This window comes from Flavobacterium sp. LMO8 (assembly GCF_009495755.1).
GTDB lineage: Bacteria > Bacteroidota > Bacteroidia > Flavobacteriales > Flavobacteriaceae > Flavobacterium.
The window spans coordinates 79259-136929 of sequence record NZ_WIBJ01000028.1 but is presented as its reverse complement, the minus strand read 5'-3'; the positions used below and the strand labels follow the sequence as shown (position 1 = coordinate 136929).

The 57671-nt window shown below is 32.6% G+C and carries 48 protein-coding genes (2 of these 48 running past the window's edge); 22 read left to right on the top strand and 26 right to left on the bottom strand.

Translation table 11 applies throughout. The annotated features are described in order from the left end of the window. Positions 1–672, top strand: the 3' portion of a protein-coding gene (locus tag GFJ94_RS05515; RefSeq protein WP_153200576.1) for a pitrilysin family protein. Its footprint begins 654 nt before the window's first position; the window shows 672 of its 1326 coding nt (coding positions 655–1326); its start codon lies off the left edge, out of view; its stop codon occupies positions 670–672. Between the two features lie 12 nt (positions 673–684). After that, positions 685–2736 carry a pitrilysin family protein gene (locus GFJ94_RS05510; RefSeq protein WP_153200575.1) on the top strand — a complete coding sequence of 684 codons (2052 nt, stop codon included), beginning with the start codon at positions 685–687 and terminating at the stop codon, positions 2734–2736. Positions 2737–2784: 48 nt separating this feature from the next. Here the strand turns inward: GFJ94_RS05510 and GFJ94_RS05505 are convergent, their stop codons facing one another. After that, on the bottom strand, positions 2785–3654 hold the full coding sequence (locus GFJ94_RS05505; protein ID WP_153200574.1) for a DMT family transporter: 870 nt from the start codon (positions 3652–3654) through the stop codon (positions 2785–2787). A 110-nt stretch (positions 3655–3764) separates the two neighbouring features. Between GFJ94_RS05505 and GFJ94_RS05500 the strand changes: the two genes are divergently transcribed. Further along, entirely contained in the window at positions 3765–4133 is a 369-nt protein-coding gene (locus tag GFJ94_RS05500; RefSeq protein ID WP_153200573.1) for a heavy-metal-associated domain-containing protein, read from the top strand. A 34-nt stretch (positions 4134–4167) separates the two neighbouring features. Here GFJ94_RS05500 and gldD read toward each other — a convergent pair whose 3' ends face one another. The 4 genes from gldD to mutY are packed head-to-tail and all read right to left on the bottom strand — an operon-like array spanning position 4168 to position 7522. Then, positions 4168–4725, bottom strand: a complete 558-nt coding sequence (gene gldD, locus GFJ94_RS05495; protein ID WP_153200572.1) for a gliding motility lipoprotein GldD — start codon at positions 4723–4725, stop codon at positions 4168–4170. A 5-nt stretch (positions 4726–4730) separates the two neighbouring features. Then, positions 4731–6017: a gliding motility-associated protein GldE gene (locus GFJ94_RS05490; RefSeq protein WP_153200571.1), complete on the bottom strand. Its 1287-nt coding sequence runs from the start codon at positions 6015–6017 to the stop codon at positions 4731–4733. A 15-nt stretch (positions 6018–6032) separates the two neighbouring features. Continuing rightward, positions 6033–6434 (bottom strand): single-stranded DNA-binding protein, encoded by a 402-nt coding sequence (locus GFJ94_RS05485; protein WP_026725353.1) that lies wholly within the window; start codon positions 6432–6434, stop codon positions 6033–6035. 38 nt (positions 6435–6472) lie between these two features. Then, a complete protein-coding gene (gene mutY / locus GFJ94_RS05480) occupies positions 6473–7522 on the bottom strand; it encodes an A/G-specific adenine glycosylase (RefSeq protein WP_153200570.1) in 1050 nt (349 codons plus the stop codon). Positions 7523–7652: 130 nt separating this feature from the next. Here mutY and GFJ94_RS05475 point away from each other — a divergent pair, with 130 nt between their 5' ends. Beyond that, complete coding sequence (locus GFJ94_RS05475) at positions 7653–7946, top strand: HU family DNA-binding protein (RefSeq protein ID WP_008254909.1); 294 nt, start codon at positions 7653–7655, stop codon at positions 7944–7946. A gap of 325 nt (positions 7947–8271) precedes the next feature. Then, positions 8272–9822: an Rne/Rng family ribonuclease gene (locus tag GFJ94_RS05470; protein WP_153200569.1), complete on the top strand. Its 1551-nt coding sequence runs from the start codon at positions 8272–8274 to the stop codon at positions 9820–9822. A gap of 61 nt (positions 9823–9883) precedes the next feature. Here GFJ94_RS05470 and pbpC read toward each other — a convergent pair whose 3' ends face one another. From pbpC to GFJ94_RS05455, 3 genes are all read right to left on the bottom strand, one after another. Beyond that, complete coding sequence (gene pbpC / locus GFJ94_RS05465; protein WP_153200698.1) at positions 9884–12190, bottom strand: penicillin-binding protein 1C; 2307 nt, start codon at positions 12188–12190, stop codon at positions 9884–9886. 53 nt (positions 12191–12243) lie between these two features. Further along, positions 12244–17739 carry an alpha-2-macroglobulin gene (locus GFJ94_RS05460; RefSeq protein ID WP_153200568.1) on the bottom strand — a complete coding sequence of 1832 codons (5496 nt, stop codon included), beginning with the start codon at positions 17737–17739 and terminating at the stop codon, positions 12244–12246. An 85-nt stretch (positions 17740–17824) separates the two neighbouring features. Further along, a complete protein-coding gene (locus GFJ94_RS05455; RefSeq protein WP_153200567.1) occupies positions 17825–18265 on the bottom strand; it encodes a nucleoside deaminase in 441 nt (146 codons plus the stop codon). Between the two features lie 59 nt (positions 18266–18324). Here GFJ94_RS05455 and GFJ94_RS05450 point away from each other — a divergent pair, with 59 nt between their 5' ends. Genes GFJ94_RS05450 through GFJ94_RS05440 form a run of 3 tightly spaced genes read left to right on the top strand, consistent with a single transcriptional unit; the run spans position 18325 to position 21951 of the window. Then, on the top strand, positions 18325–19203 hold the full coding sequence (locus GFJ94_RS05450; protein WP_153200566.1) for an energy transducer TonB: 879 nt from the start codon (positions 18325–18327) through the stop codon (positions 19201–19203). A gap of 32 nt (positions 19204–19235) precedes the next feature. Continuing rightward, positions 19236–21014 carry a 1-deoxy-D-xylulose-5-phosphate synthase gene (locus GFJ94_RS05445; protein WP_153200565.1) on the top strand — a complete coding sequence of 593 codons (1779 nt, stop codon included), beginning with the start codon at positions 19236–19238 and terminating at the stop codon, positions 21012–21014. Continuing rightward, positions 21007–21951, top strand: a complete 945-nt coding sequence (locus tag GFJ94_RS05440) for a DUF3078 domain-containing protein (protein WP_153200564.1) — start codon at positions 21007–21009, stop codon at positions 21949–21951. The genes GFJ94_RS05445 and GFJ94_RS05440 overlap by 8 nt, the downstream gene beginning before the upstream one ends. A 269-nt stretch (positions 21952–22220) precedes the next feature. Here GFJ94_RS05440 and GFJ94_RS05435 read toward each other — a convergent pair whose 3' ends face one another. The 7 genes from GFJ94_RS05435 to GFJ94_RS05405 all read right to left on the bottom strand — a co-directional run bounded on the left by GFJ94_RS05435 (position 22221) and on the right by GFJ94_RS05405 (position 32159). Further along, positions 22221–25547 (bottom strand): PA domain-containing protein, encoded by a 3327-nt coding sequence (locus tag GFJ94_RS05435; RefSeq protein WP_153200563.1) that lies wholly within the window; start codon positions 25545–25547, stop codon positions 22221–22223. Positions 25548–25636: 89 nt separating this feature from the next. Continuing rightward, on the bottom strand, positions 25637–26980 hold the full coding sequence (locus GFJ94_RS05430; protein WP_153200697.1) for a deoxyguanosinetriphosphate triphosphohydrolase: 1344 nt from the start codon (positions 26978–26980) through the stop codon (positions 25637–25639). A gap of 20 nt (positions 26981–27000) precedes the next feature. Beyond that, positions 27001–27447 carry a GNAT family N-acetyltransferase gene (locus GFJ94_RS05425; protein WP_153200562.1) on the bottom strand — a complete coding sequence of 149 codons (447 nt, stop codon included), beginning with the start codon at positions 27445–27447 and terminating at the stop codon, positions 27001–27003. 5 nt (positions 27448–27452) lie between these two features. Beyond that, positions 27453–27677, bottom strand: a complete 225-nt coding sequence (locus tag GFJ94_RS05420; RefSeq protein WP_153200561.1) for a hypothetical protein — start codon at positions 27675–27677, stop codon at positions 27453–27455. A 121-nt stretch (positions 27678–27798) separates the two neighbouring features. After that, a complete protein-coding gene (locus tag GFJ94_RS05415; protein ID WP_153200560.1) occupies positions 27799–30225 on the bottom strand; it encodes a ribonucleoside-diphosphate reductase subunit alpha in 2427 nt (808 codons plus the stop codon). A gap of 122 nt (positions 30226–30347) precedes the next feature. After that, positions 30348–31325 carry a ribonucleotide-diphosphate reductase subunit beta gene (locus tag GFJ94_RS05410; protein ID WP_153200559.1) on the bottom strand — a complete coding sequence of 326 codons (978 nt, stop codon included), beginning with the start codon at positions 31323–31325 and terminating at the stop codon, positions 30348–30350. Positions 31326–31592: 267 nt separating this feature from the next. Then, positions 31593–32159 carry a DUF3109 family protein gene (locus tag GFJ94_RS05405; RefSeq protein ID WP_153200558.1) on the bottom strand — a complete coding sequence of 189 codons (567 nt, stop codon included), beginning with the start codon at positions 32157–32159 and terminating at the stop codon, positions 31593–31595. A gap of 202 nt (positions 32160–32361) precedes the next feature. On the opposite strand from GFJ94_RS05405, the gene GFJ94_RS05400 reads away from it, so the two are divergent. Genes GFJ94_RS05400 through GFJ94_RS05390 form a run of 3 tightly spaced genes read left to right on the top strand, consistent with a single transcriptional unit; the run spans position 32362 to position 33761 of the window. Then, complete coding sequence (locus GFJ94_RS05400; protein ID WP_153200557.1) at positions 32362–32943, top strand: MarC family protein; 582 nt, start codon at positions 32362–32364, stop codon at positions 32941–32943. Positions 32944–32955: 12 nt separating this feature from the next. Continuing rightward, positions 32956–33153: a hypothetical protein gene (locus GFJ94_RS05395; protein ID WP_133610133.1), complete on the top strand. Its 198-nt coding sequence runs from the start codon at positions 32956–32958 to the stop codon at positions 33151–33153. Further along, the gene (locus GFJ94_RS05390; protein WP_153200556.1) at positions 33153–33761 is read left to right on the top strand and encodes an FAD-dependent oxidoreductase; all 609 of its coding nucleotides are present in this window, start codon (positions 33153–33155) and stop codon (positions 33759–33761) included. Before GFJ94_RS05395 ends, GFJ94_RS05390 begins: the two co-directional genes overlap by 1 nt. Positions 33762–33767: 6 nt before the next feature. Here the strand turns inward: GFJ94_RS05390 and GFJ94_RS05385 are convergent, their stop codons facing one another. From GFJ94_RS05385 to GFJ94_RS05375, 3 genes are read right to left on the bottom strand one after another with little or no spacing between them, the layout of a single operon-like run. After that, positions 33768–35336, bottom strand: coding sequence for a S41 family peptidase (locus tag GFJ94_RS05385; protein WP_162523795.1), 1569 nt, complete (start codon positions 35334–35336; stop codon positions 33768–33770). A 1-nt stretch (position 35337) separates the two neighbouring features. After that, positions 35338–35766 (bottom strand): dCMP deaminase family protein, encoded by a 429-nt coding sequence (locus GFJ94_RS05380; RefSeq protein WP_153200554.1) that lies wholly within the window; start codon positions 35764–35766, stop codon positions 35338–35340. Next, complete coding sequence (locus tag GFJ94_RS05375; protein WP_153200553.1) at positions 35766–36359, bottom strand: HupE/UreJ family protein; 594 nt, start codon at positions 36357–36359, stop codon at positions 35766–35768. The genes GFJ94_RS05380 and GFJ94_RS05375 overlap by 1 nt, the downstream gene beginning before the upstream one ends. A gap of 140 nt (positions 36360–36499) precedes the next feature. Here GFJ94_RS05375 and GFJ94_RS05370 point away from each other — a divergent pair, with 140 nt between their 5' ends. Beyond that, positions 36500–36931 carry a TerB family tellurite resistance protein gene (locus tag GFJ94_RS05370; RefSeq protein ID WP_153200552.1) on the top strand — a complete coding sequence of 144 codons (432 nt, stop codon included), beginning with the start codon at positions 36500–36502 and terminating at the stop codon, positions 36929–36931. A gap of 75 nt (positions 36932–37006) precedes the next feature. Here GFJ94_RS05370 and fbp read toward each other — a convergent pair whose 3' ends face one another. Beyond that, positions 37007–38014 carry a class 1 fructose-bisphosphatase gene (gene fbp / locus GFJ94_RS05365; protein ID WP_153200551.1) on the bottom strand — a complete coding sequence of 336 codons (1008 nt, stop codon included), beginning with the start codon at positions 38012–38014 and terminating at the stop codon, positions 37007–37009. A gap of 114 nt (positions 38015–38128) precedes the next feature. Here fbp and GFJ94_RS05360 point away from each other — a divergent pair, with 114 nt between their 5' ends. The 8 genes from GFJ94_RS05360 (at position 38129) to GFJ94_RS05330 (ending at position 48897) form a co-directional block, all read left to right on the top strand. Then, positions 38129–38599 (top strand): GNAT family N-acetyltransferase, encoded by a 471-nt coding sequence (locus GFJ94_RS05360; protein WP_008254959.1) that lies wholly within the window; start codon positions 38129–38131, stop codon positions 38597–38599. A gap of 83 nt (positions 38600–38682) precedes the next feature. Beyond that, positions 38683–39936: an aspartate kinase gene (locus GFJ94_RS05355; protein WP_153200550.1), complete on the top strand. Its 1254-nt coding sequence runs from the start codon at positions 38683–38685 to the stop codon at positions 39934–39936. 1 nt (position 39937) lies between these two features. After that, positions 39938–40441 carry a hypothetical protein gene (locus tag GFJ94_RS05350; protein ID WP_153200549.1) on the top strand — a complete coding sequence of 168 codons (504 nt, stop codon included), beginning with the start codon at positions 39938–39940 and terminating at the stop codon, positions 40439–40441. 158 nt (positions 40442–40599) lie between these two features. After that, positions 40600–44004, top strand: a complete 3405-nt coding sequence (locus GFJ94_RS05345; RefSeq protein WP_153200548.1) for a hypothetical protein — start codon at positions 40600–40602, stop codon at positions 44002–44004. A 67-nt stretch (positions 44005–44071) separates the two neighbouring features. Further along, entirely contained in the window at positions 44072–47506 is a 3435-nt protein-coding gene (locus GFJ94_RS05340; RefSeq protein WP_153200547.1) for a T9SS type B sorting domain-containing protein, read from the top strand. Positions 47507–47508: 2 nt separating this feature from the next. After that, the gene (locus tag GFJ94_RS05335; protein WP_153200546.1) at positions 47509–48264 is read left to right on the top strand and encodes an enoyl-CoA hydratase/isomerase family protein; all 756 of its coding nucleotides are present in this window, start codon (positions 47509–47511) and stop codon (positions 48262–48264) included. Next, a complete protein-coding gene (locus GFJ94_RS12620) occupies positions 48261–48434 on the top strand; it encodes a hypothetical protein (protein WP_203228649.1) in 174 nt (57 codons plus the stop codon). Before GFJ94_RS05335 ends, GFJ94_RS12620 begins: the two co-directional genes overlap by 4 nt. A gap of 10 nt (positions 48435–48444) precedes the next feature. Continuing rightward, positions 48445–48897 carry a 6-carboxytetrahydropterin synthase gene (locus GFJ94_RS05330; RefSeq protein ID WP_153200545.1) on the top strand — a complete coding sequence of 151 codons (453 nt, stop codon included), beginning with the start codon at positions 48445–48447 and terminating at the stop codon, positions 48895–48897. Positions 48898–48926: 29 nt separating this feature from the next. Here GFJ94_RS05330 and GFJ94_RS05325 read toward each other — a convergent pair whose 3' ends face one another. The 5 genes from GFJ94_RS05325 to GFJ94_RS05305 all read right to left on the bottom strand — a co-directional run bounded on the left by GFJ94_RS05325 (position 48927) and on the right by GFJ94_RS05305 (position 52948). Next, complete coding sequence (locus GFJ94_RS05325; RefSeq protein ID WP_153200544.1) at positions 48927–49727, bottom strand: TIGR00266 family protein; 801 nt, start codon at positions 49725–49727, stop codon at positions 48927–48929. 107 nt (positions 49728–49834) lie between these two features. Further along, positions 49835–50155 (bottom strand): hypothetical protein, encoded by a 321-nt coding sequence (locus tag GFJ94_RS05320; RefSeq protein WP_153200543.1) that lies wholly within the window; start codon positions 50153–50155, stop codon positions 49835–49837. A gap of 42 nt (positions 50156–50197) precedes the next feature. Beyond that, positions 50198–51022, bottom strand: a complete 825-nt coding sequence (locus GFJ94_RS05315; protein WP_153200542.1) for an SDR family NAD(P)-dependent oxidoreductase — start codon at positions 51020–51022, stop codon at positions 50198–50200. A gap of 11 nt (positions 51023–51033) precedes the next feature. Further along, complete coding sequence (gene mtgA / locus GFJ94_RS05310; protein ID WP_153200541.1) at positions 51034–51774, bottom strand: monofunctional biosynthetic peptidoglycan transglycosylase; 741 nt, start codon at positions 51772–51774, stop codon at positions 51034–51036. Between the two features lie 61 nt (positions 51775–51835). Then, positions 51836–52948: an FAD-binding oxidoreductase gene (locus GFJ94_RS05305; RefSeq protein WP_153200540.1), complete on the bottom strand. Its 1113-nt coding sequence runs from the start codon at positions 52946–52948 to the stop codon at positions 51836–51838. Between the two features lie 91 nt (positions 52949–53039). On the opposite strand from GFJ94_RS05305, the gene GFJ94_RS05300 reads away from it, so the two are divergent. Further along, positions 53040–54494, top strand: coding sequence for a TlpA disulfide reductase family protein (locus GFJ94_RS05300; protein WP_153200539.1), 1455 nt, complete (start codon positions 53040–53042; stop codon positions 54492–54494). Positions 54495–54503: 9 nt separating this feature from the next. Here GFJ94_RS05300 and GFJ94_RS05295 read toward each other — a convergent pair whose 3' ends face one another. Together GFJ94_RS05295 and GFJ94_RS05290 are read right to left on the bottom strand one after the other, a co-directional pair. Beyond that, positions 54504–55187, bottom strand: a complete 684-nt coding sequence (locus GFJ94_RS05295) for a DedA family protein (protein WP_153200538.1) — start codon at positions 55185–55187, stop codon at positions 54504–54506. A 2-nt stretch (positions 55188–55189) separates the two neighbouring features. Further along, positions 55190–56452, bottom strand: a complete 1263-nt coding sequence (locus GFJ94_RS05290; protein WP_153200537.1) for a dicarboxylate/amino acid:cation symporter — start codon at positions 56450–56452, stop codon at positions 55190–55192. Positions 56453–56537: 85 nt separating this feature from the next. Between GFJ94_RS05290 and GFJ94_RS05285 the strand changes: the two genes are divergently transcribed. Continuing rightward, positions 56538–57671: the 5' portion of a S9 family peptidase gene (locus tag GFJ94_RS05285; protein ID WP_153200536.1), read on the top strand. 768 nt of this gene lie beyond the right edge of the window; 1134 of the gene's 1902 nt are visible here — the first part of the coding sequence; its start codon is at positions 56538–56540; its stop codon lies off the right edge, out of view.

The window sequence follows — 57671 nt, the reverse complement described above, 5'->3', positions numbered from 1 at the left end:
ACTCAAGCAAAAGAATGGGTAAAAAAATATTTTAGTCCAATTCCAAAAGGAGCTCCAGTAACTCGTAGTAAAGTAGAAGAAGCACCAATTACAAAAGAATTTAAAGCAACTTGGCAAGATCCAAACATTCAAATTCCAATGTTAGTGGCTTCTTACAGAACTCCTTCAATGAAAACACGTGATGCTAGAGTTTTAGATATGATTTCAGCTTACCTTTCTGATGGAAAAAGCTCTAAATTATACAAGAAAATTGTAGACGATAAAAAAATGGCATTACAAATTGGCGCTTTCAACTATAGTCAAGAAGATTACGGAATGTATTTAATCTATGGTTTACCAATGGGAGAAAATACTACGGAATCTATCTTAAAAGAAATTGATGAGGAAATCTTAAAAATGCAAAACGAATTAATTTCTGAGAAAGACTTCCAAAAACTTCAAAACAAATTTGAAAGCAACTACGTAAGTAATAATGCTTCTGTTGAAGGAATTGCTGATAATTTAGCAACTTACTATATGTTGTATGGCGATATCAATTTAATTAATACAGAAATTGAAATTTATCGTTCTATCACAAGAGAAGAAATTAGAGACATTGCAAAAAAATATCTAAACTCAAACCAAAGAATGATTTTAGATTATGTTCCTGCTAAAGACAAAGCTCAAAACTAAGATTTGAAGAATATGAAAAAATTTATATACATAGCAGCCAGTTTATTTTTAACAATAACTATGCAAGCACAAGATAGACCACAACCAAAGGCAGGGCCAGCACCTACTATTAACATCAACAAACCACAAAGTTTTGTGCTTAATAATGGTTTGAAAGTTTTAGTTGTAGAAAATCATAAATTACCTAGAGTTTCATTTAATTTAACATTAGACAATCCACCTTATGCAGAAGGCTCAAAAAAGGGAGTTTCGGATATCTTAGGTGCAATGATTGGAAATGGTACTCAAAATATTTCTAAAAACTCTTTCAATGAAGAAATTGACTTTTTAGGAGCTAATATTAATTTTTGGGATTCAGGGGCTTCTGCGAGTGGATTATCAAGATACTCAAAAAGAATTCTGGAATTGATGGCTGAAGGAGCTTTAAATCCATTGTTTGTTCAAGAAGAATTTGATAAAGAAAAAGCAAAAATAATCGAAGGTTTAAAATCTAACGAGAAAAGTGTAACGGCTATTGCTGGTAGAGTTGAAAATGTTTTAACCTATGGTAAAGATCATTATAAAGGAGAATTTACGAGTGAAGAAACTTTAAAAAATGTAACTTTAGAAGACATTGTTATTAACTACAATACCTATTTTGTTCCTGCAAATGCTTATTTGGTTATTGTTGGTGATGTTACTTTAAAGGAAGTAAAAAAAGAGGTTGAAAGACTTTTTGGTACATGGAAAAAAGCAAAAGCACCACACTTGACTTATTCAAACCCAAAAGATGTTCAATTTAGTCAAATTAATTTTATTGATGTGCCTAATGCTGTTCAATCTGAAATTGCTTTAGTAAACTTGTCTAATTTAAAAATGACAGACAAAGAATATTTCTCCGTTTTATTAGCTAACCAAATTTTAGGTGGCGGTGGTGAAGGGAGATTATTCTTAAACTTACGTGAAAAACATGGTTGGACTTATGGTGCTTATTCTTCTATAGGAGCAGGAAAATATATCAATAAATTCCGTTCAGGATCATCAGTTAGAAATGTAGTAACTGACAGTGCTATTGTTGAAGTTTTTAATGAGTTAAAAAGAATTAGAACTGAATTAGTTTCAGAAGAAGATTTAAAAAATGCTAAAGCAAAATATGTGGGTAACTTTGTTATGCAAATTGAAAAACCTGCTACTATTGCTGGATACGCATTAAATAAAGAAACTCAAGGTTTACCTGAAGATTTCTATGAAAACTACATTAAAAATATCAACGCAGTTACTGCAGAAGATATTAAAAATGCTGCTAATAAATATTTCTTATCTGATAAAACAAGAGTGGTTGTTGTAGGAAAAGCTACTGATGTTTTACCTGGATTAGAATCAATGAGTAAAAGAGAAAAATTACCTATTTTCTACTTTGACAAATATGGTAACCCAACAGAAAAACCAGAAGTTAAAAAACCTATTCCTGCAGGAGTTACAGCACAAACTGTTTTAAACAACTACATCAATGCAATTGGTGGAGAAAAAGCAGTTAAAAACGTAAAAACTTTAGCTGTCATGTCAGCTGGAACGGTTCAAGGTATGCCTTTAGATCTAACAGTAAAAACAGCTTCTAAAAAATTAGGTGTTGAAATGAAAGTTATGGGTAATTCTATGATGAAGCAGGTGGTTAATGAAAAAGAAGCATATATGATTCAACAAGGTCAAAGAAAAGATTTCAAAGATCAAGAATTGAAAGACATGCAGGCTTTAGCTGGAAACTTTAAAGAATTATCATTATTAACAGATAAAGATGTAACTTTAACTGGAATTGAAAGTATTAATGGTACTGATGCCTATGCTATTAAAAACGGAAAATCTACTTACTACTATGATGTAAAAACTGGATTTAAAGTGGCTGAAACTCAAGAATTAGAGCAAGGTGGTCAAAAAATGACGCAAACTACTTACTATCAAGATTACAAAGACGTAAAAGGATTAAAATTCCCTTACAAAACAATTATGAATGTTGGTATCGAAATCGAATTAATAACATCAGAAGTTAAAATTAACGAAGGTGTAACAGATGCAGATTTCAAATAATAAATAAACATGGAATTCAGGAAGCGCTCAAGAAATTGGGCGCTTTTTTTATTTTTTACTCGAAAAGTAAACCCCTATTAAAACAATTAAAGCACCAAGTAACTGAATGAACGATAGCGTTTCATTCATAAATAAATAGCCTAAAATAAAAGCAACAACGGGAATAATATAAGTTACCGAAGAAGCAAAAACAGGCGATGACAATTGAATCAATTTAAAGAATAAAATATTTGAAAATCCGGTACCAACAATACCTAAAATGGCAATAAAACCTAATGATGTTTGCACTTTAGTTGCAGGAATAATATCAAAAAATCCTGTAAAGTATAAAACGATTAAAGCCGGAATAAACATAATCACAAAATTTCCAGTACTAATAGTCAATGGTTTTAAATCGGATAAGTATTTTTTAATTAAGTTGACATTTATTCCATAAAAAATAGAAGCAATTACAATTAAGATAGCGTAATAATAGTTTTCAGTAGTGCTTTCTCCATCGCCAAACAATACAAGCAGCACGCAACCTATAAATCCAATAATAACTCCAAAAACTTGACTTCGTTGAACGCTCATTCCAAAAAAGAGCAATCCTGCCAATAAAGTGTTTAACGGAGTTAACGAATTTAAAATCGAACTGATAGAGCCATCAATTTTGGAAAGTGCAAAAGCAAACAAAAACGCTGGAATAAAGGTGCCACACAAAGCTGTTATTGCAATGTATTTCCATTTGTGTAATGGAATTTGAGGTATGTGTCTAAATCCAACAATAATCAAAAAAATAGCGGCAAACAAAATACGTAAGCTTCCTAGTTGAATCGAATTTACACCTTGTAAACCCAATTGCATCAAAATAAAAGAACTTCCCCAAACACAACCTAAAAAGCCTAATAAATACCATTTTGTTGAATTGTTTTCCATAGCGCTGTTTTGTTCGTCAAAATTCAGGCTTTATTTTTAAAATAGCACTATGAATTTTTGTAATTTTGCAAAGTCTTTATTCAGAGACTTTTAATTTAACATTTGTTCGTATGAAAAATTTAAAAAATATTGGTTTAGCGCTTTTAATGACGCTTTCATTAGCAAGTTGCAAACAAGAAAACAAAGAAGTTACAGTTGAAGAAACTAAAAAAGAAGTGGTTTCTGAAGCAGATTTAGCTAAAATGCAAACGGCAAGTTTTACTATCGACGGAATGACTTGTGCTATGGGTTGTGCTAAAACTATCGAAAACAAATTAGCTGGTCAAGAAGGTGTTGGGCAAGCGGTAGTTGATTTTGAAACTAAAATTGCAACCGTAAAATTCGATGCTGAAAAACAATCATTAGAATCGTTAACCAAAACCATTGAAGGCGTTGCTGGCGGTGATTCTTACAAAGTAACCGAATCTAAAAAAATGTAATAAAAAACGCCCTGAGAATTTCAGGGCGTTTTTTTTATTTCCATTCCAAAGTTTCCAAAATTCTTCGCATATCTTCTTTTAGATAATTTGCGGCTGGTAAAATAGAATCGAAATTTGGTTTTGCGTAAAAATAAACGCTTCCTACTATAAAGTTTTTGGTACTATCGGTAACGTAAAATTGAGCATTTGTTGCTGCGTTTCCGCCTACTTCATAAAACATTCCGTACACTTTTTTCTTGTCATTGATAAAAGGTTGTTCCACAATATCATCCGCTTTTACTACGTGATTGTAAGTTAATGTTTGAGCATCACGTAATAATTTATCTATGTCGTTATTAACTGGTTTGTGTGTTAAATAAATTGTTGCTTTCATCTTCGGATAATTAATTTCGAAAGCACATGATTTGCCTTTTATGTTGGCCAAATCATTTTTTTCAAAAGTAAAAGTACAATCCGAATTTAATTTAGAATATTTGGCTTTTGGATATTCCAAACTCAAATGTCCTTTTGGTTTTGGTAATGTTTCATCTCCACAAGAAACCAATCCAAAAAATAATCCCAAACAACTTAATTTTACTATATTTTGTATCATGATTCTTATAACGTAACTTTTATTTGTTTTATTCTTCTCTTATCTACATTTTCGATGGTAAAAATAAGATTATGAAACGTTATTTTCTGTCTTTTCTTTGGGAAATTTCCAGAAATCTCGAGTAAGAAACCAGCTAAAGTTTCGGCTTCCCCTTTTTTACTTTCAAATTCATTTTCATCAACATCTATTATTCGATAAAAATCTTTTAAGCTAATTTTACCTTCGAATAGAAAATTATTATCATCAATTTGAGAATAAATCAAATCTTCATCATCAAATTCATCGCTAATATCACCCACAATTTCTTCTAAAACATCTTCTAACGAAATAATTCCAGAAGTTCCTCCATATTCATCTACCACCACAGCTAAGTGGCTTTTCATTCCCTGAAAATCTTTCAATAAATCGTCTAATTTTTTATTTTCTGGAACAAAGAAGGGTTGACGAAGTAAATTTATCCAATCAAATGTATCACTATCAATGTGAGGAATTAAATCTTTGATAAATAAAATTCCCTCAATTTGGTCGATATTTTCTCTATAAACTGGAATTCGAGAATAGCCTTTTTCAACAATTTTTAGCATGATTTCTTCGAAAGTTTCTTCAATATTTAATGCAAAAACATCTATTCTCGGACTCATTACCTGACGAACTTCGGTGTTTCCGAAAGTTACAATGCCTTCCAAAATCTTCTGTTCACCATCAGTTGTGTCCGATTGTGAAGTCAATTCTAATGCTTGTGAAAGTTGGTTTACTGAAAAATTTCCTTTTTGTACATTCAGTTTCTTTTCAATAAAATGAATACTATTTCGCATAGGAACACTAATAGGCGATAATATTTTGTTTAGTATCGAAATAGGAATTGCTACTTTTTTAGCAAAGGTCATATTGTTTCTGTTGGCATAAATTTTAGGTAATACTTCTCCAAATAATAAAAGGAAAAATGTCACCACAACAACTTCTATAAATCGTGCAGCCCAGGATTCAATTCCATTAAAAAGTCGGCCGCTAAAAGAAGAGAAAAGAATTACAACAGCAATATTTACAAAATTATTAGCTACTAAAATAGTAGCAAGCAGTTTTTTTGGTTTTTCTAACAATCTGGAAATAAGAGTTCCTTTGTTGAAATCTTTATTTAAAATTTCATCTACATCTTTTTGCGACAAGGAAAAAAGGGCTACTTCAGAACCCGAAATAAAGGCTGAACAAGCAAGTAACAAAATTATTGCTAGTATTCCAAAAAGGAATTCAAAATCTATCGTGTGTAGTAAACTGGCAGGATCAGGATCCAAATTAAATCAATTTAGTTAAACATTAAAATCATCTGGTGCGCTACCTGTTGGCAAAGAAGACTTACTTAAATCAGTATCTTTTTTGGTAGTTAAGAAAGTAAATTCGGTCACCTGAATTTCAGTAGTGTATTTTGTTGCACCGTCTTCAGCTTGCCATTGACGCGATTTAATTCGTCCTTCGATATAAATTTTATCTCCTTTAGAAAGATATTTTTCACAAATTTCGGCTGCTTTATTACGAACGACAATGTTGTGCCATTCTGTAGAGGTTATTTTTTCTCCAGTAGTTTTATTGATATATACTTCGTTTGTCGCTAATGGAAAACGTCCGATGCAATTGCCTCCTTCGAAGTAATGCATTTTCACTTCGTCACCTAAATGACCTATCAATATTACCTTGTTTAATGTTCCGTTCATGGCTTGTAAATGTATTAGGGTTAATCAAAAATAGTAATTTAAAGTGAATTACAATAATTTGCAACCATAAAATTATGAATTACAATTGGAAAAGGTAATTTTTCTATTGCTGTAAAAGGTTTTGAATCAGGTAATTTCGATGAAAAACGAAGTTCAAAAAAACGAATATGTAAATGCTGGTGCGATAATTTATGAAGCGTGATTTCGTTTTGTAAAATCAAAATTTCTGAAGGTTTTTGATTGTAGAATTGCATTTTCGAAATCTGATCAATCGCATCTTTTTCAGACAATAAAAAGTCGGTTTCTAAAACTGGAAACTCGTATAAATTTTCCCAAATTCCTTTTCCTTCACGTTTTTGCACAATATAATTGGAATCCGAATCTTTTAAGATTAGATAATTCAAATAACGATTGGTTACTTTCGTTTTCTTAGACTTTACGGGTAATTCTGAAACTTTTTTATATTGAAGAGCCGCACAACTCGAATTTAAAACACAAGAATTACAGTCCGGATTTTTAGGCACGCATTGCAACGCACCAAACTCCATAATCGCTTGATTAAATACTGCAGGATTCTTTTTATCTAAAACTTCTTGCGCTAATTGCTGGAATTCTGTTTTAGTTTTTGGCAACGAAATATCGCTATCTAAATTAAAGTAACGACTCAAAACTCTGAAAACATTACCATCTAAAACAGCAACAGGCTCGTTGAACGAAAAAGAAGCAATAGCAGCAGCGGTATATTCACCAACTCCTTTTAACTTTAATAATTCTTTATAAGTAGGTGGAAATTCTCCATTTAATTCAAAAGCGATGTGTTTTGCGGTAGCATGTAAGTTTCTGGCTCTGGAATAATAACCTAGGCCTTGCCATAATTTTAAAACTTGTTCTTCATCGGCATTTGCTAGGTCAAAAATTGTTGGAAAAGCATCAACAAAAGACAAAAAATAAGGCAAACCTTGCGCCACACGCGTCTGTTGAAGCATGATTTCTGAGAGCCAAATCGGGTATGGATTTGACGTGTTTCGCCATGGTAAATCGCGCTTGTTCTGTAAATACCAATGAATTAAAGAGTTAGAAAATTCCATGATTTTTTATAAGGCAACAAAAATAAATCTTTAGTAATTAAAATTTAATCAATTAACGTTGAATTATTGTTTTTTTAATTCTTATATTTGCAAACTCAAAAAAATACACAAAATATAAATACGAAAGAAAATGACGAAAGCAGATATCGTAGCGAAAATTTCAGAGAAATTAGGACTTGAAAAAGGAGATGTTCAAGCAACAGTTGAGACTTTTATGGAAGAAGTGAAAAACTCGTTAGAAACTGGTGACAATGTTTATTTAAGAGGTTTTGGAAGTTTCATCATCAAAACTAGAGCTGAAAAAACAGGAAGAAACATTTCTAAAAATACTACAATTAAAATCCCTGCACACAACATTCCAGCATTTAAACCAGCTAAAGTGTTTGTAGAAAGCGTTAAAGAAAAAACAGAAGTTACAGTATAAAAACTATTTATTAATCTAAACACCAACATGTTATGCCAAGTGGTAAAAAAAGAAAAAGACATAAGGTAGCAACTCACAAACGTAAGAAAAGAGCGAGAGCAAACCGTCATAAAAAGAAAAAGTAGTTTAAAACTACTTTTTCTTTTTTAGAAAAAAGTTCATTGAAATTAATCAATTCAACATTGATTATCGGGAAAAATCCTGTAAAATTATTATTTAATCCATCTGTGAAAATGTTAGATGATGAATGTTAGATGATTGGATAAATTAAAAACCCAACATCAAAACACCCAACACCCAGCACAAACAGATAAAAATGTACTGCATGAACAAAGAGTTAATTATTCGATCAGGTTCAGACGCTGTAGATTTTGCCTTATTAAAAGATGGAAAACTAATTGAATTACACAAAGAAGAAGAAAAACAAAGCAATTTTGCGGTAGGTGATATTTTTATTGCCAAAATCCGTAAGCCAGTTGCTGGCTTAAATGCCGCTTTTGTGAATTTAGGTCATGAAAAAGATGCTTTTTTGCATTATCATGATTTAGGTCCAAATCTTCCTTCTTTAATGAAATTCATTAAACTTGTAAGCGCAGGTAAAATAAAAGATTATTCACTCAAAAATTTTCCTTTTGAAGCTGAAATCAACAAAGACGGATCAATTATGGATATTTTAAGTCCAAATCAGTCGATTTTAGTTCAAGTAGTAAAAGAACCAATCTCTACAAAAGGCCCCAGAATTAGTTCTGAGATTTCATTAGCTGGAAGATATGTGGTTTTAGTCCCTTTTTCAGACCGAGTTTCTGTTTCGCAAAAAATAGAATCGAGAGAAGAAAAAGACCGATTAAAACGACTGGTTCAATCTATTAAACCAAAAGGATTTGGGGTTATTGTGAGAACAGTAGCCGAAGGCAAAAAAGTAGCCGAACTTGATAAAGACCTACAAACACTGCTCGACCGTTGGTCGGCAATGAGCAGAAGGTTACAAACTGCTCATCATCCATCAAAAGTATTAGGAGAACTTAACAAAGCTTCTTCTATCTTAAGAGATGTATTTAATGATACCTTTACTGGTATTTATGTAGATGATGAAGATTTGTACCTAGAAACGAAGGAGTATTTGCAAGAAATAGCTCCGGATAAAGTGTCTATCGTAAAACACTATCAGTCTAAAGACTTACCTCTTTTTGAGAAGTATAATATTGAACGACAAATAAAAACGTCTTTTGGAAAAACAGTTTCCATGAGCAAAGGTGCTTATTTAATTATTGAACATACAGAAGCTTTACATGTTATAGACGTGAATAGTGGAAATCGTTCAAGCAAAGCAACTAGCCAAGAAGGTACTGCACTTGAAGTTAATATGATTGCCGCAGCAGAAATTGCTCGTCAATTGAGACTGAGAGACATGGGCGGAATTATTGTGGTGGATTTCATTGATATGCAAAATCCAGAAAACCGCAAAGTTTTATATGATTTCTTAAGAGAAGAAATGAGTGACGATAAGGCCAAGCATAAAATCTTGCCTCCTAGCAAATTTGGATTAATTCAAATTACTAGACAAAGAGTCAGACCTGAAGTTAATATTAAAACAAGAGAAGAAGACCCAAACAATGAACATGGGGAAATTGAAGCTCCAATTTTAATCGTTGACAAGATTGCAACTGACCTTGAACGCATTATAAAAGACCATAAAAAAGTTGTACTTAACGTACATCCGTTTGTGGCAGCATACCTTTCTAAAGGTTTTCCATCCTTACGTTCGAAATGGTTTTTCGAATATAAGAAATGGGTGAAAATTATACCTCGTGACGCTTACACGTATCTAGAATATCACTTCTTCGATAAAGAAGGAAATGAAATTATAGTAAAATAATATGGGATGTATCCTGTAAAAACAAAAACCGCCTTTCGAAAGATTGGTGGTTTTTTTGTGTTTACTCACTTTCAAATTCTATTTTTCGCCTAATTTCATTGCCAAAATCATCTACTACAGTAATTACATGAACTCCAGATGTAGCAAAAATGGGTTTTTCATGAAAGGTTTTTGTGGTTCCTACATATTTATCATCTAAATACCAAAACAATTCAGCATCGGAATTAGAATGTGCTACTTTGATAATGGCAGGTTGTAGTTTGCTTTCAAAATCCTTAGTCAATATGATTTTAGTATTCGCTTTGGGATAAATAAAATCCATACGTTTGTCTTGTAAAGCGTCTACACAATCACTTCTATACGGTGGTAAATTTTGATAATTTACATTCTTACTCTTATAATACCATTCCATAACCGGTGGTAAAACAAACCAAGATTTAGTTGTCATTTCATCAACACTTTCGCAATTACTATTTACTCTAAATTGCTGATGTTTATCTAAATGAATAATTTTATGATACGGACAATTATCTGTTTTTTTTGCTGTTTTTGGAATCCATTGCTTTACTTTAGGGCAATGGTCTTGCGCTAAATATCCAGAAGTTTTACAAATTTCAACGTCTTCTAAATCGTTATAAGGTTTTTCAAACCATTTCGATTTTGGAAGTAGTCTAAAAACATCAAACAAAATAGGAGCAGCACTATCAACTCCTGTTAATAATGGTCTTCCTTCTCCTGTGGCATTTCCAACCCAAATTCCCACTACGTAATCTTTAGTAATTCCAATTGCCCACGCGTCTCTGCTGCCAAAACTTGTTCCTGTTTTCCAAGCGATTTCTAATGAAGAATCATAGAATTTCCATGCTTCATCACCTTCAGGTCGGTTGACTTCTTTCATTGCATTAAATGTTTGCCAAATAGCGCCTGCGCCAAAAATGTTTTTCTGACGCGAACTTTTTCCAAAATCAGGTTGAAAATTGGCATCATAATTCAAATTCAGCAGCTCATTTTTACGATATTTCGATTCATTTTTATTGAAATAAGACAGCGTAGACGACATATAAGCATAGGCTTTACATAAATCCCACAAATTAGACTCGGCACCACCTAAAATCAATGATAAACCGTAATTTGAAGGTTGTCTATTGACGTTTCGCAATTTCAATTGTTGTAATTTTTCATAAAATTGATTTACCGAATAGTCTTGTAACATCAAAACAGACGGAATATTCAAAGAACGAGCTAACGCCCTGCTTGCTGGGACTGCTCCGTCATATGTTAAATTATAATTTTGTGGCGAATAGCCAGAAATTTGTGTTGGAATATCAGGAATTAAAGTTTCAGGTAAAATATAGCCATCATTTAACATTGAAGCATATAAATAGGGTTTTAAAATGCTTCCTGTACTTCTAGGTGCTTCAATAATATCAACGTCTTTTTGGTGGTCTTTATCTGTTGGACTATTTCCTACATAAGTAATAATATTTCTTGTTTTTACATCAACCACTAAAACCGAAATATTATACACCTGATTCTGTTTGTAGTAGTTATAATATTGCTTTACGATTTCGTTGGTACGCTCTTGCAAATCTAATTGAATCGTAGTTTTTGTTTTTTTCTCTGGATGATATTTTGAAATTTTTTGGACTAAGTGAGGAGCAATTTGAGGAACATCAAATGGCTTTTGAGGTAAACTTTCTTGTAATGATAATTCGTAAGTTGATTTGTCTATTACTTTATCGCTATATAATTTCTTTAGTAATCGATTACGTTTCGCTAATAATCGCTCTTGATTTTTTCCGGGATAAATTAAACTTGGTGCATTGGGTAAAACTGCTAAAGTAGCTGATTCAGCCCATGACAATTGATGTGGTTGCAATCCAAAATATTTCCATGAAGCCATTTCTAAACCTACTACGTTGCTTCCAAAAGGAGCATGCGCACAATACAATTCCAAAATCTTATCTTTCGAATGGCGAAATTCTAATCTAGTTGCGAGAATCATTTCGATTCCTTTTTCAAAATAGGAACGCGATTTTCCTTTTCGGTGTAAACGAATCACTTGTTGGGTTAGCGTACTTCCGCCTCGAACGACGCGATTTGCTTTTCTATTTTGCTTAAAAGCATGATACATGGAAATTGGGTTAAACCCAAAATGCTTATAAAAATGTTGGTCTTCAAAAGCAACAATACATTTTTGAAATTTATGCGGCACACTATCACTTTCCGGAAAACGCCATTGTCCATCGGAAGCAATTTTGGCTCCTAAAAGTTGTCCATCTTGACTTTCAATTACAGTGGAATAGTTGTTTTCGAAAAGTTGTCTTGGGAGTGAGAAATAATAAACCACCACAAGCAATACGCTCATGGCAGTTTTAATTTTATTATTTCTGATTTTAGTTTTTAATCGAGTAAACCAACTTACTCTTTCACTATTTGCACCCATTGTCCTTTGGTTCTTGCCAAGTAATTATTATCGTACATAGCTTCACATTGTATACCAGGTAAATAATATTTTCCTAAATAAGTTGCATTTAACAACATTGTAAATGTTTTGGTTTCGCCAGCTCTTATTCCAAAATAGAATTGTGTTCTATCATCACGAATATCTATGTAATCGGCTTTGTTTTCGGCATAACTTCCAAAATCGTTATAGCGTGAATTCATAATTTCAAATCCAGATGGAACTATTTGAGAAAGTGCTACATTTTCTAAAGATTCATCCGATTGATTTCTTATGGAAATTTGAGCAACAATTTCAGTTCCTTGTTTCACTGAATTTAAATCTAATGTATTTCCTTTTCTATCCTTATAAACAATAGTTGTTGCAATATTTTTCTGAATTTCTTTTTCCTCACCAATTGGTAAAATTCCACTATTCAATACACGAACATAAAGAGTGCCATTGTTTTTATTTTGAATCGTAACCGAATTTAAACCATTTTTCGTAACGATATTTCGATCTGCAAAACTTTTATTGGAGCTAATAACTTGCGGTTTTCCTGCAATTGAATACGTTATGTTAATTCCTTTTCCACCGTTTTTAAGCGCAAATTTTGACATCGCATACAATCCAAAAGCAGTAGTTTGTGTGCTCATGTATCGATTAGAAGATAAATCTTTAGCTAGTTTGTTAGCAATTTCATAAGCTTTGGTTTTATTGTCAACTAAAATATACGTTTCTAAAACCATCGCTCTATTTCGTTCTTCTGAACCGTAGTAATAATCCACATATCGTTTATCTTCTTGAACAGTTGTTGTTCCAATTAAAGATAAAGTGGCTTTCTTTTGACCTGCTAAAGCATACGCAGCAGCTAATCTTAATTTTGATTCGTTTGAAATTCCGGTAGTTTCTCTTAATCGGTTCATTGAACCCATATCGGCAGAACCTGCTAATGCTAAGGTGTATAAACGATACGCTTGAGCAAAATCGTTACGATATTGTGCGTTGAATCGCCATTTTTTAGCTTCGGATTGTTGGAACGAAATCCATTTATTTTTAAATCCGATTGGTAAAACATAACCTTTTTTCTCCGCTTCAATTAAGAAATGTCCTGCGTAAGATGTTGCCCAATCATCCACATAATTATTACCTTGCCAATAACTTAATCCGCCATTTGATAGTTGGAAATTTCCTAATTTTTGAATTCCTGCATTGATATTACGTTGAATTTCTGCTTTTTTGTTTGCATCAACATCCATAATATCCGCCAAATACAATTGTGGAAATACAGCCGAAGTCGTTTGTTCCACACAACCATGCGGATATTGAATTAAATAACTCAATCGACCATTGAAATTAATGGTTGGGAAAGACGAAACTTCTAATCTTGCTTTATTACTTCCTGCTACTCCAAATGTTTTCCAATTGATTGTTTTAGAACCGTTTGCCGGAATTACCATATCCACATAATCATTGGTAACCGGATTTGGATTTGTAATATCAACTTCTACCGCATAGGTTGATTTTTCTTTTCCTGATGTCGCAACGACTTCTATTTTTCCAATTCCAGTTGCGCTTCCAACTTCTAAATTAAAGTAGACCACTTTTTCATCTGGCGAACTGAAACTTACATTTTGAGTTGCATTTCCAATAATTCGTACTCCGTTATTTGTTTTTAATTGCACATTAACGTTTTTCACTTGATTTTCCATAGCGAAAACAGTTACAGGCAACATAATTCTTTCGTTTGGAGAAATTTTTCTTGGTACCGAAGCCAATACCATAACAGGTTTTCTAACAAACGAAGTTTTTTCTACACTTCCGTAAGCACTTGTTTTAGCATCTCCAGCTACAACCATTGTTCGCACTGAACCAACATAATTTGGTAAGGTAATCGTATGCGATTTGGTTTGCCCTTTTTCCAATTTGAATGGTCCTAAATAAATGACAACGGGTTTGAATCGGTTGGCTTTTTTAGCATTTCCACCTGCTAAATCTTGGTCACCACCAATACTAAAAATTTGATTGATTTTTCCACCATAAGCACCAATTACATCATCATAAACATCCCAAGTTTTTACACCAAGCGCTTGTCTTGAATAGAATTTTTCCCACGCATTCGGTGTTTTAAATCGGGTTAAATCCAACAAACCATCATCTACAATTGCAATGGTGTATGTCATTTCTTTGCCTGATTTTTCACTTACTTTTAAAGTTGTTTTTTGCTCCGGTTTTAAAACATCAGCAATAACAACTTGCGGTTCTAAAACGGTGTTTTTATTGATAACTTCTACTGGTAAAATTCCGTACATTCTAATTGGCGTATCGTTTATTGTAGAAGCGTGTGGTTTTAACAACGAAATATGAAAATACACATTTGGCGCCATATCACCTGTGATAGGAACTTCCACTTGCGTTTCACCTTTTTTAGTGGTTGCCCAAAGTGTTTTGATGACTTTCGAACCATTTTCAATTGAAATTAAAGCTCTTCCGCCTTCACTTGATGGGAAAGAAACGATAGCGTTTTCTCCAACATTATATTTCTCTTTATTAGTTGTAAATACCAACATATTTGCTGTTTCGCTACTTCCTTGACGTGATTTGCCTGACCAATACGGCCAATCGATATAGGAAGTTAAACTAGTTGCATGACCATCATTTGTATCTTCAACACGAATTAAATATCTTCCCCAATCGGCTTCTGGAACTTTTAATTGAAAACTTGCTTTTCCAGATGCATCAGTTGAAACGACGTAATTTTTATAAGCTGTTGTTACTTCTGAAGAATTATAACGTGATAAATCATCGCCATCAGAATTCCACCACCAACGCCATTCTACTTTATACACACGAACTTCTAAATTTTTAACCGATTTTGGTTTACCCAATTCATCTAAAGTCACGATATCATAACGATTAACTTTATCTGTTTCTAATAAACCATATTTATTTGGTTCTGGAGCTTTTATTCCAACATACGTTTTGAATGGAGAAAAGGTTGCGGTTGCTACATCGGTACTAAAATCACCTCCGTTTTCATAAGCCTTTGTTTGAAACACCATTTTCAGTTTTCCTGGTGCTTGACTTGTAATTTTTGGTTGAATATTTACTTTGGCTTTTCCGAATTCATCTACTTTTCCCGAAAAAACATTTACTTCTTCAGTATGAAATTTTCTAACGTCATCATCAAAATCATATTTTTCATACTTTCTGAATAAGGTTTTTTGGCCTAAGAATTTGGCTTGCATTTCAACTTTCAAATTTTTCGCAACAGCTCCGTGCAACCAAGCTACTTCTACTTCTGCTCCGTTTAGTCTATTACCAGAAAGTTGTTTATCAGCAAAACTATTTTTAATTTTTAAACGGTTTGGTTTGATAGTTTCAATCTTTATACTTTTATAAAAATGAACACCACCAACCGAAATTTTAGCTTCCCAATTTCCTGTTGGGTCGCTATCTTTTGTGGCTAATTTGAATTTATAATGGTTTAAAGCGTTATATTTTTGAACCATTTGATAACGCATTTTTCCTTGTGGATCGCTTAATTTAAATGTAATAGGATGCGATTTTTCTAATTTGCTCTCCAAATCATTCAACATGAAAGCTAAATGCAATGTATCGCCTGGACGCCAAACACCTCTTTCCCCATAAATAAAACCTTTTAAGCCTTTTTGCAATTCTTCGCCACCTACATCAAAATTACTTACCGATAAGGATTGCCCTTCATCTAGTTTTACATAAGTGGTGTTGTTATCTTTCGAAACAATTGCAAAAAAAGCATATTTTTTCAACTCGGTTTTTGCTATACCTTCGCTATCAGTTGTAATGGTTCCTAAAAGTTGTTGTTGGAAATTATACAATTCAATTTTTGCTGAAGCAACAGGTTGAGTTGAAACAATATTATTTACCGCAAAAACATACGAACCATTTTCGCTACGTTTTGCAATAACCCCTAAATCGGAGGCAATCACATTCGTAAATATAGTATTGTTATAGTAGTATGAATCGGTACAAGGATCCTCTCTATCGTACCAATTATAGCCTTCATAATAGTAATCATCATAATAATATTGATTACTTCTTACCTCGTCGTTTTGTTCTTGATTATTTTTATCTTCTTCTTCCACATAAGCAGAAGCGCATTTATATAACGAATATTTACGTTTATAGGAGATTTCGACACGATAAATAGCACCCGGATTTGGCGTGATTATTTTAGATAAATCAATTGCATATGCATTCCATTTACTAGAATTTTGCAATTTATTTTTATTTAAGGCAATGGTTTTTTTAACGATTGGTTGGGCTACTTTTCTTAAATTTTGACTTCCATTTAATTCGTTATCTTGAAGAAATTGTAAAATATTATTCTTGTAAATTTCATATACTTTTACATCAACGGCACTCAAGTTAACCGATTCGAAATTGATTTTCAAATTGTTTGAACTTGGTAAAATAGAACCGCTTTTTATAAAACGAACCGCTGGTTTTACTTGTTCGAAACTAACTTTTTCAGAAAAATTTTGTTTCATTTTGTAACCGTCTTCACTTTCAATTCCTTGGAAAATTTCAACTAAAAGTTCGCCTTTTAATGGTTCGTTGAAAAATACTTTTAGTAAATTTCCTGCTGTTGCAAAACGTAAATTTAGAGCTGATTCAACTTGAACTAATCCTGAGAAATCTTGGTCGCGGTTTAATGGATCTGAAAAGTTTAATAATAAAACTTGGTTGTTGTCTTTTTCAACTTCAGCAGAAACAATTTTAAAGTTGTTTTTTCCAGGTAAGTCGTAAAGCATTTCTCCTTTTTGATCGATATCAAAAGGAGTTCCGTCCCAAGAAATATTAATTTTACTATCTTCAACTTGTCTTTTAATGCTGTCGATTACAAATTTGTATTCCTTTTTATTGCTTAATTCTTTGATGAACTTAACCTTAACGGCTTTATCTTCTTGATTAACAGAGATAAGCTTTTTAGCAGTTTCAAAATCCAAATCATCACTAGATGTGATTATTCCATTTAAATATTGGTAATCTTTACTATAGGATTGTAAATCGTTTGTAGTAACCAAAAAATCTTGTTTAATGGTTTTTATAGTGAAATGAAAGTCTTTCAGTTCGCTAGAAACATTTGTTAATTTAGACAAATGCAATGAAATTTGATATTCTTTATTTTGGTCTAATTTTTTTTCTGGAATAAAAGCAATTGTGTTATTTGAAAGTGCAATTACTTTTCCGTCAACACTTGGGTTGATGCTAAACAAATTTTCATCTAACTCTTCGTTTGCTGTCCATTCTTTTTTGTCAAAAGCTAAAACTACTCTTATGTCGCTATTAGCAGAAACCAAGCCAGAACTAAAGTTTAAGATATATGCTTTAAAAAGAGAAAAATCAGAATTAAAATTTTTGGTACTTTTAGAACAAGAAGCGGCTACAATTACTATAAGAAGTAACTGGATGAAACGTATTTTTTTCATATAGAACAAAAATTAGAGCGTTATTTTATTTTTTATGCAACATCAAAAGATATACCAATTTACAAAATTTAAGTTACTTGGTTAATTATCTTTTGTTTTTAAAAAAAGACTTCATTAAATCGGCACATTCTTTTTCTAAAACGCCTGAAATTACTTGGGTTTTTGGGTGCAATTGTGTTTCCATTTTTTGAAATCCGCGATTTTCATCGGATGCACCAAAAACAATTTTGGAAATTTGTGACCAATACAAAGCACCGGCACACATTTGGCAAGGTTCTAAGGTAACATATAAAGTGCAGTCTTTTAAATATTTTCCGCCCAAGAAATTGGCAGCACTGGTTATGGCTTGCATTTCGGCATGAGCGGTAACATCATGCAATAATTCGGTTAAATTATGCGTGCGGGCAATTACTTTATTATCAATAACGATAACAGCTCCAACAGGAATTTCGCCTTTCTCAAAAGCAGTTTCTGCTTCTTGTAAGGCTTTCTTCATAAAATAGTCGTCGGTATACAAAGTAATCATAAAACAAAATTACGTTATTTTGGAACAATATTTGTATTGCTTTTGCAAACTATTACGCGATGAAGAAAATACACGTTACAATTCCAACTCCTTGTAATGAAAATTGGGACACCATGTTACCGGAAGAAAAAGGAAGATTTTGTCAATCATGTGCTAAAACCGTAATCGATTTTACTACTAATTCAACAGATGAAATAAACGACTATTTTTTAAAAAACAAAGGAACGAAAACTTGTGGGCGATTCAAAAAGGAACAATTAAAAGAGATTCAAATTGAAATTCCTAAAAATATAATTTATCAACAAACTTCTTTTAGAAATGTTTTTATGTTGGCTTTATTTATTTCAATGGGCACAACCCTTTTTAGCTGTAAAGATCACAATAATAAAATTCAACCTGTTAGTAAGATAGTGTTGGTTGATGATAGTTTATCTCTTTCTAACGACAGTTTAATTTCTCCAACTAATAATTTAGATACGATAAAGCATATTGAAGGACTTAAAGGGGCGAATAAAATTCAAAAACCTTTTCCCATATTAGTTGGTGTTGTTGAAGTGGAGCCTACTGTAATTGAAGAAGAGATTATGATGGGTGATGTAATTCAGGAACCAGTAGAAATAGATCCCAAAAAAGTATATAGCCTTTATGAAGTTGAAAAGAAACCAAAATTTCCAGGAGGCGAAACAAAATTTAATCACTATATAATTGAAAATTTATCGCTTACTGAATTTGTTGAACCTGAACTAATGCTTTTTCAATTTGTAATCACTACAGATGGGAAAATTGAGGATGCTAGAATAATGAAGGGAAAAAACAAAGAAGTAAATGACAAAGTTATCCATTTGTTGCAGAATTCACCTTTATGGACACCCGCAGAACTTAGAGGAGAAAAAGTTAAGGTAAAGGTTACATATCCTATTCGTATAAAATCGCAATAATCTAAAACAAAAGCTTAAATTTGCTTTTTATTATGAACGGCAAATTACTTTCAAAAATTAATAATCCTATCGATTTAAGGAAAATTCCTGAAAATCAATTGCCTCAATTAGCCAAAGAATTGAGAGACTTTATCATTGATATTGTTTCGAAAAAAGAAGGTCATTTGGGAGCAAGTTTAGGTGTTGTAGAATTAACGATTGCACTGCATTATGTTTTCAATACACCAGAAGATTTATTGGTTTGGGATGTAGGTCATCAAGCTTACGGACATAAAATCCTAACTGAAAGACGCGATATTTTTCACACAAATAGAGAATTGAACGGAATTTCGGGTTTTCCAAAGCGAAGTGAGAGTGTTTATGATACGTTTGGCGTTGGGCATTCTTCAACATCAATTTCGGCAGCTTTAGGAATGGCGTTGGCTTCTCGATTAAACGGAGAAATTGAAAAACAGCATATTGCCGTGATTGGCGATGCTTCGATTGCAAGCGGAATGGCTTTTGAAGGCTTAAATCATGCTGGAGTTACTGATGCGAATTTATTAGTAATTTTAAATGATAATGCCATTGGAATTGACCCGAGTATTGGTGCTTTGAAAAATTATTTGACAGCTGTTAAAGAGGGTAAAAATCCAAAACAAAATAACATCATCAAATCCTTGAATTTTGATTATTCGGGACCAATAAATGGACATGATTTGCCAAAATTGATTTCTGAATTAGAACGTTTGAAATCCGTAAAAGGCCCAAAATTCTTGCATGTAATTACCACCAAAGGCAAAGGATTACAATTGGCAGAAGAAGATCAAGTAAAATACCATGCGCCAGGAAAATTTGATGCTGAAACCGGAAAAATTCATCCAAAAGATGAATCGCATTTGCCACCAAAATTTCAAGATGTTTTCGGGCACACATTAGTGGAATTAGCTAATCAAAACGAAAAAATCATTGGAATAACTCCGGCTATGCCATCAGGAAGTTCTATGAAATATATGATGGAAGCTTTCCCAAAACGCGCAATTGATGTAGGAATTGCAGAGCAACACGCTGTTACTTTAGCTGCAGGGATGGCTACGCAAGGCATGGTAGTTTTTTGTAATATTTATTCAACTTTTTTACAACGTGCTTACGATCAAGTAATTCATGATGTAGCTTTGCAAAATTTACCTGTTATTTTTTGTTTAGACAGATCTGGATTAGTGGGTGAAGATGGCGCAACACATCATGGCGTTTTTGATATTGCTTATTTGAATTGTATCCCAAACCTAATTATTGCGGCTCCAAAAGACGAAATAGAGTTGCGAAATATCATGTTTACTGCTTCCAAAGGGTTAAATCATCCTATCGCAATTCGTTATCCAAGAGGAAGAGGTGAAATCGTAAATTGGAAACAACCTTTTGAAAAAATAGAAATTGGAAAAATTCATAAACTCAAGAAAGGAACAAAAGTGGCTATTTTATCCACAGGAACAATTGGAAATAATGTAACGAAAGCTTTAACTGAGGTTGAAAACATAAATTTATTTTCACATTATCATTTTCCATTTATAAAACCATTAAACATTGATGCTGTCAAATCTATCATAAATTCTCACGACCACATTATTACTATTGAAGACGGGGTGATTACTGGTGGTTTTGGAGCACAAATCAGTGCAATTATTGCAACAAATAGTTTAAACAAATCAATCATAAATCTCGGAATACCTGATTCATTTATAGAACATGGAACGGTTTTTGAGTTACAACAACTTTGCAAAATCGACGTTAAAAATATAATTCAACAATTAAATACCATATCAAATGTTTAAAAAAGGATTACTACTAGGATTGCTTGTTTTCGGAGTCCAATTAAATTATTCTCAAATTATTAGAACTAATCTGCCAGACACAGTTTCTAACTGGAAAAGTGAAAACAAAATAGGATTAGATGTTACACAAATTACTTTTGTTAATTGGAATGCAGGTGGTAATAATTCTATTTCTGGTTTGCTAAGAGGGCATTTTGTAAGAACTTATACTAAAGGAAATTTAAATTGGAAATCAGAATTAATAGGACGTTATGGTATTAATAAGCAAGAAAAACAAGATGCAAGAAAAACCGATGACCAATTTCAATTAAATTCCACATTTGGGTATAGAACAGATACTATATCTAATTGGTATTATGCTGGAAAGTTTAATTTTAATACACAATTTGCTAATGGTTATGCATATCCTAATGTAGAATTTGCAATTTCAAAACCTTTTGCACCAGCTTATATGTTTTTTGGTGTTGGAGCAGAATATTCAAGAAAAGACATAAACTTTAATTTATATTTATCTCCTCTTACCCAAAAAACAACGTTTGTATTTGATCAACGTTTGGCTAATCAGGGCGCTTTTGGAGTTGAAAAAGCGATATACGATGAATTTGGAAACCTTTTAAAAGAAGGTAAGAATATTAGAAATGAAACAGGTATTTTAATTACCAATCAATGGAAAAAGGAGGTTTTTAAAAATATTAATTTAGAGCATAGATTAGCTTTATACACTGATTACATAAATAATTTTGGTAATATTGATGTTGATTGGCAATTGCAAATAGAAATGACTGTTAATCAATATGTAAAAGCAAATATAGGTTCACATTTGATATATGATGATGATATTAAATCGAAAGAAGAGGAAAATGGGATTCAAGTTATTAAGGGACCTAAGATTCAATTAAAGCAATTACTAGGAATTGGTGTAGTTTATACGTTTTAACGCATTATAAACTTGAATACATAAATAACTTAATAGTTTGTTGAAAAAAATTAGTGACAGATTTTCAATCACCACAATTGCTTAATTTTCTATATCAAATTTAAATTCAAACTTTTTTTAATATTTATTTTCACTTTATGGATTTTAATACTAATTCATATAGAATTTAAAATAAAAAAAATCGGAACAGAGTTAACTCTGTTCCGATTATAATTTTAGACGAAATGCTTTTAAAAAATTGTTTAAAAGCATTTCATTCTAACAAGTTATTATTTAATCATTACTTTTTCAGAATAAGTTAAATTATCTCCTGCTAATTTAACTATATAAATTCCTGATTGTAATCCTGCTAAATTCATCATTTTTTCTGAAGCAAAATCACCTTTATTAGTTAATACTTTTCTTCCGTTGATATCAAAAATTTCAATATTTAAAGCTCCCGTATAGTTTGGAATAGCAATATTTAAAATTCCTTTAGAAGGATTTGGATAGATTTTAATTCCTTTTGAAACAGCAACATCATCTGAACTCAAAGTAGGTGCTGTAAATGAGCCAGAAAATATACCTCTACCATATGTCGCCGCATATACAGTATATGAAGCTGCAGGATATGAATTCGGATATCCAGTATTAACTTGCAAGTCTAAATCCATAACTTTGACATTACTCATACCATTGTAAGATTGGTTCCATGTTGGTGATACAGCACTAAAATTATTAGTATACCAAACCCCAAGTTCAGTAGCTATAATAACTTCTTCAGCATTTTTAGGGTTTTTCAAAATTGCTTTAACAGGCATGTCTGGAAGATTACCTTCTTTATTTACCCAAGTTGTTCCACCATTACTTGTATACCAAACACTAACAACGTTATAGTTATGCATTGTTACAAATATTTCATTTTCTGAAGACCCATATTCAATATCTGAAATACTACCTACAAAACTTGGCCCTGTAATATCAACCCATGTACCTGTTGTTGTTGTTGTTCCAATATAGGTATTTGCAGTAGGAATTCTAAATAACTTACCAAGTCTAGTACCAACTAAAAGAGTTGTAGATGTGGTTGTATAAGGAGAAACGGCAAATGCTGTTGGTGGTGCTGTTAAAAGCACATTCGATATACTTACTCTATTTACGATCCCTGATTTTATATTTCGATATCTTCTTATTTGATAAGTTGTACCATTTGAATAATCTGAATATAAAATATCTTGATTTGAATCCAAAACCATTGGAGCTATAAAGGCACCGTTATTACCATTGTTGTCGTTGTCTAAAGTTCTTGCAGTTACAGTTGAACCAGGAAGAGGTCTGATGTTTATATTTTCGTTGTAAACATAATTTGAAATATAATACTTGTCTGATCCTTGATCAAATAATGTGAAAGCACCATCTCCACCTTGTGAACGGACACTACCTCCTATTACTGGAGCTGCATTTGCAAAATATTGTGTCCCATTATCTTGAGCACCAGCAGCAAAATAATCACCTGCTAAAGTCAATCCGCTTACTGCCTGAGTAGGAGCCACACCAACACTATAAAACTGAGTTATATTTAATCCGTTATTTCTTGATGAAATAGCAGTGCTAGAAACCGAAGCACTAGATAAAGTTGAAGCATAATAAACTCCTCCATCATTTCCAAAAACAGCTTGATTTGAATTGCCTGGCCTAAAAACAATTGCATGTTGATCAGAGTGTACATTTGAAGGAGTAGCTGTAGTCCAACCAGAAATTGCTATCCAAGAAGTACCACTATCAGTTGATCTATGTAAATTAATTCCTCCTATATAAACTATAGCATCATTAGTAGGATCAACTGCAATTACTAAGTCATAAAAAGCTTGACCCCTACAGAAATCTGTGGCTGTAATATCTCCGTCAGAAGCAGGTTCTCCTAAAGTAGTTGGAGCTGTTGAAAATGCATTAGTTGTAAGAAATAAATTTGGCTCACCACTAGAGGTATCTTCACACAAAACATAAATTTTATTAGCATTAGTAGTTGAAACCGCTATTTGAGTTCTTCTTCCACCAGGTACTGTATACTTGTCTATAAAATTGACCCCATCAGTTGAAGAAAATATTTTTCCTCCTCCATCACCATAAACTAAACTTCTTGTTGTTGAAACCCAAATTGTATTGTCTGCACCAATTTCTATATCATTTGGGCAATGTTTATAACCATTTGCTGTTAAAGGAAGTAAAACCTCTGTCCATGTCGCCCCACCATCTACTGATTTAAATAAGCCAAAATTAGGACCACCTAAATATGTTGCAGAATTAGCTGCTGAATAAAAAGTATCCCCTGCTGCTACATAAATTTCAGATACACCACCATTGTTTCTAACTTTAATATCATTAATATGTTGTTGTCCAGGCACTAAATTACCAGTAAATGTACCAGGTCCTGTAGTCAAAGAACCAGAAACTGTACCACCTAAAACAGCCGCTTCTAAAATATCGCCATCTGTTTTAGAAATCATAACAGAAGGAATTGTAATTGTTGCGTCGGTACCGCCCATAGCCACAGGAGTACCATCGACATTGTTCATCATGATTACCCCGATAGCCCCAGCATTTTGAGCAGCTTTTACTTTTAATACAAATGAACAAGTCCCTCTTCTAATTAGAGCAATTTTTCCGTTTAAAGCTGCAGCATTTGTTAAAGCAGCTCCAGCGGTTGACGATTGACATGCATCATAAATAGGAGCAGTTCCATCAGTTGCTATCACTATATCTCCAATTATAGGGCTAGTAATTGGGGTACCAAATGCTGTTGTTGGATAACAAGGATAACTTCCTGCCACACCTGCTGGTGAATTAACTACTACGTTTGCAGATGATTCAAAAGTAGTTGCCCCGGTAATTCCTCCAAATATGTTAGTCCATGTTGTACCGCCATCTGTAGATTTCCATACTCCATTACCATTTACATCTCCTGCAACATAAGACTCTCCAGTTCCTACATAAAAAATATTACTATTATTTGGATCAACAGTTAATGTTGAAACTGCTAAATTTTCAGGAATATTTACTCTTGTCCATGCCGTATTTGTTGTAATATCATTATTTACCCATAATCCACCACTTACACCTCCAGCAAAAACTCTTTTAAATGTTGGATCATTAGGGTCAAACATAATAGCTCTTACTCTACCACCTACATTATTTGGACCTCTTTCCACCCAAGAATTATCAGAAGCATCACCAGGAGTCCTTCCAGATGCTAAAGCCTCTTCTCTTTCTCTTTTTAAATTGGCTCTAATTTGAACTAAATTTTCTGGAGTTGGTCTTCCCGTCTCAGGATTCATTGTCAACTCATACTCCATTTCATAGTATTTATTTGGAGGAATAGCCAATGCTTTTCTTTCTTTTTTTGAAAGTTGAAGCGATTTTTTGAATGGAGAATTAGCTAAATTTTTAGCGTGCTTTTTTCTAATCGATTTGACTTGTTTTTTAGTCAATGACTTGTTTACCGCGATAATTTCTTTTGCTTTATTCGTTTTCTCTTTATTCTTTTCAATATTAGTTTGACCAAAACTAAAAGAAAAAAAGAACAATGCACTAAACAAAAATAGTAATTGTTTTTTCATAGTTATATTTGGGTTAAATTTACTTTAATTTAAACAAAATTAGCGTTTTATACTAATTTTCAAAATTATTTAATACTTATTTTGTTTTTTTAACTTTTGTTTGCCTGAATTGTTTTGTAAAGTTCTAATGCTTTACCATCCGTTAATAATGAAACAAAGTGACAAATATGCAACAATCGGTCATATAAATTTTCTCTTTGAAACTGAAAACGCTCTGGCAATAATTTCAATAATAATTCATCATAATTAGATGCCGTTCCGTTTTCTTTTTTATTGTAGGCGGTACAAAAACTATCCAATAAATTATTGATAATTTTATAACCCATTACTTCTTTCTGAATTACTTCCTTACTTTGATATACGTTTTTTATACTGATTTGGATGATATCGTTCATTTGGGCTTTGTACTGACTTTTATCCATCAAAGCAAATGGGAAATCACCTGCCAAAATAGCTTTTTCGTTTTCCATAAAAACCGCTACAGCATCATTGATTAAACTTCCAATGGCTAAAGCTCTCAAATAACTAATTCTATCTTCTTTTGTAATTAATTCGTTGTATTTTTTGGTATCAATTCCGTTTTTAACTAGTTTAATTAAATATTCTAACGCATATTCTTCCTGAATTAAACCTAAATTAATTCCATCTTCAAAATCGATAATCGTGTAGCAAATATCATCAGCTGCTTCTACTAAGTAGGCTAATGGATGACGCTCAAAACCAATATCATTCCCTGATTTATTCGAAATTAAGCCTAATTCATTGGCAACCTCAACAAAGAACTCTTTATCTTGTTGAAAGAAACCATATTTTTTATCACAGATTTTCTGAGTTGGTTTTTGAGGCAAACTTTCTTTAGGATATTTCATAAACGCGCCCAAAGTAGCATACGAAATACGCAAACCGCCTTCAATTCCTTCGCGAGAAGATGCTAAAACTGAAAATCCGTTGGCATTTCCTTCAAAATCGATTAAATCTTGCCATTGTTTTTCGGTTAAATGCTCTTTGTATTGCAATCCGTTTCCAGTTTTGAAATATTCGCCAATGGCTTTTTCACCTGAATGTCCGAAAGGTGGATTTCCAATATCATGAGATAATGCCGCAGCGGCCACAATCGCACCGAAATCATTCGCTTGATAACCGTGCACTTCTTGTAAATGTGGATATTTAGCAATGATTTGCTTTCCTACTATACGTCCCAAAGAGCGACCAACCACAGAAACCTCCAAACTATGCGTTAGTCGGTTGTGTACGAAATCGGTTTTGGAAAGCGGAATGACTTGCGTTTTATCTTGCAAACTTCTAAAAGCGGCAGAAAAAATAATTCGGTCATAATCGACTTCAAAGCCTAAACGGGTGTCGTCTTGCTCTTTTCGTAAACGTTTACTGGTGTCGCCTTGTCTTTTTAACGATAATAGTTGTTCCCAATTCATCATGGAATATTAAAATTTAATTAAAGTGCTTTTTTCATGCAAATACTACTTTCAACACCAATATATTGTCCATAATTTGGGGTGATTTCAAAGTCAAAACTCTTATATAATGCAATTGCTTTTTCAAGTTTAAATGATGTTTCCAAGATACAACTTGTGAAACCTTCTTCTTTTGCCCAACATTCTAATTCGGACAAAATTTTGGATGCAATTCCTTTTCCTCTGGATTCTGGAACAACAAACATTCGCTTTAATTCTGCTACGTTGGGTTCGTATTCTTTGAATGCTCCACAACCTAAAGCAATGTCGTTTTCATAACAAACAACCACATTTTTAATATAAATTTGATTGAATTGTGCAAAAAAATCTTTTTCATCACCATCAATTTCTACCAAATATTCATCAAATAAATTTGTTAAATAATTGAAATCGGCGTCTTCGGAAGTGGTTCTTTTTAAAACAATCATTTGGATTATTCTTTTTCGTTTGCCAAAAAGAAATTTCTCGATTTTTTTGGATACTGGTTGTAACTTTTATCACTCGGATTTACGATAACCGATTTAATGTTGATTTCGTCTCCTACTTTGAAGTTTTTTTCTGTGTATTGGTAATCCAATAAATATTCGCCACAGAAATAGTTTCCTTCTGCGTCTTTTTCTATGATTCCTGTGTGAACGCCTTTTTTATCTTTTGACATAATCTGTTTATTTTTTTTCAAATGTACGAATTGGATTGTAATTATTTAAAAGAAAAACAGCCATTCGCCAAGGCGAACAACTGTTTTCTATATTCTATTTTCTTTGTTCTATTTTCTAAAATTAAGAACCACACATTTCGCAATCTTCTGGACCGGCATTTTTTGCCATTTCGATCATTGCTCTGTATTCTTCTGCTGTCATTTCAACAGGCTCACTTACTACGGCAATGCTTTCTGCTTTTTGAACTGGTTCTTGTATTTCAACTGGCGCTGCTACTTTATCATTATTTAAAGTAAACTTAATTGCATCTACCGCCGCTTTAGTTCTTAAATAGTACATTCCCGTTTTTAAACCTGATTTCCAAGCGTAGAAATGCATCGACGTTAATTTCGCATAATTCGCATCTTGCATAAACAAGTTCAACGATTGCGATTGGTCAATAAAATAACCTCTTTGACGACTCATATCGATAATATCTTTCATCGACATTTCCCAAACCGTTTTGTACAATTCTTTTAAGTCAGCCGGAACTTGTGGAATGTTTTGCACAGAACCATTATGACGCATGATTTCTTGTTTCAACGTTTCGTTCCACAAACCTCTTTCTACTAAATCATGTAATAAATGTTTGTTTACTACAATGAATTCTCCAGAAAGTACTCTTCTTGTATAAATATTAGAAGTATATGGTTCGAAAGCCTCATTATTTCCTAAAATTTGAGAAGTTGAGGCAGTTGGCATTGGCGCAACTAATAGTGAGTTTCTTACTCCGTTTGCCAATACTTCTTTTCTTAAACTTGCCCAATCCCAACGACCAGAAAGTTCTTCGTCTTTGATGTTCCAAAGGTTGTGTTGGAATTCTCCTTTAGAAATTGGCGAACCTTCGTAAGTTGAATATGGCCCTTCTTCTTTTGCCATTTCCATAGAAGCGGTTACGGCTGCAAAGTATAAAGTCTCGAAAATTTCTTGATTTAATTTTTTCGCTTCATCACTTGTAAAAGGCATTCTCAACATGATAAAAGCATCCGCTAAACCTTGTACTCCTAATCCAACTGGACGGTGTCGCATGTTTGAGTTTTCTGCTTCTATAACTGGATAGTAATTTCTGTCAATTACTTTATTTAAGTTGCGAGTTACACGTTTTGTTACGTTATATAACAATTCGTGATTGAATGCTCCGTTTTCAACAAACATTGGCAACGAAATAGACGCCAAGTTACACACTGCAATTTCATCTGCAGAAGTGTATTCCATGATTTCTGTACATAAATTAGACGAACGAATGGTTCCCAAATTCTTTTGGTTTGATTTTCTGTTCGCTGCATCTTTGTACAACATATATGGTGTTCCTGTTTCGATTTGAGATTCAAGAATTTTTTCCCAAAGTTCACGTGCTTTGATAGTTTTTCTACCTTTACCTTGTGCTTCGTACGAAGTATATAAAGCTTCAAACTCTTCTCCGTAAACATTATCTAATCCTGGACATTCGTTTGGACACATTAACGTCCAAGTCGTATCTTCTTCCACACGTTTCATGAACAAATCAGAAGTCCACATTGCGAAGAATAAATCTCTTGCACGCATTTCTTCTTTACCCGTATTCTTTTTCAAATCTAAAAATTCGAAAATATCAGCATGCCAAGTTTCTAAATAAATAGCGAAACTTCCTTTACGCTTTCCTCCACCTTGATCTACGTAACGAGCGGTATCATTGAAAACACGTAACATTGGAACAATTCCGTTTGAAGTTCCGTTAGTTCCACGAATGTATGAACCTGTTGCGCGAACATTGTGAATAGCTAAACCAATTCCTCCCGCTGATTGCGAGATTTTTGCTGTTTGTTTTAAGGTATCGTAAATTCCGTCAATACTATCATCTTTCATGGTTAATAAGAAACAAGATGACATTTGAGGTTTTGGAGTTCCTGCATTGAATAATGTTGGTGTAGCATGTGTAAAGAACTTTTTCGACATTAATTCGTAAGTTTCAATTACTGCTTCTAAATCATTCAAGTGAATTCCAACCGAAACACGCATTAACATATGTTGCGGACGTTCTACAATTTTTCCGTTAATTCTTAATAAATACGATCGCTCTAAGGTTTTAAAACCAAAGTAATCGTAATTAAAATCGCGAGTATATATAATATGAGAATCTAAAAATTCTGCATTTGCTTGAATTACTTCGTGTACCTCATCTGAAAGCAAAGGTGCTTCTTGATTAGTTCTTGGATTAACATAATGATACATTTCACTCATCGTTTCCGAGAATGACTTGTTCGTGTTTTTATGTAAGTTTGAAATAGCGATTCTTGCTGCTAATTGTGCATAATCTGGGTGAGCAATTGTCATAGAAGCCGCTGTTTCAGCTGCTAAATTATCTAATTCTGATGTAGTTACTCCGTCATACAATCCTTCAATTACACGCATGGCTACTTTAACAGCGTCTACTCTGTCATTTAAACCATAACATAGTTTTTTAATTCTATCTGTGATTTTGTCGAACATTACTGGCTCCTTATGGCCATCTCTTTTAACTACATACATACTTTTTTAGTTTTTTGAAATCAGACAATCCCTTCTCTGCTTTCTGGTTATTTGTAATCTTTTTTTGAATTGAGTTTTACTTCCTAATTCTAACGGAAATGTATTTATTTTTAGTACAACGATTAAAAATCAGCGTCGAAACTAATTTTGCTTGATTCTGAATCCGAATTCATTACACCTGCTTTTTGATATTCTGCGACACGTTTTTCGAAGAAATTCGTTTTTCCTTGTAACGAAATCATATCCATAAAATCAAATGGATTTGAAGCATTATATACTCTATCGCAACCTAATTCTACTAACAATCTATCCGTTACGAATTCTAAATATTGCGTCATTAAAGTAGCGTTCATTCCAATTAAACTTACTGGAAGCGACTCGGTAATGAATTTTCTTTCAATACGTAAAGCGTCTACGATAATTTCTGTAATTCTTTCTTTTGGTACTTTGTTTACGATGTGATTCGTATGTAAATGAACCGCAAAATCACAATGCATTCCTTCATCACGAGAAATTAATTCGTTTGAAAAAGTTAATCCTGGCATTAATCCACGTTTTTTTAACCAATAGATAGAACAAAACGAACCTGAGAAGAAAATTCCTTCCACAGCTGCGAAAGCAATTAATCTTTCTGCGAATGAATCCGATTCAATCCATTTTAAAGCCCACTCTGCTTTTTCTTTAATGGCTGGAAATACTTCAATGGCATGAAACAATTGATTTTTTTCTGCTTCGTCTTTTACATAGGTATCAATCAACAACGAATAGGTTTCGCTGTGAATGTTCTCCATCATAATTTGGAAACCGTAGAAGAATTTCGCTTCTGGATATTGCACTTCGTTAACGAAATTTTCCGCTAAGTTTTCGTTTACAATTCCGTCAGATGCAGCAAAAAATGCTAAAATATGTTTGATGAAATACTTTTCGTCTTCGTTTAATTTATTGTTCCAATCATTTAAATCGGTATGTAAATCTATTTCTTCTGCTGTCCAAATACACGCTTCTTGTTTTTTGTACCATTCCCATATATCTTGATGTTTGATAGGAAAGATTACAAATCGATCTTTGTTTTCTTGCAAAATAGGTTCCACTACAGCCATAGCTATTTGATTTTAAAAATGTTAATGATTGGTTAAATTGACTTATTTGGGGATTACAAAGTTTGTCATTTGAAACGAGAAATGAAAGTCAAACTTATTCACAATTGGAGTAAGTTTTTAACAAAGTTGAAAATTGTCAGTAAATTAATATAGGTTTTTAAAATATTGAAAATCAATAAGTTAAAAACAAATAAAACAACTGTTAAAACCTTGTAAGCGATTGATAAATCAACCTCTCACAACGATTTTTGAACTCTAAAAAATAGATTATTTTTTCAACTCTTTTGCTACTTTGTCTAATTCGTCAAACCATTGTTGTCCGAATTTTCTAACTAGTGCTTCTTTCACAAATTGATACACCGGAACTCCTAATTCTTCACCTAAAGCACAAGCATCTGAACAAATATGCCATTTGTGGTAATTTACTGCAGAAAAATCTGAATATTCTTTAATTCGGATAGGATATAAATGACAAGAAACTGGTTTTTTCCAATCTACAATTCCTTGATTGTAGGCTTGCTCGATTCCACAAAGGGCAGTTTTTCCATCAAAAATTACGTAGGCACAGTCTTTTCCGTCGATAAGTGGTGTTTCTAATTCGCCAAAATCGGAAACCACGTGCGTTCCTTGTTCTTCAATGGCTTTTATTCCTTCTGGACGAAGAAAGGGTTTTACTTTTGGAAAAATTTCAGCTAAAATTTTGGTTTCTTCCTCATCTAAAGGAGCACCCGCATCGCCATCCACACAACAAGCGCCTTTACAAGCTGACAAATTGCAAACGAATTCTTTTTCTAAGATTTCTTCGGAAACGATGGTTTTATTTAACTGAAACATATTGGGTTTATTTTAAAGTGCAAAGATAGCAAATGATTTAGGATTGATGATTAACGATTGATGATTTTTGAACATGTGTGATTTCTATTGATTTTTGAACTTGAACTTGTCTTTGCTCTTGAACTTCATATGATAATGTATCGTTAAATTAGAAACGTTCTTTATTCAATATCCTTATATTTGCACAAATATTCAACGTTTTATGGAATTCGGAATCAATTGGAAAGACATTTTTACCATCAGCATGATTTTATTTGCTGTGATTGATATTGTGGGAAGTATTCCAATTATTGTAGATTTACGTAGTAAAATGGGGCATATTCAATCGGAAAAAGCGACTATTGTTGCCGCTGTAATTATGATTGCCTTTTTATTTGTGGGAGAAGAAATTCTGAAATTAATTGGTATTGATGCGAATTCGTTTGCCGTTGCAGGTTCGTTTGTCTTGTTTTTCCTTGCTTTAGAAATGATTTTAGGCATTAGATTATATAAAGAAGACAATCCGAGTACAGCATCCATTGTTCCTATTGCGTTTCCTTTAATTGCTGGTGCTGGAACGATGACCACTATTTTGTCGCTTCGTGCTGCTTATGACAAAATAAACATTATTATTGCAATTGTTATCAATGTAGTTGTAGTCTATGGCGTGTTGAAATCATCAGGAAAAATTGAGCGTTTATTAGGTGTTAACGGATTAGGTGTTATTCGTAAAATATTTGGTGTTATTTTATTGGCGATTGCTGTAAAATTATTCGCCGCAAATGTTAAAGGATTATTTATTTAGAAATTTATTGAAATGAAAATATTTACTTACGTGGCAGTTGCCATTGCTTTAGCTTTAATTGTTTTTAATCTTTTTCAAATCGATTACAGTAATCCGTTTGAAGGAAATAGTACTATTGCCATCATTGGTGTTGTCGCTGGAATTTGCGCAATCTTATTATTGGTATTGTTGCGTTTTTCAAAAATGATTGAAGAGAAAACGAGACAATAATGGTCGACGTTTTAATCATTGGCGCTGGAGTTTCTGGCGTTTCGTGTGCTTTGATTTTGGGTTCAGCCCAAAACAAACCGTTTGCAATTGATAAAAAAATTGCAATTGTAGCCCACCAAAAAGCGTCTTCGTTACAAAACGCCATTTTTAATAACGCTTACGGAATTCCAGCAGGAAAATTAGGCAGTGAATTGTTGGATGAAAGCTTGGAACATTTGACCAAATCGTATCCGCACGTAGAACAAATTCACGGCGAAAAAGTACTTTCTATTTCAGGTGAAACTGGAAATTTTACTGTTACTACCAACAAATCTTCACTTCAAGCTAAAATTGTAGTGATTGCGATTGGTTCTGGAAATCCTTTTACAATTGAAGGTTTGGAATCGTTTGTAATGCCGCATCAAAAAGCCACTCCCGAAAAAAATAGAATTCAGTTAAAAAATAACGACCACTTGGTTACCGAAGGTATTTATGCTGCTGGTGTTTTAGCTGGACACAGAAGTCAGTTAAGTATCGCCGCAGGAAGTGGCGCTTCAGTAGCAACGGATATTTTAACGTTCTGGAATAATGGAAATCCTGTGCAAGTGCATGATGCTTTGGGAAAATAGATTTTTTTACTTACTCAACACCTTATTCACCATATTGTCTTTCTTCAAAATCAATTGGTAATAGTATTTTTCATCAAATAATTGATGTACAAATTCGGCATGTAAATAATGTAATACTTTATCTTTTTGAGAATCTAAATTAAAAAGCAAACCACTTTTTGCCAAATATTCTTTAAAATTATTAAAATAATTACCCAAACGGATTTCTTTTTCAAGACTATCGATTGAGATTTGTTCAAACTTTTTGCGGTTTTTGTCCAATTGTTCAAACACAAAATAATTCACCAAACCTGATTGCATAAACAAAGTCGTCGATTCTTCACCGTGTTTGCTTTCAAAAGGCACAAAAACATCTGGAATAATACCACCACCGCCATAAACCGTTCGTCCTTTTTTGGTTTTAAATTTTAAACTATCTGCGATTTTGGTTTTATCTTGTTCGTATAATTCGCCACTCTCAAAACGTTTTTCAAATTCGTTAAAGTAGTTTTCTGCTTTGTCTTCATAAGGCTTTTGAATGGAACGACCAGAAGGTGTGTAATATCTTGCAACAGTTAATCGCACCGCTGAACCATCGCCAAGAGGCATTTCGCGTTGCACCAAACCCTTTCCAAAAGAGCGTCTTCCCACAATTGTTCCTCTATCATTATCTTGAATGGCTCCCGCTAAAATTTCACTTGCCGAAGCGCTATTTTCGTTGATTAAAATAGTTACTTTTCCGTTTTCAAAAATCCCTTTTTCAGTAGCAAATGTGGTGTCGATTTTCCCTTTTTTATTTTTAGTTTTAACGATAAGTTCTTTGTTTTTTAAGAATTCATCTGCAATAGCAACCGCTGATTCTAAATAACCACCGCCGTTATCTCTAACATCAATAATAATGTGATTAGCGCCTTCATTTTTCAATTGGGTTAAACCCGATAAAAATTCGTCATAGGTTTTTTCTGCAAAGCGATTGATTTTGATGTAACCAGTTGTTTTATCGACCATTTGAGCTACATCAACACTTTTAATTGGAATAATATCGCGAGTAACGTTTACGGCAAATTTTTTCTTCTCGGATTTTCGATAAACCGTCAATTTTACATTAGAACCTTGTTCGCCTTTTAAGATGGAAAACAATGTATCGGTTTCTAATTTTTTATTATACAACTGTAATTTATCAGCAAATAATATGCGATCTCCCGATTTTAATCCTGCTTTTTCAGAAGGCCCGTTAGCAATAGGTTTTATTACAGCTAAGGAATCATTATACATGTAGAAATTCACTCCAATTCCTACGAAATCTCCACGCATACTTTGCTCCACAGCTTCCAATTCACTTTTAGGAATATAAACCGAATGTGGGTCCAATTTTTCAAGAATCCCGTTAACCGTTAAATCGACAATAGAATCAGTATTTAAACTATCGACGTATTCTCTTTCAATGAAATCGATTAGTTTATTGAGTTTGTTTTTGTTGGCATTCTTGCTTAAGAAAGCATTTTCGGTAGAAGGATTGAGTTTACTTCCCAATAACAAACCCGCCGCAACAGCTACAGCGATTACTATCGGAAAATATACTTTATTCATTTTCATTTTAGCCCAAATCTTCAATTAATTCAACCTCAACTCCTGCTTTTCTTAAAAAATCAACTCCTGAAGTATCTTTATATTCTTGATGATACACCACTCTTTTGATTCCTGATTGATGAATTAATTTACTACAATCTTTACAAGGTGAAAGTGTAATATATAATGTTGCATCTTCACAAGATTGTGTTGAACGCGCTACTTTTAAAATCGCATTTGCTTCGGCATGAAGTACGTACCATTTGGTTAGATTGTCTTCGTCTTCACAACAATTTTCAAATCCCGATGGTGTTCCGTTGTAACCATCTGAAATAATCATTTTATTTTTAACGATAATGGCACCAACTTTCTTTCTTTGGCAATAAGACAAATTACCCCATTCTTTGGCAATTCGTAAATAAGCTTTATCGTATTTTTCTTTTTTTACTTTGTTCATTATCGGTTCCAGATTTCGCTTTCAATAATCATTGGCAAAACTACGCCAATTATAAATGCTGACATAACTAAAGCCCAATCTCTTTTTGAAAAACGGAAAAAAGTTTGCACTACATACGAAATAATTAAAACTAAAAGAACTACAATTATTTGTGCAGCTTCAATTCCTAGTGCGAATTCTAAAAGTGGTAACAATTTATCGGAAGCATTTCCAGGTAAAATCGTTTTAAAGTAATTCGAAAATCCAAGTCCGTGAATGATTCCGAAAAACAAAGTAACGATAGCCACAAAAGTGATACTTTCATTTTTAGATGATTTCCCAGCGGTAAAAAGATGAAAAACAGCTGTAATTAAGATGGTTATTGGTATTAAAAATTCGACCAAACTGGCTTGAATTTTGACAACACCATAAACAGACAACAACAAAGCCAAAGTGTGGCCTAATGTAAACAATGAAACCAAAATGAAAACATTTTTCCAATCTTTAAAGGCATAAGGAATTACCAAAGCCATCAAAAACAAAACATGGTCGTATGCATTAATATCTAACACATGTTTAAGACCAATATTAAAATACATCCAAAATTCTGACATAGTTTTATTATTTATTAGGGGGAATTCAAACTTACGATTTATTTTTATATGTAAACCAATAATTAGTCATAAAAGCGTGTGAAATTGTTATAAAAAATAGATTTTTTGTGTAATTTTGCCGCAATAAAAAAACAAACAACATGTCAATTTCAGATTTATTCGATAGCGGTTTTAGAAATAGAAACAAAGGACACTTTTCAGCAATTGTTAGAGTTGCGTTATCAGACGGAACAATTACTCCTAATGAGAAACAATTCCTAGAGAAATTATCCATCAAATTAGAAATTTCTCATGCAGAATATGAAGAAATTTTAGAAAACCCTCTAAAATATCCAGTTAATCCTCCTTTAATGCACACGCACCGTTTAGAGCGTTTGTATGATTTAGCAAGAATGGTGTATGCCGACGATGTTTTAGGAGACAAACAACAAGATTTATTAACACGTTTTGCTTTAGCTTTAGGTTTTACAGCAGGAAACGTAGGTTATATCGTAGATAAAGCGTTAAAGTTAGTAGATATGAATGTAGATTTAGACACATTCACTTACGAAATGCAACACATGAACAGATAATCAAAACTGTTTTAAAATATAAAAAGCACAAATTCTAATGAGTTTGTGCTTTTGTGTTTTTATTATTTAAAGAATTTACTTAGCTTTCTCCATAAACTCTTCAGCTTTTTCTACCATGTTTTTACTTCCACAGAAAAATGGAACGCGTTGGTGTAATTCGGTTGGTTGAATTTCCATAATTCTTTTAAAACCATCTGAAGCTTTTCCTCCTGCTTGTTCGGCAATAAAAGCCATAGGATTACATTCGTACAACAAACGCAATTTACCATTTGGAGTTTTAGAAGTAGTTGGATATAAATAAATTCCTCCTTTAATCATGTTTCTATGAAAATCCGAAACTAAACTTCCGATATAACGAGAAGTATATGGTCTGTCACCTTCTTCTAACTGACAGTATTTTAAATAATTCTTTACTCCTTGTGGGAAATGAACGTAATTCCCTTCGTTAATTGAGTAAATTTTTCCGTCTTCTGAATATTTCATGTTTGGATGCGACAAATAGAACGTTCCAATTGCCGGATTTAATGTAAACCCGTTTACGCCATCGCCTGTTGTATAAACCAACATAGTTGATGTTCCATAAATTACATAACCTGCCGCTACTTGATTTACACCAGGTTGCAAGAAATCTTCAATAGTTACAGGAGTTCCTACCGGTGTAATTCTTCTGAAAACCGAAAAAATAGTTCCTACCGAAACATTTACATCAATATTAGATGAACCATCTAAAGGATCCATCAAAACCACATATTTGTTATTATGTGAATTATCTGAACCTGCAACGGTAATAAAATCATCATTTTCTTCTGAACCAATTCCACAAACGATTTCACGATTGATTAACGTTTGAATAAAAACCTCATTAGCGTAAACATCTAATTTTTGTTGGTCTTCGCCTTGAATGTTTTGTTCTCCTGCAGCGCCTACAATATCTACCAAACCAGCTTTATTCACTTTGTAATTTACTACTTTAGCGGCTAATCGTATTGAGTTTATAATACGCGATAATTCTCCTGTTGAATACTGAAACGAATTTTGATGTTCAATGATAAATTCGCCTAATGTGGTGTTTCTTTCTTCCATTACGAAAACGATGTAGTTGTGTATAGGGCACAAATATCGTGAATTTTGTTAAAAGAGTATATTAATTTGAAAAGATGTTTAAGTTAATTTTACTTTTGTAAAAAATTACTAAAAATGATTATTAGAAAAGCGACAAAAAAAGACATGCCATTTGTACTTGAATTAATTCAGGAATTAGCTATTTTTGAAAAAGAACCTACTGCAGTTGTAGTAACGGTAGATGATTTAATTCGTGATGGCTTTTCAGAAAATCCGCTTTTTCAATGCTTCGTTGCTGAAGAAGAAAATACTATTATTGGAATGGCTCTTTATTATTATCGCTATTCTACTTGGAAAGGAAAAACGATTCATTTAGAAGATTTAATTGTAAAAGCTGAAAATAGAGGAACAGGAGCTGGTTTTGCTTTATATAAAGAAATCATGAAACAAGGAAAAGCCGAAAATGTTCGCAGAATCGAATGGAATGTCTTAGATTGGAACACGCCAGCTATTGATTTCTATGAAAAATCGGGTGCGAAAGTTTTGGGCGATTGGCGAGTAGTTCATATGGATGAAAACGGAATTACTAATTTTTTAAACGAATAAATCATTTTTGGAACACCGATTTTAAAAATTTTAGAAATTTCTACAATCTGTGTTCCTAAATATAAACTCAACTAATTCTCAAGATGAAAATATTCAAATTCGGAGGTGCATCAGTTAAAGATGCCGAAGGCGTAAAAAACGTATTAGAAGTATTAAAAACAGTTGGATACGAGGATGTTCTTATTGTAATTTCTGCAATGGGAAAAACTACCAATGCTTTAGAATTGGTTATCAAAAATTATTTTGATAAATCTAATGAATTGAATGCCTCGCTTCAGGAAGTTAGAAAATACCACAATCAAATTTTATTAGACTTATTTGAAGACGAAGATCATGAAGTGTTTTTTGATGTAAACGCGCATTTTGACGATTTAGAATATTTTATTCGCAGTAATAAATCACCAAATTACAGTTTTGTTTACGACCAAGTGGTAAGTATTGGCGAAATAGTTTCAACCACAATTGTAAGTCATTATTTCAATTATAGCGGTTTAAAAAACAATTGGATTGATGTTCGACCTTTAATTAAAACCGACAACAATTACCGCGATGCGCAAGTAGATTGGGAAACTACTCAAAAATTGATTACAAAAGGTATAAAGAAAAAAACGTTAAACATTACACAAGGATTTTTAGGCTCAGATGAGAATAATTTTACCACGACTTTAGGACGTGAAGGTTCTGATTATACCGCAGCAATTTTTGCCTATTGTTTAGGTACCGAAAGCGTTACGATTTGGAAAGACGTTCCAGGAGTTTTAAATGCCGATCCAAGATATTTTGAAAATGCGGTGTTGCTGAACCAGATTTCCTATAGAGAAGCGATTGAGTTAGCATTTTACGGAGCATCCGTAATTCATCCAAAAACCTTACAGCCTTTACAGAAAAAGGAAATTCCGTTATTTGTAAAATCGTTTGTAAACCCAACATTACCTGGAACAAGTGTTTCAAGAGGAGCCGATTTAATTCCGCAAACTTCATGTTTCATCGTTAAGAAAAACCAATTACTTTTATCGTTATCGTCAATTGATTTCGATTTCATCATGGAAAATCATATCAGTGAGATTTTCGGTTTGTTCTCGAAACACAAAATCAAAGTGAATATGATTCAAAACACTGCAATTAGTTTCTCGGTTTGTATTGAAGACAAATACAACAACTTTGAAGAGTTGCGAAAAGTATTAGCTAAGAAATTCAAAGTTTCGTACAATGAAAATGTATCGCTTTACACCATCAGACATTTTGATGAAAACGCTTCAAAAGTGGTAGAAACAAATAAAACGATATTGTTACGTCAGATTTCGAGAGAAACGATGCAGGTGATTACGAAGGAGTAAAATGAAAGAAATATTAAAACGTTTAAATTGGAAAATTATCCTTGTTCACTTTATTGCAACATGGCTTTTTATTCATTCGTTTTACATTCTATCTTATTTACATGACATTGAATTCACAGAATTCATCATGAAAAACAAAAACGAAACACCCGTTTTTGAAAAAATCCCGTTTGATACAAAAAGAATGAGTAATTTTTTCATGATAACTGGAGTTTCAAAATTTATCGGTTTATTGGTCGCTTTTATAATTTCGTTAAGCATTTCAATTTACAGAAAATGGTTTTGGTTGAATTCTGTTTTAGTATTAATTATTGCTTTTGTATTTTTTAAATTAGACTTATTGTTTTGGGATTATCTAAAAATAATTTTTCGATTTATTGGAGGATTTATGCCAAATATAATTTTAGATTTTTTAGTTGATGGTTTAGTGCTGCTATTTTTGGGATTATTGGTTTTCTTCTCTAAAAAATCAACTCAACTAATAAATTCTGAAAAAAACATATAATTTACACACAATCTTGTCATTCCGAAGCATGAGGAATCTTATAATGAGATGTTTCCTTACGTCAACATGACAAGATTGTGTTTTTTACTTTTCGGGAAAATAACGCAAAACTTTCCAACAATAAATACTACTTTTGAAGATTCGGAGTTATAGTATTTATGCAAAAAATTGTTTTTTTAGCGGGATTTTTATTTTGTGTTTTGGGCGGTTTTGCTCAGGAGACGTTACAATCCTATCCAACTAAAAAAATTGCGTTTTCAAAAGACACCATTTCGATAGAGAAATTCAGTTTAAACAATTCTTTTTTTGAAATTAAAGACAAAAGCGGAACAGTCATTGACACCAGTTTTTACCAAGTAAATTTCCAAAAAGGAACCTTAGTTTTCACAAAAGAAATCACAACTTCCGATTCATTAGTGGTTCGCTATTCTAAATTTCCTGAATTTTTAACCAAAACCTATTCCATTTACGATGACGACAAAGTGGTTTCCAACGAAGCAGGAAAATTAGTCGTTTTCAAAAAAGACAAAAACACCAAATTCAAGCCTTTCGACGGATTGAATACTTCAGGAAGTATTACGCGTGGCGTTACGGTTGGAAACAATCAAAACACGGTAGTGAACTCGAATTTAGATTTGCAAATCACAGGAAAAATTTCGGATAAAGTCAGTTTGCGTGCATCTATTCAAGACAGTAATATTCCGTTGCAAGAAGGTGGTTATTCGCAAAAATTAGACGAATTTGACCAAATTTTCATCGAATTATTTTCGGATACATGGAACATTCGCGCGGGTGATTTATTTCTGGAAAATAGAAAATCAGCTTTCCTGAATTTCAACAAAAAAGTACAAGGTTTAGCCACTCGATTTACTTTTGGAACACCCGATAAAAAAACTGAAGTGGTTGCTTCTGGCGCTTTGGTTCGTGGACAATATGCAAGAAGCACATTTGTTGGTCAGGAAGGAAATCAGGGTCCGTATAAATTACGAGGAAATAATAATGAATTGTATGTTTTAGTTATTTCAGGTTCGGAACGCGTTTATGTGAACGGAATTTTGAAAACTCGTGGAGAAAACAACGATTATATCATCGATTACAACGCTGGAGAAATCATTTTTACTTCATTATTTCCCATTACTTCCGAAATGCGAATCAACGTAGAATACCAATACACCGATAGAAATTATACACGATTTATCACATATGGCGGTATTTCGCACGAGCGAGAAAATTGGCAAATTGGCGGTTATGTCTATTCGGAAAGTGATGTGAAAAATCAGCCTTTACAACAAAATTTGTCTTCGGAACAAGTTGATATTTTGCAAAACGCTGGTGATGATATTTCACAAATGAACGGACCTTCAGCTTATTTGGACACGTATTCCGAAAATAAAATTCTTTACAAAAAAGTGATTATTGGTGCGGTTGAAGTGTTTGAATATTCGAATAATCCTGATGACGAATTGTACAATGTGCGATTTTCATTGGTTGGAAATAATGAAGGAAATTACATTTTAGTCAACAATCAAGCCGTTGGAAAAATTTATGAGTATGTAGCACCAATTGCTGGAATTCCGCAAGGAAATTATGAACCAATTGTTCGTTTGATTGCACCTACAAAAATTCAAATGGCAACGGTTTTAGGGAAATACAATCCAAGCGAGAAAACACTTTTAGATTTTGAAGTAGCATTAAGCAACAACGATCAAAATTTATATTCGAATTTAGACGACAATAACAACAAAGGTTTTGCTGGAAAATTCAATGGAAAACAACGCCTTTTTGATGGAAAAACCAAAATTGATGCCTTTGCGAATTATCAGTTGCTGCAAGAAAATTTTAAAACCATTGAACGTTTGTACAACATTGAATTTAATAGAGATTGGAACATAACTTCCACTTTATTGGGTAATCAAAGCTTTTTGACTTCGGGACTGGATTTTAATTTCAATAACAAAGGAAAAGCGCTTTATCAGTTTGAAAATTTAGCTTTTGGCGAGGCTTTTTCTGGAAACAAACATACTTTATCAGGAAGATATGCTACCAAAAATTGGATGATTTGGAGTAATTCGAGCGTAATGAAAAGTGATTCCGAACTTTCAAATTCTTCATTTTCTAGAAGTGAAAATCGTTCATCGTATAAATTGGGTAAAAATTGGATTGGTGCCACGGTGAATTTGGAAAATAATTCGGAAAAACTGAAAGCAACCAATACATTTTCGGCGTTAAGCCAACGTTTTTTAGAATACGGCGCTTTTGTAGGAAGAGGCGATTCGACGAAGGTTTTTGTGGAATTGGGATTTTTACAACGCCAAAATGATAGTTTGCAAAACAACCGAATTGAGCGAGTAAATCATTCGAATTCCTACTACTTAAAATCGCAATTAATTAAAACCGAAAAGAGTAATTTGAGTGTGTTTTTGAATTATCGTACTTTAAAATATGAAGATTCAAACTTAAAAGATGAACCATCGTTGAATTCACGAATTTTGTATTCGGATAGATTTTTTGGACAATTGATTCAAACTACAACAGCTTATGAAACCAGTTCGGGAACGATTGCTCAGCAAGAATTCACCTATTTACAAGTAGAACCAGGACAAGGAGTTTACATGTGGAACGATTACAATAGCAATGGAATTCAGGAATTACAAGAGTTTGAAATCGCTCCATATTCAGATTTAGCGATTTATGTTCGGGTATTTTTACCTAATCAAGTTTTTGTGCGAACGCATCAAAATAAATTTTCGCAAGCGTTGAATTTCAATTTTAACCAATGGCAAAATGAAAAAGGTTTTAAGAAATTTGCTTCGCAATTTTACAATCAAACTTCGTTTTTAATTGATCGAAAAATAAAAAGAAATGGAGCTAATTTCGATTTGAATCCGTTTTCAAAAGAGGAAGATGAATTGATTGGTTTGAACACCAATTTTAGAAATAGTTTGTTTTTTAATCGTGGCAAACAACATCATTCAACCACTTATTCATTCTTGCTGAACGAAAGTCAGAATTTGCTTTCTGTGGGAAGTGTTGCTGCTAAAAATCAATCACATCAATTGCAATATCAGCATTTGGTAAAGAAAAGTTGGTTGTTTAATTTTTCAGGAAGCACCACTTCAACGGAATCTACTTCTGAGAATTATCCAAATAGAAATTTCGAGATTGATGGTTATCAAATTGAACCAAAAATTGGGTATTTATTTTCCAAAAATGCGAGTTGGGATATTTTTTACGAATTTCAACAAAAAGAAAATCAAATTGGTGCATTTGAAACCTTAAAACAAACCCGTTTAGGAACCTCATTTACCTTCAATAGCGAAAAAGGATTTAGCATGAATGGTGAGTTTTCGATGTATAATAATTCGTATGATGGAAATGCCTTGTCAGCAGTTGGTTTTCAAATGTTAGAAGGTTTACAACCTGGTAAAAATCAAACATGGCGCTTACTTTTACAGAAAAATTTGACACAATATTTAGACGTTAATATCAACTATCAAGGTCGAAATAGTGAAACCAGTAAAACAATTCACACAGGAAATATACAATTAAGAGCGTTTTTTTAGTTAATATTTAGATTAATTCTACATTTCTGCTTAATTTTACGAGCTAATTTGTCATCATTATTGCTATATGTTAGAAAAAATTTCAGTTTTACTTTTTATAATCATTTCAAATATAAGTTTCTCGCAACTCAGTAATAAACATTGGTTACCACCATTACATGCTAGAGATGGCGGTGTAGTAGCTGAGCATTATATTTATCTTTCAACCCCAGAAGCAACTCCATTTCAAGTAAATATTACAAATGGTGAAGGTACTCCTATAACTGGATCTCCATTTACAATTTCTCAAGGAAATCCAGTTCGTATTTTGATTGGTAATGGCCAAGGAACAACTATGTTTTCCTCGTTAGCTGATGTTGGCAATGTTAGATCACGTAAAGGTTTGATTTTAGAAGGAACAGGTGATTTTTATGTAAGTTTTAGAGTTAGATCAGAAAACCATGCCGAAACATTGGTTTCTAAAGGTAGAGCTGGTATAGGAAACAGTTTTAGAGCTGGTAGTCTGCCACAAGATTTTATAGGAAGTACCAGAAATTTTGTAACTAGTTTTATGGCTACTGAAGACAATACAATTGTAAATATTTCTGACTACAATACAAATGTAGAGTTCGTATCAGGAACTGGAAATATAACTTTAGACAACTTATCCTACAATTTAAATGCTGGAGAATCTGTAATATTATCTGGTTATACTGATGTCAATGCCAATCTAAATGGATTTGTAGGCGCGCTAATTACATCTGACAAGCCAATAGCTGTTAGCACTGGAAATGCTTTAGCTGGAATGGGTGATCAAAACCAGGGTCAAGATTTTAATTTAGACCAAATAGTTCCGATTGAGCAAGTTGGAACAGAATATATTGTAGTTAAAGGAAACGGAAGTGATTTAACAGAAAAACCATTAGTTATTGCAACAGAGAATAATACACAAATATTCATTAATGGAAGTGCAACACCACTTGTAACTTTAAATGAAGGAGAATATCATCTAGTACCTACTTCATTTTATCAAGGTATCGCAAACCAAAACATGTATATTACTAGTAACAAACCTATATATTTATATCAAATATTAGCAGGTGATATTAGTGATGCAACTTCTGGTTTAAATTTCATTCCTCCTTTAAGTTGTTTTTTTCAAAAAACAGTTGATTTAATTCCTGATGTTGATTCAATAGGAAACTATCCGTTTTCTAGTGAAATAATTGCATTAACGTATGCTTCTGCAACGTTAACAATAAATGGGATACCAACAACAGAAATGGCAGAACCTGTAATAGGAAACCCACAATGGGTAACATATACTATACGAGGAGTTGTTGGTAATGCTGTAATTCAATCAACAGGGCCATTAGCTGTAGGTGTTTTTGGTTTTAATTTTAATGCAGGATTTAGCGGATATTATTCAGGATTTGGAAGTGAGCCAAGAGATACAGAAACAACAATATGCTCAAATAGCGGACCTATCAGTTTACTTGATTTAATTGACGGAAATCCAGAACCTGGTGGAACTTGGTTACCTGCTTTAGCAAGTGGCACAGATATCTTTGACCCAAATATTGATACGGCAGGAATTTATAATTACAAATATACGGGTGATTGCGAATTAGTAGATGTAGACATCGACGTAACTATACAACAAGCAAATTTTGCTGGAAACAACAATACAATTACCATTTGTAACGATGCTCCAAGTTTTGATCTATTTAATTTGTTAGGAACTGGTGTAACACTAAACGGAACATGGTCACCAGCTTTAACTTCTGGAACAGGAATTTTTAATCCTGCTGTAGACAATAGCGGAACCTATACTTACACAATACATGCGGAAGATGCATGCGCAGAAATTTCTGCAAGTATAGTTGTAACGAATAACATAACCCCAACAATAATTCCTATAACCGATTTTCCTCTTTGTGATAATGATGCAGATGGAAGCGATACAAATGGAATTGTTACTTTTAACCTTACTTCTAAAACAAATGATATTTTAAATGGTCAAACAGGTGTTGTAGTAACTTATCATGATTTGGAGAGCGAAGCTATAGCAGGCACAAACTCAATCACATCAATTTACACAGCTAGCAGAACTATTTATGTAAGATTAAGAAATACTACAACAAATTGTTATAATACTACCTCTTTTAACTTAGTTGTAAATCCTTTGCCAGTTATTGCTTCTCCCATTATTTTAAAACAATGCGACACAGATACAGATGCCATTACATCTTTTAATTTAACTGAAGCGAATGGTAGAATTTCTTCACAACCAAATTTAGTATTTACATACCACACGAGTTTACCAAATGCAATTAGCGGAACAGCTCCAATAACTAACCCAACTGAATACATTTCAGCAAATAATGGAAGAGTTTGGGCTCGAATAGTTAATGAAAATGGCTGTGCTAGAACAAGTGAGGTTAATTTAGTTGTATCTACAACCGTAATTAATCTTCCTAATCCTTATGTTTTGCCAGCATGTGATGATTATATTGATGCTTCAGATCCAAATGCTGATGGTTTTGATTATTTCAATTTAAGTTCAATTGATTCCGTTATTACATCTCCTTTCCCAGCAGGTCAATCTTATACTGTTACATATTACGAAACAGAAAGCGATGCCTTACAAGAAATAAATGCAATTCCAAACATTACAAATTATAGAAACATCACTGCATTTGATCAAATCGTTTGGGTAAGAATTGACAGTAATTTAAATAACGATTGTGTAGGTCTTGGCCCGTTTTTACAATTAACTGTAAACCCTTTACCTATAATAGATTTAGGTGTTAATTTTACGTTATGCTTAGATCCAATTACAGGAATAGGTTCGCAAATTGTTGATGCTACACCAACTGTGCCCGGAAATTATTCCTACTCATGGACACCAGCAAATCCTAATGGTAACTCGCCTTTATTTGATATAACTGGTGCTGGAACCTACAGTGTAGTTGTTACAAATAACATTACGGGTTGTACAGAAACTGATAGTATAACTGCTACTTTTTCATCTGAGCCTGAAGATGCGTTTGCAACATTAATTACACCAGCATTCTCTATTGGTTTAGCTACAATTGAAGTTACGGTTGTAGGAGGTTTTGGTGTTTATGAATATAGTTTAGATGCTATTGACTGGCAATCAAGTCCTATTTTTACAGATTTACCAAACGGAAATTATTCAATTTTTGTGAGAGATATTCAAGGATGCGGAATGAAAATAACTGAAATTATCCAAACGATAACATACAACAATTATTTTACTCCAAATCAAGATGGTTATAATGATACTTGGAATATTTACTTACCTGCAACTTATGAAGGTGTAATTAATATTTACGATAGATATGGTAAATTACTAAAACAGATAAGCCCTTATAGCGAAGGCTGGGATGGAACTTATAATGGAAACCCATTACCATCAACCGATTATTGGTTTAAAGTAGAATACTTGGAAAACAACCAAAAGAAAGAATTTAAATCACATTTCAGTTTAAAAAGATAAAAATGGAATTAGGTTCAATTAAAACAGAAATAGTAAATAAAATTGCCAAAGTAACTTTTTCTCATCCAGCTAGCAACTCATTCCCAAGTTCATTACTACAAAAATTAACTGATGAATTAGAAGCGTTAAGTAAAAATGAAAACGTAACCATTGTTGTACTTCAAAGTGAAGGAACTGGAGCTTTTTGTGCTGGTGCATCTTTTGATGAATTAGTAGCTATCTCAAATTACAAAGAAGGAAGTAAATTCTTTTCTGGGTTTGCCAATGTGATTAATGCAATGCGAAAATGCTCTAAATTAATCATCGGAAGAATTCATGGAAAGGCCGTGGGTGGTGGCGTTGGATTAGCTTCTGCCTGTGATTATACTTTTGCAACCCAAAAAAGCGATATCAAATTATCTGAAATTGCAATTGGAATTGGTCCTTTCGTTATAGAACCAGCCGTAAGTAGAAAAATAGGAAAAACAGCATTAGCCGAAATGACATTAACTCCAACATTGTGGAAATCGGCAAATTGGGCAAAAGAAAAAGGACTATTCACAGAAGTTTTTGACTCAGTAGAAGACTTAGATCTACGATTAGAAAGTTACACCACAGAATTATCTCAATACAACAAAGAAGCATTAGCAGACATGAAAAAAGTGCTTTGGGAAGGCACAGATCATTGGGACAGTTTACTTTACGAAAGAGCGGCTATTTCTGGCAAATTAGTATTATCTGATTTTACAAAAAATGCATTAGAAAAATTTAAAAAATGAGAAGTTTAATCATTTTCCTTCAACAAGTTAACGTTGAACAAAAATTAAAAGAGGCTCCAGATAGTCAATATCAAATTGGTGTATTAATAGGGTCATTTGTACCATTCATTATATTAGCTGGAATTGCATATCTCCTATATTATAGAGCTAAAAAGAAAGAAATTAAATAAATTAAAAACCATGTCAAACATAAGAATTACGAAACAATTTAACTTTGAAACTGGTCATGCTTTGTATGGTTATGATGGAAAGTGTAAAAATGTGCACGGACATAGCTATAAATTATCTGTAACCGTGATTGGTAAACCAATAAAAGATAATTCCAATGTAAAATATGGAATGGTGATTGACTTTGGTGATTTGAAAAAAATTGTAAAAGAACAAATTGTAGATGTTTTTGATCATGCTACCGTTTTTAACAAAAATACACCTCACATTGAATTAGCTCATGAACTTAAATCGAGAGGACACGATGTTATTTTAGTAGATTATCAACCTACTAGCGAAAATATGGTTATTGATTTTTCAAATAAAATAAAGAATCTTTTACCAGAAAACATAAAATTACACTCGCTACGTTTACAAGAAACCGAAACATCTTTTGCAGAATGGTTTGCTATTGATAATGAATAAAAAAAGAACTCGAGTGAGTTCTTTTTTTATTAAAAACGATTATCACCATCTAGTATTCTTCCTAAGCCACCTAATAAACTTCCTTCTTCTCTACTTCCTCCATTTTGTGGTGCGCTTGCGTAAATTCTACCCGCTAATCTACTGAATGGTAATGATTGAACATATACTGTTCCAGGACCACGAAGTGTTGCAAAGAACACACCTTCTCCTCCAAAAATGGTATTTTTAATTCCGCCTACAAATTCAATATCGTAATCTACATCTTTGGTAAACCCTACTAAACACCCTGTATCTACTCGAAGTAATTCTCCTAATTGTAATTCTTTTTTTGCCAAAGTTCCGCCTGAATGCACAAATGCCATTCCGTCACCTTCTACTTTTTGCATAATAAAACCTTCTCCACCAAATAAACCCGTTCCGATTTTTTTGGTAAATTCAATTCCAACCGAAACGCCTTTTGCTGCGCATAAAAATGAATCTTTTTGACAAATAAATTTTCCTCCTAATTGTTGTAAATCTATTGGAACAATTTTACCAGGATAAGGTGATGCAAACGATACTTTTCGTTTTCCAAAATCTTGGTTTTGATAAGCTGTCATAAATAAACTCTCACCAGTTAAAACGCGCTTACCCGCCGATAACAACTTTCCAAAAATTCCTTGTTGTTGATCTTGACTACCATCGCCAAAAATAGTTTCCATTTTGATGCCGTTTTCCATCATCATAAAACTTCCGGCTTCGGCGACCACTACTTCTTGCGGATCTAATTCGATTTCAACATATTGCATTTCTTCACCATAAATATGGTAATCAATTTCGTGTGCTCTCATAATTTTTAGTTTTATTAATTAGTCGACATCACATTTAAAATGTTACTGTAAAAATAAAAAACCGAAAACAAGTATGCTTTCGGTTTTAACTTATAATCAGAAATGTCTTATTTCATCAACTCGGATAATTTTAAGGTTTTTCCACACATATCGGCTGTAATTTTAAAGATTACATCTCCTTTTTTTCCTTCGTTTGCCCAACGAACTTCTTTACCCACATTACAACCAATACTTGTTTTCGAACCTTTATTTAAAGAAACAAACCCTGTTCCGGTATGAATTGAAATTTTCTCTTTAGAGTCGTTAATAAGTGAGAAACTTTCGCCAAAAACTACTTCAGTATTTGACCTTTTATTTGAACTAATTTTTTCACTTGTTCCAAAAGAGGTTAACATTACAAAGCTTAAAGCTAAAATAGCTAATTTCATAGTATTACGTTTTAAATTATTAATTACTTGTTGATTTAAAAATTAAAAATGTCCTAAAACCGATTTCCGAATTAACGAATTAAATAATTTATATCCTAATAAACGTCTAATAAAACTCATAAAATTAGCATCAAACCCAATGGTATATCGCTTGAAATTTTTCTTTGGATTTTCAGCAATATTGAATAAAGTTTTAGTAATTATTGGAGTTAGATTGGTGTTTTTCTTTGTTTTTTTGTGTAAAATCGCAGTAACTTTATCCATTAATTTATTGTAGGAATCAATTTCAGTAGCGTTACATTTAGTAACATTTGATTGAAAAGAAGTAGGTGCATTTCCAAATTGAACCGTACTAACACTAATATTAAAATCTAAAAGCTCATACGCCATACATTCCGAAAAACTTTCAACCGCTTGCTTTGTGGAATGATAAAAACTACCCAATGGCAAGTTAACCAAACCCGCAATCGAAGAAATAGTGATAAACTGACCAAAATTCTGTTCTCTAAAAACGGGTATAAAAGCTCTACAAACTTTAACAGCTCCCAACCAATTAACATTAACGATGTTGTCTATTTTGCTATCTTCAGACAATTCTACAAAACTTCTATAGCCTAAGCCTGCATTATTTAAAACAACATCAATGGTTTTGTGTTCGTTTAAAATTTCACTTTTTGCTTTTGTAATACTCTCAGAAGAAGTCACATCGAGCTCATAGCAAAACACATTTGGAGTTGTTGCTAAATCTTCGGCCAAATCAATAGAAATCATCGTAGCAATAACTATCCAATTATTTTTTGCAAAATATAACGTTGTTTCTTTACCAATTCCGCTTGAAGCGCCTGTGATTACTAGTGTTTTTTTCAAGATATTTATTTTTAATAATCTAATTTTACAAAACCAATTTCTTTACTAATTCTTCCCTTTCTACGATTGATGTAGGAAGAAGAATTCGAGGCTTTATATTTTCTTGGATTAGGTAATATTGCCGCAATTCCCGCAGCTTCATAACGCGTTAAACTAGAAGCATCTTTTCGATACCAATGTTTGGCTGCGGCTTCTGCTCCGTATACGCCATCACCCATTTCAATACTATTCAAATAGACTTCCATGATACGTTTTTTACCCCAAATTAGTTCAATTAAAACGGTATAATACGCTTCTAAACCTTTTCGAAGATAACTTCTACCTTGCCACAAGAAAACATTTTTTGCTGTTTGCTGCGAAATGGTGCTTCCGCCTTTGAGTCTTTTTCCTTTAGAATTATTTTTGTATGCTTTTTGCATAGCTTCAAAATCAAAACCCCAATGTTCTAAAAAACGTCCGTCTTCACTAGCAATTACAGCTTTTTGAAGATTTAATGAAATTTCTTCTATTGGCACCCATTCGTGGCTACAAGTCATTTCCCTATTCTCTTTTTTATGTTCCATAGCACGAATTCCCATTAATGGTGTAAACGGAACTGGAACAAACTTGAATAACAAAACAACCGAAAAACTGATAATATTAAACCATAAAAAAAGTAACCAAAAGAAACGAAATATCTTTTGACCTGTGGTTCTTTTTTTTGCAGGTTTTTTTGCTGAAGTCTTTTTACTTGGAGTAGTTTTTTTTGCCATATATAAAAGCTTTGCTTTTTTAGTTTCAGGTTTAAAGTTTCAAGTTAAAATCTGAAACAATTTATATCAAATCTGCTAATTCTTGTCCAACTAAACTGCCTATGGCAACGCCCATTCCGCCCATTCTCACACCGCAATAAACATTATTTGAAAGTTGTTCTACAATAGGTTTTTTATGTGTTCCCACGCCCATAGTACCGCTCCATCTGTGCTCAATTTCGAACGTTTGATGTGGCAAAATTACTGTTTTTAACAACTCTTCCAAACGATTTTGAATCAATTCTGTGGTGTCGTGAGAAGTGGTTGTTTCCCCTTCGAAATCTAAATTTCTTCCGCCACCAAAGAGAATTCTATCGTTTATATTTCTAAAATAAAAATAGCCTTTGTCTAAATGAAAAGTGCCTTTAATATCTAAATTCGGAATTGGTTTTGTAATCAAAACTTGCGCTCTTGCAGGTTTTACTTGATTATTTGTGAGTTGTGATGCAAAACCATTTGTAGTGAATAATAATTTATTGGTTTTGAATGTAATTCCGTTGGTTTCAACCTCAACACCATCGTTTACTTCTTGAAAACTAGTTACGATTTGACTGTTTAAAATCAGGATGTCGTTTTGATGTGCTTTTTTCAACAAAGCTTGCATCATATTTCCGGTATCGATTTGTGCTTCAAAAGGATTGAAAATCAAATTTTCAAATATGCCACCAAAATTAAAACGATCTACTTCTTTCGAAAAGACATCGGTTTTAAAAAGTGGTTTAATGATATCGTTGATGAATGGAATTTTTTGAATGCACTCATTATAAAACGATTCGTCTTCTTTCAAAAATAATTCATAACCACCATAAGGTTTCAAATCAATTACAGCATCTCCGAGGTTTTTTCGAAGCAATTGTAAACCCGCATATCGTTTTTGAATCAGTTGAATAACTTCTTCTTCGGTATGGGTTTTTAAATCATCGATAATTTCGGAAATACTTCCAAAACAAGCAAAACCTGCATTTTTTGTACTCGCTCCTTGTGGCAAAATGCCTTTTTCGAGAACTAAAATTTTAGCCGTTGGAAATCGTTCACGCAAAGCTAATGCTGTATGCAAACCTACAATTCCACTACCTACGATAGTAAAATCTACGTTTGAAAACCAATTTTTTATTTCCCAATAACTGAGTTGCATATTGCTAGAATTTCAAAAAGTAAATGTAGTAATTTGTTTTTAGTTATACATTAAATCTCGTTATTTGCGTTATGATATTTAAAATCGAAAAATGAGAATTTATTTACTTTTAACAACATTGTTTGTTACCCAACTTTTTTCAGCACAAAATGTGACTAAAAAAATTACGCTAATTTTTAAAAAAAGTAATTATCATTTTGAAGAAACATCCGGATTTAAAAGAATGAATTCGTTAATTAATTATTCTGAATTTAATTCTTACAAGGAAACTTACCTATCGCCAAATAATAAAGAGAAAAACGATACAATAGAATTGAATATTGAATCGGACAAGATTTTTTTAATCCACAATTGGAAAGAATTGAACAAAAGTTCACGAGTTATTTTATATACCAATGACATAGTTGAAATTGATTATGAGAATGGTTATCCTAATTTCAAAATAGTAAACCGTGAAGTAAAACCGTATGATTTGAATTTAGAAAAGCAACTAAATCTTAGTTTTCCGATTGATAATTATGTCTTTTTTCAAAACAACAAAAGAAGTAGAAATTCAAAAGAAGAAAAGGAATATAAAATTGAACTTGATAACTTTCTTAAAAACTTCAAAGAAAAACTAGATTTACTTTTGCAAACGGGTGAAATTTCGAAAGAAACATATGAATGTCAAGTTAATTCTACAACATTTTACGTTTTAAATACCGATACTGACACTAACTTCGATGAATACAAAAAAGACTTGAACAAACCTGATATGATTTGGTTAAAACCATATCGTTTTTTCTTAGAATCCTATGTAAAAAAGGAATTTAAAATCAAGAAATACGAAAAAAAACTTAAAGATGTTGAACTAAAAACTGCTAATAACAAAACAAAAACCAAAGATATTAGCATGCAATATGAAGATCATGAAGACAGCTTTCTTCAAATTAAACAATCAGACTTGTTTTCTGCTAAAGCGAAAGAATATTTATTGTATGTCTATTTAAATAGAATAGCAAAATCTGAACCACAAAAGCTATCTACTTACATTGCAATCTTTAAAAAATATTCAAATGATACGAAATTAATAGAAGGTTTTGAAAATGCATTTTTAGTAGATATTGAAGCTTTAAAACAAAATACTTCTGAAGTCATTTTATATGATGAAAACAAAAAAGCAACTACCTTATCAGCCATTATTGAAGCTAATAAAGGCAAAATAATTTATATAGATTTTTGGGCCAGCTGGTGTGCACCTTGTAGAGCTGCTTTACCAAGTTCGAGAAAATTACATGCTGAATATACTAATGTGCTATTTTTATATTTATCAACAGATTCAAATTTTGAAGCATGGAAAAAAGCAAATCAATATGAAAAAATAACAGAGAATAGTTATTTCATCATAAACCCAAAAACTTCAGAATACTTAAAAAAACTGGCAATTGATTTTATTCCGAGATATGTGTTAATTAATTCCAATGGAGAAATATCAAATCCAAAAGCAGCTTCACCTGATTCTGAAAAAATAAAGCAAGAGTTTAATTCCTTACTACTAAGTAAATAATTAATATAATTAATCGTTAGGCTTTTTTCTCGCTTTAATTGCTTTCATAATCAATGGAAACGAGGTCACAGCAATTAAAATTAAAATTATAGTTTCAATATGTTTCTTTAAATCAATGCCAAATTCTTCATTAAATAAACCGTACAAATAATGTCCGGCAAAAATTAATAAAAACGACCATAATAGAGAACTCAACACATTGTAAAACATGAATTTACTTTTTGGCATATGTACAATTCCTGCAATAATAGGGACGAATGTTCTTACAATAGGTAAAAAACGAGCAAAAATTATGGCTTTACCACCATGTTTTTCAAAAAAAGCTTGCGATTCATACAAGTATTTTTTCTTAAAGAAAAAACTATCTTCTTTGTTATACAAAAACTGTCCGCTTCTTGAACCAAACCAATAGCCAAAAACATTACCCAAGGTTGCTGCTGTAGCAATTAATAAGGCTAAAATAGTTACGTTTGACAAATCACTTGGAATCATGAAAAACGTTTCAACTAACTCCCGACTGTAAATTCCTGATAGAAAAAGTAAACTATCACCGGGCAAAAAAAATCCAGCAAACAAACCTGTTTCTGCAAAAACAATAAATAAGACCATGTAAATTCCAACAGGAATTCCACCGATTTCCATTGTAATATAAAATTCGGGATTAAATAATTGGGTCCAATGGAAATCGTTCATATCTATGCTAATTTATTTACCGATTTTGCTACAACCATAGATACAGCGGCATCTCCTGTAACATTTACAGTAGTTCTACACATATCTAAAGGTCTATCAATTGCAAATATTAGAGCTAATCCAGCTTCAGGAATTCCAGCCTGAGCTAACACAATAACTAACATAACCATTCCTGCTCCAGGAACAGCAGCACTTCCTATAGACGCTAAAGTAGCAGTAACAATAATTCCTAATTGCACCCCTAAAGTTAAATCCATACCAAACGCTTGTGCAATAAAAACTGATGCAACTGCTTGGTATAAACTTGTGCCATCCATGTTAATTGTGGCTCCAATTGGCAATACAAAACTTGCTACTTCGTCATCCACTCCCAAATTATCTACAACTCGCTCCATAGTAACCGGTAATGTTGCTGCAGAAGAACTTGTAGAAAAGGCCAATAATTGAGCTGGTGCAATTCCGTTAAAGAAAAATTTAGAACTCTTTTTTGTTAGAACTTTTACTATTAGTAAATAGACTAAAATCATAATAGCCAATCCTATCAAGACGGTTAAACCATACATTCCTAATGCTTTGAATAAATCTAAACTCGGTGATTCGGCTACAATTGCAGCTAATAAAGCAAAAACCCCAAACGGAGAAAACAACATGATTAAATCAATCATTTTTAAAATCACTTCATTAAAACTATCAAAAAAATCTTTAACTGGTTTCGAATTTTCTTCCGGAATTAAAATCATAGCAATTCCAAAAATTACCGCAAAGAAAATAACTTGCAACATGTTTCCATTATCGCCAGAAGCTTTAATAATATTATCGGGAACTATATCAATTAAAGATTGTAAAGGCCCAACCTCTTTTTGCTTAGAAGCAGCTTCAATTTTAGTACTTGCGTCTAAAGTATAATTAGCAACTAATTCTGTTCTTGTTTGTTCTGAAATATAACTTCCTGGCTTGATAAGATTTACAATTACTAATCCGATAGAAACAGCTAAAATAGTAGTTAAAACATACATTCCAATAGTTCTTCCTCCCATTTTTGAGAGTTTTGAAATATCTTTTAAGTCGGAAATTCCTTTAATTAATGATGCTAAAATCAACGGAACAGCAATTAATTTTAATAAATTAATAAAAATGGTTCCAAATGGTTTTACCCAATCTACAATTACATCTTTTCCCCATTCAAATTGAATTAATAAAAACGCAAATAAAACCCCAAATACCATTCCGAGTAAAATTTGCCAATGTAATGCTAGTTTTTTCATTATTTACTTAATTTTTAAGATTGTGAAAATAGGCATATTTTTTTAAAAAATTACTACATTTAGCATGGTTTTAAAAATAACAGACATGAAAAATTACATTTTTCTCATTTTCAGTATTATAAGTATGAGTACATTAGCACAACAAAACTTTACTCCCGAAACCTTATGGCAATTAGGAAGAGTAACTCCTTTAGGAATTTCAAAAGATGGAAAACTATTGGTTTTCAAAGTGGGGACGCCTTCTGTGGAAGAAAACAAAATCAATTCGAAATATTATACTATTCCTGTTCAGGGAGGAACTGCTACTTTGGTGGAAGATTATAAATCATTATTAGCAGATAAAAACGTTTCTCCTGATGGAAAGCATTTATTATCTTCTCAAGAAGTAAAAGTAGAAAAGTTATTAGGAAAAGACCTTTACACAGAATTATCAAAAACTACCGCTCAAGTTTATACGGGTTTAGATTACCGTCATTGGGACACTTGGAACGACGGAACGCACAACCATGTTTTCTATTCGGAAAACAAAAAAGATGCTGTTGGAATTGATATTATGCCAAACGAACCGTTTGATGCACCTCAAAAACCTTTTGGTGGTGATGAAGATTTTATTTGGTCTCCAGACGGAACAAAAATCATATATGTTTGTAAAAAGAAAGTAGGAACTGCATACGCAACGAGCACCAATACTGATTTATACGAGTACGATTTAACTACAAAAACTACCAAAAACCTTACCGAGAGTAATTTGGGTTATGATATTGCTCCTCAATTTTCACCTAAAGGCGATTTAACTTGGTTACAAATGAAACGCGATGGCTATGAAGCCGATAAAAATAATATTATTGTTCGCCATAAAGGATTAGACATTAATTTAACTTTAGGATGGGATGGAACAGTAGATAGTTTTACTTGGAGTAACGATGGAAAAAAAGTATATTTCATTGCGGCAACAAAAGGTACTAAACAACTTTTTGAAGTTAATTTTCCTGGACTAACTAAAATTGCTGTTAGAGTAACACAATTAACCGATGGTGATTTTGACGTAAACGGAATTATTGGTTTTTCGGGAACTTCGGTTTTAGTAACTCGAAACGATATGAACCATGCGCCAGAAGTATATTCGTATGATTTAGCGAAGAAAACTTGGAAACAAATTACGAAAGTAAATAATGAAGCATACGCTAAAATTAATTCTTGCAAAACAGAAAAACGATGG

What these genes read in the sequence shown, in the direction of transcription:
- GFJ94_RS05400 (WP_153200557.1), top strand. Translation starts at nt 32,362, where the DNA reads ATGGAATTCGGAATCAATTGGAAAGACATTTTTACCATCAGCATGATT.
- GFJ94_RS05330 (WP_153200545.1), top strand. Translation starts at nt 48,445, where the DNA reads ATGTCAAACATAAGAATTACGAAACAATTTAACTTTGAAACTGGTCAT.
- GFJ94_RS05450 (WP_153200566.1), top strand. Translation starts at nt 18,325, where the DNA reads ATGAAGAAAATACACGTTACAATTCCAACTCCTTGTAATGAAAATTGG.
- GFJ94_RS05320 (WP_153200543.1), bottom strand. Translation starts at nt 50,155, where the DNA reads ATGAAATTAGCTATTTTAGCTTTAAGCTTTGTAATGTTAACCTCTTTT.
- GFJ94_RS05290 (WP_153200537.1), bottom strand. Translation starts at nt 56,452, where the DNA reads ATGAAAAAACTAGCATTACATTGGCAAATTTTACTCGGAATGGTATTT.
- GFJ94_RS05420 (WP_153200561.1), bottom strand. Translation starts at nt 27,677, where the DNA reads ATGTCAAAAGATAAAAAAGGCGTTCACACAGGAATCATAGAAAAAGAC.
- GFJ94_RS05300 (WP_153200539.1), top strand. Translation starts at nt 53,040, where the DNA reads ATGAGAATTTATTTACTTTTAACAACATTGTTTGTTACCCAACTTTTT.
- GFJ94_RS05470 (WP_153200569.1), top strand. Translation starts at nt 8,272, where the DNA reads ATGAACAAAGAGTTAATTATTCGATCAGGTTCAGACGCTGTAGATTTT.
- GFJ94_RS05350 (WP_153200549.1), top strand. Translation starts at nt 39,938, where the DNA reads ATGAAAGAAATATTAAAACGTTTAAATTGGAAAATTATCCTTGTTCAC.
- GFJ94_RS05435 (WP_153200563.1), bottom strand. Translation starts at nt 25,547, where the DNA reads ATGAAAAAACAATTACTATTTTTGTTTAGTGCATTGTTCTTTTTTTCT.
- GFJ94_RS05295 (WP_153200538.1), bottom strand. Translation starts at nt 55,187, where the DNA reads ATGAACGATTTCCATTGGACCCAATTATTTAATCCCGAATTTTATATT.
- mtgA (WP_153200541.1), bottom strand. Translation starts at nt 51,774, where the DNA reads ATGGCAAAAAAAACTACTCCAAGTAAAAAGACTTCAGCAAAAAAACCT.
- gldD (WP_153200572.1), bottom strand. Translation starts at nt 4,725, where the DNA reads ATGATACAAAATATAGTAAAATTAAGTTGTTTGGGATTATTTTTTGGA.
- GFJ94_RS05485 (WP_026725353.1), bottom strand. Translation starts at nt 6,434, where the DNA reads ATGAACGGAACATTAAACAAGGTAATATTGATAGGTCATTTAGGTGAC.
- GFJ94_RS05355 (WP_153200550.1), top strand. Translation starts at nt 38,683, where the DNA reads ATGAAAATATTCAAATTCGGAGGTGCATCAGTTAAAGATGCCGAAGGC.
- GFJ94_RS05380 (WP_153200554.1), bottom strand. Translation starts at nt 35,766, where the DNA reads ATGAACAAAGTAAAAAAAGAAAAATACGATAAAGCTTATTTACGAATT.
- GFJ94_RS05500 (WP_153200573.1), top strand. Translation starts at nt 3,765, where the DNA reads ATGAAAAATTTAAAAAATATTGGTTTAGCGCTTTTAATGACGCTTTCA.
- GFJ94_RS05440 (WP_153200564.1), top strand. Translation starts at nt 21,007, where the DNA reads ATGTTTAAAAAAGGATTACTACTAGGATTGCTTGTTTTCGGAGTCCAA.
- pbpC (WP_153200698.1), bottom strand. Translation starts at nt 12,190, where the DNA reads ATGAGCGTATTGCTTGTGGTGGTTTATTATTTCTCACTCCCAAGACAA.
- GFJ94_RS05370 (WP_153200552.1), top strand. Translation starts at nt 36,500, where the DNA reads ATGTCAATTTCAGATTTATTCGATAGCGGTTTTAGAAATAGAAACAAA.
- GFJ94_RS05415 (WP_153200560.1), bottom strand. Translation starts at nt 30,225, where the DNA reads ATGTATGTAGTTAAAAGAGATGGCCATAAGGAGCCAGTAATGTTCGAC.
- GFJ94_RS05325 (WP_153200544.1), bottom strand. Translation starts at nt 49,727, where the DNA reads ATGAGAGCACACGAAATTGATTACCATATTTATGGTGAAGAAATGCAA.
- GFJ94_RS05425 (WP_153200562.1), bottom strand. Translation starts at nt 27,447, where the DNA reads ATGATTGTTTTAAAAAGAACCACTTCCGAAGACGCCGATTTCAATTAT.
- GFJ94_RS05340 (WP_153200547.1), top strand. Translation starts at nt 44,072, where the DNA reads ATGTTAGAAAAAATTTCAGTTTTACTTTTTATAATCATTTCAAATATA.
- GFJ94_RS05460 (WP_153200568.1), bottom strand. Translation starts at nt 17,739, where the DNA reads ATGAAAAAAATACGTTTCATCCAGTTACTTCTTATAGTAATTGTAGCC.
- GFJ94_RS05410 (WP_153200559.1), bottom strand. Translation starts at nt 31,325, where the DNA reads ATGGCTGTAGTGGAACCTATTTTGCAAGAAAACAAAGATCGATTTGTA.
- GFJ94_RS05375 (WP_153200553.1), bottom strand. Translation starts at nt 36,359, where the DNA reads ATGTCAGAATTTTGGATGTATTTTAATATTGGTCTTAAACATGTGTTA.
- GFJ94_RS05430 (WP_153200697.1), bottom strand. Translation starts at nt 26,980, where the DNA reads ATGAATTGGGAACAACTATTATCGTTAAAAAGACAAGGCGACACCAGT.
- fbp (WP_153200551.1), bottom strand. Translation starts at nt 38,014, where the DNA reads ATGGAAGAAAGAAACACCACATTAGGCGAATTTATCATTGAACATCAA.
- GFJ94_RS05505 (WP_153200574.1), bottom strand. Translation starts at nt 3,654, where the DNA reads ATGGAAAACAATTCAACAAAATGGTATTTATTAGGCTTTTTAGGTTGT.
- GFJ94_RS05395 (WP_133610133.1), top strand. Translation starts at nt 32,956, where the DNA reads ATGAAAATATTTACTTACGTGGCAGTTGCCATTGCTTTAGCTTTAATT.
- GFJ94_RS05390 (WP_153200556.1), top strand. Translation starts at nt 33,153, where the DNA reads ATGGTCGACGTTTTAATCATTGGCGCTGGAGTTTCTGGCGTTTCGTGT.
- GFJ94_RS05385 (WP_162523795.1), bottom strand. Translation starts at nt 35,336, where the DNA reads ATGAAAATGAATAAAGTATATTTTCCGATAGTAATCGCTGTAGCTGTT.
- GFJ94_RS05360 (WP_008254959.1), top strand. Translation starts at nt 38,129, where the DNA reads ATGATTATTAGAAAAGCGACAAAAAAAGACATGCCATTTGTACTTGAA.
- GFJ94_RS05445 (WP_153200565.1), top strand. Translation starts at nt 19,236, where the DNA reads ATGAACGGCAAATTACTTTCAAAAATTAATAATCCTATCGATTTAAGG.
- GFJ94_RS05345 (WP_153200548.1), top strand. Translation starts at nt 40,600, where the DNA reads ATGCAAAAAATTGTTTTTTTAGCGGGATTTTTATTTTGTGTTTTGGGC.
- GFJ94_RS05455 (WP_153200567.1), bottom strand. Translation starts at nt 18,265, where the DNA reads ATGATTACTTTGTATACCGACGACTATTTTATGAAGAAAGCCTTACAA.
- mutY (WP_153200570.1), bottom strand. Translation starts at nt 7,522, where the DNA reads ATGGAATTTTCTAACTCTTTAATTCATTGGTATTTACAGAACAAGCGC.
- GFJ94_RS05475 (WP_008254909.1), top strand. Translation starts at nt 7,653, where the DNA reads ATGACGAAAGCAGATATCGTAGCGAAAATTTCAGAGAAATTAGGACTT.
- GFJ94_RS05405 (WP_153200558.1), bottom strand. Translation starts at nt 32,159, where the DNA reads ATGTTTCAGTTAAATAAAACCATCGTTTCCGAAGAAATCTTAGAAAAA.
- GFJ94_RS05305 (WP_153200540.1), bottom strand. Translation starts at nt 52,948, where the DNA reads ATGCAACTCAGTTATTGGGAAATAAAAAATTGGTTTTCAAACGTAGAT.
- GFJ94_RS05510 (WP_153200575.1), top strand. Translation starts at nt 685, where the DNA reads ATGAAAAAATTTATATACATAGCAGCCAGTTTATTTTTAACAATAACT.
- GFJ94_RS12620 (WP_203228649.1), top strand. Translation starts at nt 48,261, where the DNA reads ATGAGAAGTTTAATCATTTTCCTTCAACAAGTTAACGTTGAACAAAAA.
- GFJ94_RS05335 (WP_153200546.1), top strand. Translation starts at nt 47,509, where the DNA reads ATGGAATTAGGTTCAATTAAAACAGAAATAGTAAATAAAATTGCCAAA.